Below are 57,671 nucleotides of genomic sequence, written 5' to 3' on the forward strand. Positions count from 1 at the left end.
CACCCGCAGCTACAGCGACCGCAAAAATTCTGGTCGGAAAAAACGAGAACACACGGGTCAGGCTAGTCATCATTCTCTCCCGAAATGGAACTAACACTGGCGGTATTGACCCGCGATGATACCGGTGTCAATAATGTTCGCTTACGGGGGATGTTTCGGGCTTGGGTTTCGGACACCGGCTAATCACTTGGCTCATGAGGGAGAGCGCTGGCGTGGACTTGGCAATGAATGGCTCACGAAGGATTGAACATTGAGTTCGCCGCGCGAAGTTGTTGCCCCGCGCATCAGAGAGGCGGTGGAACTGACCTCCGCTGGCAAAGACATTTCTGCGTCCCTGCTCGACGCGCGGCGTAGAGCGAAAGCCCTTCCCGGATTTCCCGGCGCTCTGCCAGCCGACCTGTCTTCAGCGTATGAGATCCAATCGCATTCGATCGGGCAATGGCCCGACAAGGTCGCGGGCTGGAAGGTTGGCGGCGTCCCCCCAAGGTGGCGCGAAGCACTCGGCGCGCCTTGGTTGGTGGGACCGATCTTCAGCAAATCGGTAAGAACGGACCGAGCCGGAGAAACCACGACCATGCCAGTCTTCGAAAATGGCTTTGCAGCGATCGAACCGGAGCTGATCATCCAGCTGGGAGAGAGCCTCGAACAAGACCGCATGTTTATCGGTGCTGAAATCGCAAGCAGCCCCGTGCCCGCGATCAATGACTATGGACCAATTGCTGTGGTTTGCGACTTCGGCAACAACAACGGTGTGCTGCTGGGGCAGGAAATAACCGAGTGGGCCGATCATAAAGAACCGATCGGTGTTTCTATCTGGATCGACGGACAGATCATCGGCGAAAAAGTGCTCGAGAACGCATTTGCAGGCGCGCTGTCGGCGAGAGAATTCTGCCTGGCAAACGCCAAACAGCGCGGAATTGAGATGCCTGCCGGCACGTTGATTTCATCAGGTGCGATCACCGGGGTTCATGAAGCCCAAGTGGGTGCACACAGCGTAATTTCATTTGGACCGCTTGGTCAGATCGAGTTGGAGTTGGGTGTTGCGCAACCACTTTGATGTGCTTGAGACGATGATCGAACGCGAGCTTGGGAAATCGCGACCGAAAGCCAATGCACACCTAACCGGCAAACATGTTGAAGGAGGTTTCAACCTAACAAACCGAATTTAGCTGAATGACCGCGTTATCGGCGTTGGCGATTTAGCCGATCTGGCAAAGAGAGGCATATTCGCAACATAATCGCTCAATCATGATCATTATGTTTCATTCGAGGCGATCTGTGACGTTTTTTAGGCTATCTGACGACTTAAGAAGAATACGAATCAAGGGAGAGAGAAATGCGAAAATCTGCGAAATCAATTTTGAGTTCGGCCGTGTCGCGGGCAGTTGTGACTGCCATGTTGGCAACCCCGGCTGTCGCCGTTGCGCAAAGCAATGATGGCGAAACTCAGGATGTTTCAAGTGAAAATGACACCGCTGTCAACAATGAGATCATCGTTAGCGGTATCAGGCAGTCACTTGCCAGTGCGCTCGATGAGAAGCGCACCACCGACAATATCATTGAAGTGATTCAGGCCGAAGATATCGGCAAGCTGCCCGACCAAAACCTTGCTGAAGTTCTGGAGAACATCACCGGTGTTCAGATCACACGCGATGCCGGTGTGGGTACAGGCGTGCAAATTCGCGGTACTGGCGCAAACCGGGTCGAAATCAACGGCGTCTCGACCGTCGGCTCCGGGACCGGTCGCTCAGGCATCAGCTTCGAAGATCTTCCCGCTGCTCTGATCGCCGCCGTTGAAGTCATCAAAGTGCCAGAGGCCAAGACCATCGAAGGATCGGTTGGCGGCACAGTCAACCTGCGCACCCTTCGCCCGCTCGACATCACTGAGCCGCTTTTGGCTTTGCGTGCGCAAGGCGAACACAGCAACCTGCTGGACACTGTGACTCCGCGCCTATCAGCGACCATCGGTAACAGCTGGGATACGGGCGCCGGTGAAATTGGCCTGGTGATGAGCGCAAGCTACGCCGAGCTCGATGTTTCGGAGTTTTTTGCGCGTGTCGACAGGGACCGCACGGTGCTTCCAGGAGCGTCGGCCAGCTCAGAAGCGTTCCCTTTCCTGCGTGTCCAATTCCTTGATCAGGACATCAACAATCAGGAATATACGACGATCAACTGGACCGGCTCGCTCGAATGGAAGCCATCGGACAATCTGCGCTTTTATGTCGACGCGACAATCAACGACCAAGAGCGGGTAGAACAAGGCTCGCGAGCGTTCTTCTCAGGAACAACGTCCAGCGCTGTTATCAACAATACCAACAACACCAGCTTTGAGACTGTCGACTTCGGGACCGTTCAGGGCCCGAACGGGGCGCTAGTCTTGGGCGAAGTGCAAGCTGTTACGTCAGGCATCCTCGGCGTGGGTGTCACGGCGAACGGAACAATCGACCCCAACTTGCGTACTTCGACAACAACCGGTGCGCGTCAGACGGACAGCACCGTGATGGCTTCCGGTCTTGAATGGAACGAGGGACGTTTCACAGTCCTGACCGAAGTATCGCGGTCGACATCCGATTCCACCTTCCCTGGCCTTGGCTTCCAGTTCGACTTTATCAATCCGAATGGGCCGCAGCCTTCGTTGGGACAGAGTAGTGACAACGGCGTGCCAGCCGTTTTCGACGTTAGCGGCGGCATCCTGCAATTCGGAATTGCTCCGGGGTTGGCCGAAACGCCGACAACTGAACAGCTGCTGGATCCGGCCAACTACCGCATCCGGCAAGTCAGCCGCACAGCCAACACCAATGACAATAGCGAAACAGCGGTGCGGCTCGATTTGAGCTTCGAATCTGACGGCGTGCTGCCGTTCTTCTCATCGATTGATGCTGGTTGGCGCTATAGCGTGTCAGAGGCTGAGAACATCGACAGCAGCCTGCGCAACAACTTCACAGCAACAAGCTCGCCGTCATTCTTCCGTCCGACATTTGATCAACTGGGTGGACTTGTGATCCCGGGAGAAAGCGGTTTTGACGCAGCGGGCGGTGGCCGTACGCTATTCATCCCCGATTACCTGCAGATCGATCCGGCAGCGGCCGCGAACGATCCCGATGGCGTGCTTGCTGCGATCAATGATGCGATCGAAGCTCAGAATGCTGCGAATGGCGTAAGCTTGCCACTCATCAGTCAGCCAACCGAGACGCTATCGTCATTCTTTGACATCCAGGAAAAGACCCTGGCTGCCTATTTCCAGGGCAACTACGACACCGAACTTGCCGGCATGCCAATACGTGGCAACGTCGGCGTGCGCTGGGTTTCAACCAACATCGACTCGATCGGCAACAACGTCGTCAACGGCGCTGTGGAAGGGCAGATTCGGCAATCATCGAACTATGAATTCTGGTTGCCACGAGCCAGTCTGGTACTGGAACCGGCCACTGATCTGCTGATCCGTGCAGGTGTTTCACGCGACTTGCGCCGTCCGAATTTCGACAACCTGTCGACTTCGGTCGGGTTCGGAGGAAGCGCGACCGCAGCGGTGAATGTCGGCAATCCACAGCTGGAGCCTGAAACCGTGTGGTCCTTCGACCTTTCGGGCGAATACTACTTCTCCGATACAGGCTTCTTCAGTGTCGGCTTCTTCCACAAACGCCGGACCAACCTCTTCGCTCAACAGACTGAATTCCCGGTCGAAGTGAATGGTCCGAACGGGATCGAACGCGATATCACTGATCCTTGTGAAGGCGGTGGTATCTTCAACCCGTTTGCAGACAGGAACGTCTTCTCCCCAATCCAGGGGATCGGAATCTGCGTGCCGGTGGCATCCACTTTCAACTCGGATGGTGTCGCCACTCAGACCGGTGTGGAAGTAGCGTTTCAGTATGACCTGTCCGATTTTGAAGACACGCTTGGCTTCGCTTCAGGGTTCGGATTCATCGGCAACTTCACCTATCAGGAGGATGGCGGGGACGTCTCCAACTTCTTCAATGGCAGTGGCGGCGGTAACGCGCTCAACCTCCTATTGGGGCGCACAGATTCCACCATGGCTACGCAGACATTGGATGATGATGTGGTGCAGCAGCTGGTAACGCTGCCCAACCTGTCGCGGTATGCATACAATGCGACGCTCTTCTACGACAAATACGGATTGAATTTCCGTGCTCGCTACAGCTGGCGTTCGTCGTTCAGGGGTACGGATACTCGCCGCTTTGGTCTTCCGCGCATCATCGATGACCGCGGCCAGTTGAACGCCAGCTTGAGCTACGCGCTTACGGATCAGTTCACCGTTGGCGTGGATGGAATTAACCTGCTGCGCGAGCGGAGCGACGAATTCTGCATCCGTGAAGGTGCTCTGCTTTGTCAGCAAGACACTGCAGATCGCCGGATTGTCGGAGGCATCAGCTTCAAGTTCTAACCGGCAGGGTAAGACTGAAAACAAGAGAGGGGGCGTCCATGCGGCGCCCCCTCTTTTTTGTCCGGTGCCGGCAATTGCCAATTCGGCAACGCCACAGGAGAGATCAGGTCAACGTCACATGGCTGTCCTTCAGGTTCTCACTATCAGTGCCTGACATGATGACGAACCGCCCCGGTTCAACCAGCAGCTGCCCCTCCCCGTCACGAAAGCCGAAGTCTTCCATTTCGAGAGAAAACTCGACCATTCGCTCTTCGCCGGGTTGAAGTGCCACTTTCTCAAAACCGCGCAGCTGTTTGACCGGCCGCGTCAGGCTGGCAATCTCGTCTCGTATGTAGAGCTGGACGACCTCCTGCCCCGCTCTTTCACCCGTATTGCGGACGGGAACATTGACCTTGAGCGTATCGCCGCGAGCCACCGAGCTCGCCTGAGGCTGCGGCGCGCCAAATTCAAAGCTCGTGTAGCTCAAGCCGTGCCCGAAAGGATAAAGCGGGGTGGAATCCGAGAATACGTAATTGCGGAATTTCCCGGTTGGCTTCTGGTAGTAGAACGCGGGAAGTTGTCCGACATTGCGGGCGATAGTGACCGGCAGCTTTCCGCTCGGATTGACATCGCCGAACAGGATGCTTGCGATGGCATGTCCGCCCTCTTCGCCCGGGTAAAAGGCATCGAGGATCGCCGGACACTTTTCTGCCAGAACCTGCGGTGAAAGCGGACGTCCGTGGATGAGAACCGCGACCGTTTTCTTGCCCAGCGTCAGCAGAGCTTCGGCGAGCTCGTTCTGCTCTCCGATAAGATCCAGACTGTCGCGGTCGCCGCGTGAATCTCCGGCGAAGTAAGCCTCTCTCGCTGTCGCCTCGTTTCCGCCCAGGCACATTACAATCGTATCGACATCGCCCGCTGCTGCGACCGCTTCGGCGATCAGCTTGCGGTTGAGCGCTGGATCGGCCCGCACGGTTTCATCCGCTGCATCGGTTTCGATCTCGTTCTGGCCTTCATCGCCGGCTGTGATCCGGCAACCCGGGGCGTACTCAGTTTCAAACCCAGCGCGCTGTCCATAGGCCTTGATCCCATCGAGCATGCTGACGCCGATAAAGGGCTTGGGCGAATACCCGCCAAGATGCACTGACGCCGCGTTGGGCCCGACCACCAGCACCTTTTTGGTGGTGGCCTTTTCAAGCGGGAGAAGCGCGTCATCGTTCTTGAGCAAAATGACCGATTCTTCAGCCGCCTTACGGGCCAGTGCGCGGTGCTCCTTGCTTCGTGCCAGGCTGGCCGCCTTGGCAGGTTCGGCCCACGGCAGATCGAACAGCCCGCATTTGAACTTGGCCGCCAACACACGCTCGGCAGCGCGGCGGACATAGCTTTCTTCAAGCTGACCATCACGGACAAGCTGCGGCAGCATCAGGTAGACCCCGTTATTGGCGAGTTCCAGATCAACGCCTGCCTTCAACCCCATGATCGCAGCTTCGGCTTCGTCTTTGGCTACACCGTGCAGGCTGTGGATGCGGCGGATATCGTCCCAGTCGGAAACGACGTAACCGTCAAAGCCCCAGTCATCGCGAAGCAGGTCTGACAGAAGCGCGGTATCCGCGTGCGCAGGCACTCCGTCGATTTCGCCATGCGATGCCATCAGGCCGACGGAACCGGACTCTTTAATCGCCGCCCGGAATGGCGGCAGCACCACATTCTGCATCTCGGCCGGGCCGATATGTGATGGCGCAAAATTGCGACCGCCGATCCCCTGCCCATAACCGGCGAAGTGTTTCACGCTGGTGGCGATGCGATCCGGCGGCAGGTATTCGGCGCGCGTCCCTTGCAGACCTGTCACAATCGCACGCGCAGAGACTGACACCAGATAGGGATCTTCGCCCCATGTCTCTTCAGCCCGACCCCAGCGCGGATCGGTGCAAATGTCGATATTGGGGGAGAAGCACGCTTGCGCACCGCGCGACCGAGCTTCTTTCGCAGTGGCCGCAAAAATCTGCTCCACCAGTTCGGGATTGAACGCGCAGGCCATTGCCATCGCTTGCGGATATTGAGTCGCACCGTCTGCCAGTAACCCGGCCAGACATTCCTCGAAGATGAAGGCCGGAATGCCAAACCGGCTGCGGCTGACGACTTCGCGTTGCAGCGCCATCACTGCGCGGGCGTTGTCTTCTGCGCCGGCTTCAAGGCTGGCCGAATAGACGCCTCCGATACCGTGCTGGAAATATGAGAAGTCTGCCTCGAACGTCTTTGCATCAGCCATCACGTCAGCTGCGCGCGGGCAATTGAGCTGGGCGCCGACTTCATCCAGCGTCATCAGCGCGACGAGCGCCTTGGCACGGCGTGCGGGTGACAGGGACTTGTCGCGATAATCATCATTGGTGCGAGCGTGCAGGACATTGCCGAAGCCCCCGGCTGCGGCAAAGCCTAGTCCGCCAATGCCAGCCAGAGTTGTTCGCCGGTCGATTTTCATATTGTTCGTTTTCCCTTTTCCAGGTCGTTCGGAACCGCACGGCTCCACTTAATTCGGCCACCATTCTTCGATCTCGGCGCGCAGCGACGAAATCTGATCTGCATGCTGCGGAGCGCCCGCAAGGTTTGTCTTCTCGTCAGGATCGGACGCCAGATTGTAGAATTCCGGACGCCCGCCATCGAAATCATTGAGGATCAGTTTCCAGTCGCCCTTTCTGGCCCAGCGATGCGTCACGTTGACGGTGGGATCATCCAGATCGACCGAGGTGTGGTAGTAAATCTCACCAAAGACCGTTCGCGGGTTCAGGCTGCTGCGCTGCTCCAGGAAGGGGCGTAGGTTTCGCCCCGGCAGTTCTTCGGCTTGGGGCAGCCCCGCCAGCGCCAGCGTGGTTGGAAAGAAATCGATCGAGCTGACCAGATCATCATGGCGACCCGGCTTTATCCGATCAGGCCAGCGCACAAAGACAGGGGTGCGCACGCCGCCTTCATATGGGGAGCTCTTGCTGCGGGGATCAAAGCGGATGGTCCGGTTCTGAAGGTCGCGAAAACTCTCGCCATCGCGATTGGGCAACCAGCCATTGTCGACGATGAACATGATGACCGTGTTTTCTGCTTTGCCGTTCTTTTCGAGCAGCTCCATCAGCTGACCAACGGTATCGTCAAGCCACGATATGTTGGCGTAGTAACCAATCTCGCGTCGCCCCAGCCCTTTACCGCGAAACGGCTCCTTATACGCTTCCACAGCATCAAACGGCGCATGGGGCAGATACGGGGCGAACCAGAGGAAGAACGGGTCTTCCCCGACGCCGCCCAGGAACGTGTCGATCGGCTCCATCGTCTTTCGGCCGATCCTCAGGCCCGCGTCACCATGACGCGTCCCTTTGGTCATTCCGTCGGCAAACCCACCATTCGTGTAGATGCCTTCCCAGAACTTACCCGTCTGCATGCTGCGATAGCCCGCATTCTTCAGCGCCATGGGCATAGGCTTTTGCATCTGGAGAAAGCGGAAGGTGGCCGAATGCGGGATGCCATCGGGCGGATCGTTGAAACAGATCCCGTGGTCGAAAGCATATTTGCCGGTGATCAGCGTCGCGAGCGAAGCGCGGCAAAGGCTTGTCGGCACGTAGCCATTTGGAAAAACAGCTGATTCTGAAGCGAGCTTGTCCAGATGCGGAGTGCGAACAAGATCATGCCCCATAAAGCCAAAATCGGAATAGGCCTGATCATCGGCGATTATCCAGACGATATTGGGCGGCTCTTCTTGCTGGGCGAACTCTGCCGGAGCCGTCTTTTCGGATTGGAGCGCGCAGCTGGCCAGAAGCGCAACGAAGGCAAGCGCTATGAGGAAACCCGGTTTGATTTGCCCGAACACAGCGCTCTCCTCAATTTCCAATGACTTCACGGTCGCCAGCCGCATTCAGACGAAACCGATGTTTGCCCGGCTTGATGAGGCGAGAGCCTCCGTTACGCGTGTCCAATGCTGACGTGTTCTGCGGCACCTCGACATCCCAGATGATGTCATCGCCTTCGCGCTTCCATGCGCTGCGAATGGTCCCATATCCCGTCTCAAGCGAAACCTTGGTTTCGTCGAGTCCTGCTGGAAATTTCGGGTCCAGAAAGAACCTTTTGTAGCCCGGAGCATCGGGGTCCGGACTGATGCCGCCAAGGCCAGAATAGAACCATGCATCATAGCCGCCTTTGAACGGGTGGTTCAGCGACCTTCCAGGCTCGGCTCCATCGCCGGGCACAAAACCGGTGATGTTCTCCCACAAGGTCGTGCCGTCCAGTGTTTCGAACAGATAGGAATATCCCGGCGGCCCTTCGGCCTTGAACACGCCGAACGCTGTGTCGTCATATCCCGCATCGGCCAGAGCCGGATATAGCCAAGTCTGCCCCAACGCCCCGACAGAGGCATGGCCGTCCCATTTTTCGCGGACGTCAGTGTTCATGGCCGCAGCAATCGATTGTCTCTTTTGCACAGGAGCAATGCCGAATTGCAGTGCCATCGCATTGGCAGTCTGGCTGCCGTAACCAACACTATCGGTCTGGTAATAGGCGCGGTTAAACGCGGCGCTGACATCGTTGAAACGCTGCCCGAACGCCTTCGCTTCGTTGTCCCGTCCAAGCTGTGCGGCCATATCGGACATTTGCTGGAACACCCGCGCCATCAGCGCTGTCGCGGTCAGATCACCCGGCGTGCTGAACGATGCGCAGCGCCCAAGCGGGCGTTCCATGCCAAGTTCCGGCAAAGCGTCGCACCAGTCGCCGTAATAATGGAACGGGTCGGTGACGCGGTCATCGTCCATCGCCTTTTCAACATAGGCGACATAATCCAGCAGGCTGTCATATTGCCGCTCAATCACCGACACGTCGCCGGTATGGAGGTAGTGTTCCCAAGTCAGGAAGACCTCGGCTGCCGCCCAATCGACTTTGCCCGAATGCGTCCGCCTGCCCGGTACGATGGCCGGTGAGATGAAGTCGGTAGTCCTGAAATCACCGAGATACTTTTCGAGAAATGGACCCATGGCGAAATTGTAGCTCGCCGTTTGGATGATCGCGTGGGCATCACCGGTCCAACCGTTGCGCTCGCGGATCGGGCAGTCGGACAGGACGGAAACCATATTTGTCTCGAACGACCAGAGAGCGGTTTCATGGATACGATTGAGCAGCGGGTCTGACGAAGAGAAATGCCCGATGCGCTCGATATCGGTCCGCGTCAGGTGTGCCGTGATGGCGTCCAGCGGTGGAGGTCCATCGATCCCGCTGATTTCCATGTAGCGAAAGCCATGCCAGGTGAATGATGGCGACCACGGGGTCTCATCCTTGCCGTCCGAGACATAGGCATCAACCTGCTTGGTACGCGGGGCGCCGCCGCCGGATTTCATTCCTACCCTGCCATCTCCATCGGCCCATTCGCCGTATCGCAGCAGCACGGTCTGCCCTTCGGAAAGACCCAGGCGCGACATGTCGATAGTCGGCAATCCGGTGAAATTCTGTCCAAGATCGATGGTGTAGATACCCGGCTCTGGATTGAGCACGGCTTTCGGCGTCACTTCGGTGACGCGGCGAACCGGGGGCATTTCCGCTGCCACCAGCGCCTGTGTCGGGCTTTCGTCCAGCACCGCCGCGCTGCGCCAGCCGCTGCCTTGTTCGAGGTCGCTGTCATTCCATGCTACGACATTCTCGCGTGCATCGAAAAACTCGCCCGAATAGACCCCGTTCTTCAGGATTGGCGACGGATGAGCGAGCCAGCTGCCATCGCTGACAATCGTCTGGCGCGCGCCGTCTTGATAAGTGATTTCCAACTGAGCAATCGCGGCGGGTTCACCGTAGAACAGCTTGTCCATCCCGAAGGCAGTGCGCTCTCCATAAAAGCCGTTGCCCAGATGAACGCCCAGAACGTGTTCGCCCTGACCGATCCGATCCGTCACGTCATCGATATCGTAATAGATCCGCTTGTCGAAATCGGTCTGCGCCGGGTTCAGGATGCGGTCGCCGATCTTTTCGCCATTCAGGAAGAACTCGGAATACCCCGCTGAGGTGGAATACAGCAGCGCCGACTTGATCGGCTTCGTGACAGCGAACGACTTGCGGAAATAGGTCGCGGGCCGCACGTCGCGCAGGCGGCGTTTTGTGTCCGCTACGGTCTCGGCATTCTTGAACTGAGGGTCTGCCGCTGTCGCTTCGAGCCACCGCGCCATGCCTGCCGTCTCTTCCGCAGCCGGAAAGATCGGGCTGGTGATCCATCCAGCGCGCCAATCGGTAGGCTCCAGCAATGCCATCCGCCAGCTTTGCACTTCGCTCCATGGGCCTGGCCGATCCTCACCTTCGGCCCAAACCCGCACTCGCCAGAAGGCTTGCCCGCGCGACTGCAATGCTTCGCCGCGATACGGTATCGCAACGGAGCGCCCATCTTCGATCCGGCCGCTCGACCATAGATCCGCAGCGCCGGAATTCAGCAGATGTGCAGACGACGCGACTTCAATCTCAAAGGCGGTCTGGCTATCGACAGCGCTGCGCCAGGACAGGCGAGGAACTTCGCGTCCCACTCCAACGGGATTGGTCTGGCCCTCGACTTTCAGGAAAAAAGGAGCCGCGCTAGCAAAGCCGCTCTCAGACCGGGGAACAGCGCTCTGTTGCTCAAACGGAACCGAGCAAGCCATGGCTGAAAAGCATGCGGTGATCACCGCAGCGCTGCGCAACATTCGGCCAATCACCAGCCACCCCTCAATCCATAACGATCTTTTATAATCACATATACGCAAATTAGATCATTTCCAAGTGAGGACTTGATCTTCGATCTTTTCGAGCAGGCGTGAATGCAGGCCGAAGCCGTGGGGCGGGTCAGGTCACAGGGATCCCAAAGGATTGGTCGTTAACAGGGGGCAAGCCGCTCGGGATCAACTTCGGCGATGGGCGAAGGCTGATACCCATAGCGAACCGCTTTCGCCTTGAATGGCGATGCCGCTTCGATAGGCACCACATAGAGCCGCGTCTCACCATTCGGGCCGCCATAGCCAATCGATGCGCCAATGGTTGCAGAGGTGAGCACGGTTTTGCCATCCGTGCGCAGGCAGGCTTCCACTATCTCCGTCTGCGGCTGCACACCGCCCGGCCAGATACGGGCGACCAGATTGCGCTCTGGAATAAGGCCCATATCCCCGCTTGCTGCGATCCATTCTTCCAACCGTTCAGACAGGCGGCGCTTGATAGCTGCGAAGCGGGGATCATCCGCGAGATTGCGCACTTCATGCGGGTCAGCCTGAGTGTCGAACAGCATCTCACGCGGGGCAATCCCTTCGAGGTAGGAAGCCTGCAATGCTGACAGACGACCTTCAGTCTGAAGGCGCCGCATTTCGCGCATGATCGGGTTGACGTTCTGATAGCCGAGCGAGGGGATCACCGGCGTGTCGCTGAAATAGCGGATATAATGCCAGCGTTCCTCGCGCACACCCCGAAACCGCTGTGGCACCTCGTCGAACCTGTCACCGGCCATATAGATGGCCTCAGGTGCGGGATCGTCAAACAGTAGGCGTCCCTGGATATAATCTGGAATAGCCACGCCCGCCCAATCCAGAATGGTCGGGGCGAGATCGATGAAGCTGACGAGATCACCGCGCTGCGTCCCCGCTCCGAAACCGTCGGGAAAGCGCACCAGCAGAGGGACATGGGTTCCGCTGTCGAAGATGGTGCGTTTGTGGCGCGGCAATCCGTCACCGTGGTCGGTCGTGAAAATGATGATGCTGTCGGCGAAGCGACCCTCGGCCTCAAGACGGTCGAGCAGTTCACCGACCTGGCCATCCATCACTCTGATATTGTCATAGAACCGCGCAAGGTTGGCGCGAACCGCCGGGGTGTCGGGCCAGTATGGCGGGATCTCGACGCGCGCCGGATCGGTCAGCGGAAAGTTCTTACCCGCATCGATCTGTGCGTTGAGCGGATTGCGCCGGGACACGACCGGATGCAGCGCTGGATCGGTGTCAGGGGGCCAGGTTCGCCCCTCATGCGTGACTTCGTGGTTGATCATCGCAAAAAACGGCTGGCCGGGTGCACGCTCGTTCCAATCCGCGCCCTTGGTGTTGCGATCCCACACGGTGAAGGCGTTGCCGAACTGATAGTCGGTCTTGAAGTCATTGATGGTGAAGTAGCCACCAGCGCGCAGAAGCTCTGGAAAAGCCTTCACTTCATGTGGGGGGACCGCGCGATATGGCGCGCCTTCGTCCATGTTCTCGCCATAACTGGACGTGCGCATATTGTGCGCGCCGATGGTCGTCTGATGCGCTCCGGTGATCAGCGCGGCCCGCGAAGGCGAACACACGCCCGCGGTCGTGAACGCGCGATTGAACTGCACGCTCTGCGATGCGAGCCGGTCAAGGTTCGGCGTTACCGCGATCGGATCACCCATAAAGCCGACGCGGGGCCCCAGGTCTTCGGCGGTGATCAGGATAATGTTTGGACGGTTGTCCGGTGCCGAAAGATCCGAAACGGAGGCTGGCTCGGAAGGCGCGCATGCTTGCGCAAGCACCATCGCGATCAGAAGCAGTAGGATTCTCATGCGGCCAGCTTAGCGAGGGCTTGCCATAACACCAGCACTTGTGATCAATACTACGCACAATCGATCATTTGTGTGTGATGGACAGGCTTAGATGCGCGGATCATGCCAGTTCCATCCAGACCGTCCATTTCCATTCAGGGCAGAGTTTTATGCATCATCCGACACAGCCGCTTTGCCTCGGGCAGTTTGGGAGATCGCAAGCTGCTAGCGCGGCTCTGACGATCCTCCTTCGCATCTTGATGGCAGCGTTTGCGCTGGCACTCACCAGCTGTGCCGGCTCGCCTGATCCAGCGGCATCTGTCCCCTCCCCCGCCGCCAGGACACAGCCCAATGTCGTGATGATCGTGATTGACGATCTGGGTTGGTCGGACGTGGGCTATAACCAGACGACCGATCTGCTGGAGACGCCGAACATCGATAGCCTCGCCCAGCAGAGCATGCGGTTTGACAACGCCTATGCCGGAGCGGCCAATTGCGCGCCCAGCCGCGCGGTTTTGATGTCAGGCCAATATGGTCCGCGCCACGGCATCTACACCGTATCCCCTTCGGCGCGCGGCGAGGCAAAGGCGCGCAAGCTCATTCCGATTGCCAACGAGCGCGGGCTCAAACCCGAAGTCATCACGCTCGCCGAAACGCTTAAGATCGCCGGCTACGCCACCGGCCATTTCGGCAAATGGCACCTTGGCGCTGATCCCGATACGCAGGGCTTTGACCACAATGTAGCGGGCAGCGGCATGGGAATGACGCGCCACTATTTCAGCCCCTACAAATTGCAGAATATCGAAGACGGCCCGCAAGATGAATATCTGACGGACAGGCTCACCGACGAAGTGATCGATTGGGTGAAGGCGAAGAAAGACGCGCCCTTCTTTGCCTATGTGCCCTATTACACTGTGCACACGCCGTTTCAGGCCCCGGCTGAGATCGTCACAAAATACCGGGCCAAGGGCATCAAGAGCGAGCGCGAGGCGACCTATGCCGCGATGGTGGAGAAGATGGACGCCAGCGTCGGGCGGATCCTGGCCATGCTGGAAGATGAAGGTCTGGCGCAGGACACCATCGTCATCTTCACCTCGGACAATGGCGGATATCGCATGCCGTCTTTCCCTTCGCCGATCCGCGCCGGAAAGGGGTCCTATTACGAAGGCGGATTGCGTGTGCCTTTGCTCGTGCGCTGGCCAGGCCGGATTGCGCCGGGTGTCGACGATACGCCCTTCATCAACGCCGATTTCTACCCGACCTTGATGAATTTGGCTCAGGCCGAGCGGCCTGATCAGAAGCTTGATGGCATGGATCTGAGCGGGCTGTTGCTGGGCGATACGGCCATCGGAAGCCGCGATCTGTTCTGGCATTTCCCGGTCTATCTGCAAGCGCACGATGGGCGCACCGATCAGGCGCAAGACCCGTTGTTCCGCACCCGCCCCGGCACCGCCATGCGCAGCGGTGACTGGAAGCTGATCCACTATTTCGAGAATGACGATTACGAGCTCTACGAGCTCTCAACTGATATAGGAGAGCGCAACAATCTGGCCGCATCAAGGCCTGACATGCTGCAAGCGATGAAGCTCAAAATGGATGCTTGGCGGCAGGACACCGGCGCTGACATTCCGGTCCAGCTCAACCCGGAATATGATCCCGCGTTCAACCAGCGGCTCATTGCCGAAAACAGCCCGAACTGGATTTCGCTGTTCGACGGCGAAAGCTTTGACGGGTGGCGAGTTCACGGCGGGGCGCACGATTTCTCGGTGAGGGACGGCGTGATCACCGGCAAAGCCATTGCAGGCGAGCCAAACGCCTTCCTCGTGACCGAGGCGGTCTATTCCGATTTCATCCTCGAAACCGATTTCCTATCCGATGGATCGATGAATTCCGGCATCATATTTCGCGCCGATCATGACCCCGAATATCGCGAGGGCCGCCTGTTCGGGTATCAGGCGGATATTGACCCAAGCCCGCGCGGCTGGACCGGCGGACTGTTTGAAGAGGCCCTGCGCGGCTGGCTCGTCCCGCTTGAAGACGACAATCCCTGCAAGACCAGCTTTAGACACAAACAGTGGAACACGATGCGGATCGAAGCGGTCGGCACTGACCTGCGTATTTTCCTGAACGGCGTGCCCTGCATACGCTCGACCGAAACCAACCTAAGCGAAGGCGTGATCGGGTTGCAGGTTCACAGCGTCCCGCCAGGTAGCCGCATGGGCAAACCAGGCGACTGGGTATCATTCAAGAACATCCGGATTCTGACCGACCAGCCTGAGCGATTCCGCCTGCCTTGAGCGCGACCGAAGAACCTACAGCTGCCCCTCTTGCAGAAGGTCGGCCGCATGATGCGCTGCCCGCGCTGACAGCGCCATATAGGTGAGTGAGGGGTTCGAGGTTCCGCACGACGCCATGACAGCGCCATCGCTGACAAACAGGTTTGGAATGTCATGCGTCTGGCACCAGCCATTGACGACCGAGGATTTCGGATCTGCACCCATGCACGCGCCGCCCATTTCATGCGTGCGCTCGCCCAGCATCACAAAGGCATCGGGATCAGGCGCGATTTCGCGCACATTGACGCAGCCGCCCGCTGTCAAAAGATCGGCGGCATCCTTCGCGCCCTGAACGCGCATCTTCTTCTCGTTCTCCCTGCCCTCGCAATCCATGTGAAGCAGAGGGATACCGAAACGGTCCGTCTTGGTCGGGTGCAACGTCGCGCGGTTATCCTTATACGGCAGCATCTCGCCGTACATGAACAGACTCATCCGCCAGCGAGGCCCCTTCTGCCCCCTCTCCCATAATTCCTTGCCGATGCCCGGCGCATTCGCGTTCGGTCGTTCGGCCTTGCGCTGCTGCGCGCTGCCCTGGAAGCCGAAGCCGCGCAGGAAGTCTGCATCCTCCAACTGATCGTGGCGATAATTGGGGACGTAAATGCCAACCGGCCTACGCCCGAATGCATAGCGATCATCAAGGCCCGGAACATCGCCCGATGCGCCTGACCCGCCGAAGTGATCCATAATGTATGCGCCAAGCATGCCGCTGCTATTTGCGAGGCCTGCCGGATGCCCCTCACCTTTGGAATTCAGCAGCAGGTGGACTGAATTGAGTGACCCGGCGTTGAGGAAAACCATCTTCCCTGAATACGTCTCCCGCTTGGCTTCGGCGGTGCGGATGACGCGCACGCCGGTTACCTTGCTCCGATCTTTGTCATGGACGATCGACTCAACGGTCGCATCCGTCACCACAGTCAGGTTGCCAGTCAGCCGGGCGGCAGGGAGCGTGGCGGAGAGCGAGGAAAAGTAGGCGCCATACGCGCAGCCGCTCGAACAGCGATTGCGTGCCTGACACACCCCCCGCCCCAATGCGTTCGACGGGCCGTGCTCTTCAGTCAGATTGGCGCAGCGCCCGATGATCATGGGCCGATCGGGCCGCTCTTTGCGCAATTTTGCTGCAACCTGTTCTTCGGCAGCGCTCATGTCCCAAGGCTTCAAAAAATCGCCATCGGGCAGGTTTTCAAGGCCATCGGCGTTGCCGGAAATACCCGCGAACGCCTCCACCCTCGAATACCATGGGGCCAGATCGTCATAGCCGATGGGCCACGGGGAACCGTATCCGTCCTTGTGATTGGCGTCGAAGTCCTTCTGACTCCAGCGGTAGCATTGGCGCGCCCATGTCAGCGAGCGCCCGCCAAGCTGATATCCGCGCGTCCACATGAACGGGCGATCGTCCGGAAAGCTGTATGGGTGTTCCGCATCGTCTACAAAAAACTGGCGATGTTCATTGCGGTAAATGTGCCGTTTGCGCCGCAGCATCTCGTAACGGTCATTCTCCGCAAGATAATCCGGCACCATACCGCGATATTCGAGTTCCCATGGGGCCTCGAAATCGGTGTACTCAGGACTGGGATGGTCGAGATGGCGGCCGCGCTCAACAACCAGCACCTTCAGTCCGCGCTCGCACAGTTCCTTCGCAACCCAGCCACCGGTGATGCCTGAGCCAACCACAATCGCGTCAAATTCCGCGTTCGCCTCGTCGGTCATTCGGCGAAACCCATTGCCTTCTCGCGCACCAGTTCGAGATGTTGGCTTGAACTCAAGTTGCCCAGATACGCACCCGGCACGAGCGCGAAATCACGATTTGCTTCGGCGCTGGTGTTGTAGATCTTCAGCACCATAGACTTGAACTCACGGTAAGTAGCACTGGCCTCTGCGTCGCGATCCTTGAATGCACTTGCATCGTAATCGCTTAGCGTTTGCGACCGCTTGGACCGATCGAGCCGCACATAGGCGCTGCCATGTTGCTCAACGGCAAATCGGTCCAGTTGCTCGGGCATTCGGGACAGACGAACCTTCAGGCCCGGCCCCGCCCATTCCCCGAAGATCTGATCGAGATATGTCACAACGCCTGCGTCATCGGCGGTCGGCCAATCGCCTTCGCCCACGATCAGATCAGCGATATCCGACAAGATGCTCATTTGGTGACAGTCAAAAAACGAGCCTGCGGCCCGCAATGCGACCGTCCAGCCATCCGAGCTGCAGACAGACGCCGCCGGCGCGCAGCCGACCAGGCCAAGCGACCCACTTCCAGCGAGACACAGGCCTAGGAACCCCCGCCGTGACGAGGGGGGATGTAAAACAGGATCATTCATCTCGATAGTTCGCTCTCGACCTGGAACCAGACTAGCGCCCTGCATGAGACGGTCAATATCAATCGACTTCAATCAAAATGGTGCTTAATGCAGGGCAGCCTTGCGGGCTGATCGCCTGGCGGAATGGGTTGCGCTCTCTTACGCTTCGAAAAGGAGCCGAACCTTATGATAGGGCGATCACAGACAGGAGATGTAAAGATGGGCGGTTTAAGAGCGTTGCTCCCTATCTTCGTGGTCGTTCTTTCAGCCTGCGTAGGCCCGCAAAACGATGCGAGCAGCCTGCAAGCGGACACAAACAAGCCGCAAACCCGCGTTGCACTTAAAAACACGCACGATCCTGCTTTCGCCAAGCCCAACATTGTTTTCTACCTGGCCGACGATCAGGACGTGACCGATTACGGCGTCTACGGGAATGAAAAGGTGCACACGCCTGCCGTGGACCGCCTCGCGCGTGAGGGCATCGTATTCGACAATGCCTTTACAGGCCAGGCGATTTGCGCGCCCAGCCGATCGCAGCTGTTCACGGGCAAATATCCGCTCAGGAATGGCGCATTCGCGAACCATACGCCGACACGACCGGATGCGATCTCTGTCACACAGCAGATGCGCGATCTTGGCTACAAGGTGGTGCTCGCCGGCAAAAGCCATGTGAAACCCGCCAGCGTTTATGACTGGGATGCGGAATGGAAGCCGGTTCCGAAAGAAGGCGTCCCGCGCGAATACATCCCACTTTCTGAGATCGAGAGCTATTTTGCAGCGGCAACGGAACCATTCGTGATGTTCATCGCGTCGAAATACCCGCACGGGAAATATTTCGACGTCGAAAAGCCAGATGCTGACGCGCTGAAGTTTCATCCCTTCGATGCGCATCTGCGAGAAAATGCCGCCTATGTCAGGAAAAGAGCCGGTTATTATCGCAGCATTGAGGAGGACAATCGCCAGCTCGAGCGTGTGCTGGATCTGGTCGACACGCATCTGGGTGCCAACACGCTGTTCATCTACAGCGCGGATCATGGCGTTTCGGGAAAATTCACGCTCAAGGATATCGGATTAAAGGTCCCATTTGTCGCGCGCTGGCCGGGCGTGATCGAACCGGGCGCGCGCTCCGATCAGCTTATCCATTATACCGATGTGCTGCCCACGCTGATGGATATTGCGGGCGGAGATGTCGGTCCGAACATGGATGGGAAAAGCCTGTTACCGCTTTTGCGTGGGCGGGATCAGGCGATCCATGATTATGTCTACGGCGTCCGGACCAACCAGAATATCATCAACGCGCATGTCTTCCCCTCGCGCATGATACGCGACAAGCGATACAAATATATTCGTAACTTCAACGCCCTGGAGGTATTAGAGCGGAACCTTGGCGACAATGAAGCGATCAATGTGTTCCTGCGCAAAGGCGCACAGCAGCATCCCGACGAAGCTTACGAGGAGTTGTATGACCTGGTCGCCGACCCATTCGAGCAGAACAATATCGCTCGGCAGCCAGAGATGGCGCAGGTGAAATCGCGGCTTTCAAAACAGATGTTTGTATGGATGCGAGAACAAGGCGATATTCTGGAGGACGGGTTTGGCAATATCCCGATCATCTCCGCCCCGGCCTTCAAGCTGGATCAGGATTCGAGATTCCGCACAATTTCACCGGAACTGCGCAACACGCTAAAGCCGAAAGACTATCTTGTTATCGAACATTGGGAGCGGGACGCGCGATAAGCGCTTAGGGAGCGTAACCTTCGCTTTGGGCTATAAAGGCGCGGAGCCGCTTTGACAGGCGCGCGACATCCGCTTGATAGGCTGGATCAGCGGCCAGATTTACCGTCTCACCCGGATCCTTGCGCAGATCAAACAGCATCGCCTGTTCCTCGCGATCGGCAGAGAGATATTGCGTGTAGATCATGTCACCGCTGATCACGGTGTCGGCCTCCTTAAACCGGGAATAGAGGTAGTCTTTGTGGCCCGAATTGGGGTCTTCAAGAACCGCCGCGAAGCTTGCCCCGACCATCTGTTCTTTCAGCTCCGCGTTACCCTTAATCCCGGCCAATTCCAGCATGGTCGGGAACAGGTCGACCAGGCTGACGAGTGCATTGGGGGCAGACGCAGGCCGGGTGCCTGGCGCATCGATGATCAGCGGAATGTGCAGCGCATTGGTGAGCGTGTTGTGCTTGCCCCAGAAATTGTATTCGCCCAGATGAAAGCCGTGATCACTCGTCAGCACAATGATCGTGTTCTCGCGCAGCCCCAGCTCATCAAGGGTCAATACAATCTCACCAACCTGTTGGTCGATGAAGCTCACTGCGGCATAATAGCCAAGCAGGGACTGGCGGTGAAATTCGTCTGAATTGTACGCCTCACCTTTGAAATGGTAGAGATGGATTTCGCCTGATCCCTTAAGCCCGTCTGGCGCACCCGCAGGGGGGCGTCTTTGCGCCGATGGCCGAAAATCCGTGTCTTTATAGAGATCGAAATATTTCTGCGGCGCGTTGAACGGCAGATGCGGGCGGCGAAATCCTGCGGCAAGGAAGAATGGTTCATCGCGCGCGGCAAGACGTTTCAAATCCGCCACGGTTTTTGCCTTCACCTGCCCATCATAATAGGCTTCGTCGGGCCTGTCCGCGCCTTCATACCACGGGCCTCTGTCACCAAACCGGTCCGACGGTTTGACGTATTTCTTCGACTCTTCGGCAAAATAGGCCGGGCCTTTGACAGCCGGTTCCCATGCTCGCTCGCTCCAGCTTTCCTCATCGGAATCGCGCGGATCATGGAACACTTTGCCATTGGAAACCGTGTAATATCCGGCATCTTTGAAGACCGAAGGCAATGTCGCCGCATTCGGAACCTCGCGCTCGGCATTTGCGAGGTAATTCACAAAACGTGTTTTGTGCGGGTAAATGCTCGTCATCAAGGTTGCGCGCGATGCCCCGCAGACAGGCACATTGGCATAGGCGCGCTGAAACAGCATTCCTTGCGATGCCAGCGCATCGATATTTGGCGTTATGGCATAGGGATCGCCCATGGCGCCCATAGCCGTACGATAATCATCGACGAGGATAAGCAGCACATTTGCGGGTTTGCCATTTGCCGCGTCCACTTCGCTGCTTGGCGCTGTGGTTTGACAGCCAATCAGTGAAAAGCAGGCAAATAGAGCCGCCAGGCTCAGAGTGAAATGAAAGGGTTTCCGCATTGAACGCTTTCGACCTTTTGTGATCGCAATTGACATGAAAACTATCAGCGCAGCTACGCAGAGTAAAACGCTAACTCGGAATGTCAGGCCCTGATTTCCAGCTGTTTCACACAAGCCGGGCGACCGAAGTGGCTACCTGTGTACCTTTTGGCAGAGTGATTGCTTGTGATCGATTTTGCGTTAGGCTGTGGGCTGTCAGCAGGTGCTTGGGATCGACTGGCGAGGGAGATTGCCGTGAAACTTGGATTGGCCGCTTCAAGATTGTGTCTCGTAGCAGGGGTGGCTGGGCTGATACTGGCAGGTTCCGGAGCAGTTGCCACCACAACCGCCCCCGACAACCCCACCATCGAAGAGATGGAGGAACGGTTCAAATCACCTCCTGCCGAAGCCCGCCCGATGACCTGGTACCACGTGATGAGCGGGAACATGAGCCGCGAGGGGATCACCAAAGATCTCGAAGCGATGGCCAAAGCGGGGATCGGCGGCATCGTGCTGTTTCACGTCACACAGGGCATTCCGCACGGCACGGTGCGCTTCAACTCGCCCGAACACCTCGACCTGATCGCTCATGTCGCAGCGGAGTGTGAACGGCTCGGCCTGTTGTTCAATTTTCACAACGCAGACGGCTGGTCATCCAGCGGCGGCCCGTGGATCACGCCCGAACAATCGATGAAGCGGATCGTCTGGAGTGAGGCCATTGTCGAAGGCGGGGCTGTGAATGTTCAACTGGCTCAGCCCACTGCGCGCGGAGGTCTGTATGAAGATATCGCCGTGATCGCCTATCCTGCGCTGCCCACGGAAAAGCTGGATGCGACATTGTCCCCGGCCGTGACCGCGTCCGATCCGGCATTTGCAGTCGATCTGGTGACCGACGGCAATCGCGAAACCAGAGCAACCCTGCCCGCGAGCGAAGAACAGCCAGGCTGGGTGCAATTCTCGTACGATGATCCGGTCACGATCCGAAGTGTGTTGCTTGAAAACTCGCCAACCAGAGGGTTCGCGGCGAGCCTGGAGAGATCGGACGACGGGGTCAGATGGGAAAGCGTCAAAACGTTTCCGACCCGCCGTATCGGCAAGTTTGAATGGATGGTCGATGATGCCTTCCCGCCAGCCACTGCCCGGTATTTCCGCGTTAGCACCCCGGCAGAAATCGAATTTGGAGAGCTGACGCTTTCGGCTGTCCCCCGCATTCCCGATGTCACCCTGCATACCAGCATGGCGCAGGGCGCTGGTACGCAATTGCCTGAGCAGCTTGATAACGCTGCCGGAACACTCATCGACCCTGCGCAGATCATCGACCTTTCGGCTTCGCTAGACGAGGCCGGCAATCTGACCGCAACTCTTCCGTCCGGCGACTGGACAGTCCTGCGTTTTGGCTACACCTCAACCGGCGCGACCAATGTCATCGCCTCACACGAAGGCACCGGTTTCGAGGTCGATAAATTCGCGCCTTCTGCGTTCAAGGCCCACTATGACGGGTTTATCGGACCGGTTCTTGACCGCGCGAAGGCGGTCGCGCCCAATGCGACAAACGGCGTCATGATCGACAGTTATGAGGTTGGCGGCCAGAATTGGACACAAGGCTATGAAGACCTGTTTGCGCAAAAATTCGGCCAATCCATTGTCCCGTGGCTGCCACTTTATGCAGGGCGCCTGGTCTCCAGCCCGCAGCGCAGCCGCGATATGCTGGCTGAGATACGATCCTTCAACGCCGATCTGATCCGCGACAATTATTACGGTGTGTTCGCCGACATGATGGAGCGCCAAGGCCTGGAAAGCTATGTCCAGCCGTATGGCATGGGGCCGTATGACGACGTCGATATTGGATCAACCGCATCGGTGCCAACGGGCGAGTTCTGGATGGGTCGAGAAGTCGCGCAGCTGAACGACGCCGTTTCTGCGGGGCGTCTTTACGGCAAGAAAATGATCGCCGCCGAAGCGTTTACGGCCTTTGCATCGATCAATTGGCATTTCTCCCCGGCGCTGGGGAAGAAATGGGGTGACAGAGCGTGGGTGAACGGGATCAACCAGTTCATGTTCCACCGCTTCGCGCACCAGGCGAACACCCATGTCACGCCCGGCATGACGATGAACCGCTACGGATCGCATTTCGACCGGACCCAGCCATGGTGGGATCAGGGGGGTAAGGCGTGGTTCAAATATATGGCGCGGGGCCATTACATGCTGAGGCAGGGTTTGCCGGTCGTCGATATTGCCATGTATGTCGGCGAGGACAGTCCGGTCGCCTGTCCGGAAAAGAAGAACTTCGCCAATCGTCTACCGGCCGGCGCAGAGTTTGATTGCCTGAATGAAGAGAGCCTTCTTTCGCGCTCGCGCTTCGTCGACGGGAAATTGGTCCTGCCGAACGGTCAGAGTTACGGCATGATTTGGTGGCCGCAGAACCGCGCTCCGGGCGAAGCCGCGCTGGCCCGGATGCTTGCCGCGCGTGAGGCCGGTGTTGCCGTGGCGATGGCGCATAAGGGCGACGACGCGAAGGCCGTATTTGTGCAGGAAGGTTTGGCTGCGCGGATCGCCTCGCCCGGTCAGCTGCCTTTGTTCACGCAGCGCAGGGTCGCAGAGACGGATGTATTCTTCTTGCTCAACCTCGGCGAAGAGGCGGCCGAATATGACCTATCCTTCGATGTGGGCGGCAAGGCGCCCGAACTTTGGGATCCGGTTACCGGGGCGATCCGCCCAATGCCAGCAAAGTTGAATGCCGACGGCAGGACGGAGGTGCAAATTGATATGTTGGCAGGCCAATCGGCGTTTTTGGTTTTCGACCCAGCCAATCCCTTTGCAGAGCAGAATGCAGTCGCAATCAAGACGGAACAGGAACTGACAGGGCCTTGGACGATTGCTTTCGATCTGTTCTACAGTGACGCTGATCCGTTTGACGCCCCAGCACTGTTCGACCTGAGATCATCCGAAATTGACGAAATCAGGCACTTCTCGGGCAAGGCCACATACACCCATACATTCGATTGGTCCGGTGATGTTTCGGCGACGAACGATCGGTTGCTGCTGGAATTGGGCCAGGTTGAAGTGGCCGCGACCGTGACGCTGAACGGCGTTGGTCTGGGAACGCTGTGGACACCGCCTTATGCGCTCGACGTGACCAAAGCGATCCGGCCGGGCGAGAACGTGCTCGAAATCGAAGTTGCCAATTTGTGGGTCAACCGCCTTATCGGCGATGCCGGACTGGAAGACACCAGCGGCTTTGTCGTGGCGGACCGCTGGCCAAAGAACGACATGGTCAAATGGTACAGCGACAACGAGCCATTGCCACCGGGACCGAGACGGACCTTCACAACACAGAGTTTCTTCAAGGAGGGCGACCCGCTTGTCCCATCTGGCCTGATCGGCCCGGTGCAATTGCAACGCGAGAGTGCGGGGGACTAGGAAAATTCGGACGTGACATACCGCCCCCTGTGAGTTCCTGACTTCTCTTACAGCGCGATCAATCAGACCATGAGCTTTTGCAGCTCAGCCAGAGCAGCTGCAAAGGCGACGATTAGTTTGGCGATCTGCGAGATGGCAATCCTTCTTTGTGTGGCCAAGAGACGGTGGCGCAAAATGGGCCTGAAGGCTGGCAAAATTTAGGGCAGAGATTGGCGATAGTGACGGCTTGAGCGCTGCAAACCCCCGCAAACTGGGGCTTACCGAGAACCGACAATAATTGGAGACTAATTCTGGGGGTAGATGGCGGAGCGGGTGGGATTCGAACCCACGATACGGGGTTACCGTATACACACTTTCCAGGCGTGCGCCTTCGACCACTCGGCCACCGCTCCGCATGCCTTGATGGCAAGTCGCGCGCTCTAGCTTGGTATTATTTGCTGCGCAAGGCGTGCGCGTTGGGTGCCTCGCACCCGTCTCCGCTTCGCTCCGACCCCGACCGCCGGCCACCGCTCCGCGTGCCCTTTGGGCGGTGGCGCGCACTCGCCATGAACGGGGCGCTCCGCAAGCCAGCCTGAACTATCAGCAATGGGCACGGCGCTGCAATTATGGTAAACGAGTCGCATTGGACAGCGCTGCGCGGAATGGCATTCCCTGCGAACGCTGCCTCAAGAACCCCTTTTCGCCCTCAAAAACGCGCGGAGAGGGGTTTTGAGTCTCAGCCAGAGTTCAGTTCGAAATCCAGTTTATCTCTCGCCAGTCATACTTCTGGGTCCGAATGCCGGGCCCGCGTGGGAAGACATAGTCGGCTTGCGGCTGATATCCCAAGGCACTGCGCACATGCGGCGTGATCTTGCCGCCTGCCGATGTGAAGCTGAAACTGCGCACCTTCTCGCCCGTATCGGTCAGCTCGACCTCCACCCGGTAGCTGCCCGGTTTCGTCAGCTCGCTCATCGGGACGGCATTGGGCGTTCCGCGAAACCCCTTAGGATGAGGTTTGAGAAATACGGATTTGTGCCGCTGCATCCAATCGCGCGTGATGATCCCTGCGCGCCGCTTGGAGTGCCCGATCAGCGTGCTTCCGCGATACAGCTTGGCGATGAACTGGCGGCTGCCTGTCGCGCTGGTATCGACATCGTTCGAACCCGCCCAGAAGAACAGCGCCGCACCATCGCCGCTGCGCTGCCGGTCTGTCGCGACATAGGCCCATTTCTGCCAGGGTCCGGTGAAGCGGTAGGACGTGCCCGGCGCGAACGGATCGCTCGATACGCTCGCCTGGCTCACCGAAAACGGCACAGTTGTAACGAGCTGGCCCTTTACCTTGAAATCGAGCGCGTAGTCGCCCGGCGCGAACTTGTGCATCGCTTGTCCATCGGCAGTCGCGCGTCCGAAGACGGCGACCTGCAAGCGATAAGTGTCATAGAAGGGATAGGATTTGACCCGTTCGCCTGTTTTCTTGCGTATTTCGACCCGCATTTGCGGGCTTCCCGCAGGCGCGAAAGCGAGATCGGTATCGCCGATGCGCATTCTCCCGTCATCGAACAGGCGATAGTCCATCACGGAGCTGAGACTAACGGCCGGCGCGTTTTGCGCAGCGAGGCTGGTGGCCGAGAATATCAGCGTGATGGCTGCGGCCAGTAGCCGCCTGAAATGGATCATGTTTGTTTCCCCCTATTGAGCTCCTGTCATGATCGCTTGGTCAAGCATCGCATTGTACAATCACGCCAAAGTTCTGGCGCGGGGTTTCAAGTGATGGCAGGGTCCCGCCATGAGACACGCACTTCTCGCCGCCGCGACACTCGCCCTAACCCTGCCCGCTTCCGCACAAGAAGCACCGGAAGGCGCGCCTTCGCCGAACCAGATCGTCGATGCCGCCAGCGCTGAGGAGTGGGTGGTGATCCCGCCCGAAGACCTACTGGTGATGACGCTCGCGCCGGACGCCGAAGGGAATGAACGCGAGGTCGTAATCCAGCTGATGCCCGCGCCGTTTTCGCAAGGCTGGGTCAGCAACATCAAGACCTTAGCCCGCGCCAAATGGTATGACGGGATCACCGTCAACCGCGTCCAGGACAATTACGTCGTGCAATGGGGCGATCCGGGACATGACAACCCCGAGAGCGGCGAGACTGAGACCAAGCCGCTGCCCGAGGGGCTGAAGGTGATGGGGGAGGATGAGTATTTCACATGGGTCTCTGATCAGCAGATTCCATGGATGTGGTCTGTCACCGGCAGAATTGCCTCACGGAGCGCAGGAACGCCCCCGGGCTTTCAGATCAATCCAACCGCTGTTCCTCGTTTTTCCGACCCGTACACTTCGGCGGTTAGTTACTCCGGATCTTTTCCAGTTGGCTTGTGGTTTGGTGGTGATGGACCAGCTTCCTTTGGCTCCTTGCCTGCAAAGGCTTGGCCCGTCCACTGCTACGGCATGGTTGGCGTCGGTCGATCCTACTCGCCGGACACGGGTTCGGGTGCGGAGCTCTACACCGTGATCGGCCATGCGCCGCGCCATCTTGATCGCAACATCGCGCTGGTCGGAAGGATCGTTCACGGGATGGAGCATCTTTCTTCGCTGCCGCGCGGATCGGGCGCACTCGGTTTCTACACCGAGGAAGAGGCGGACAAGCGCACGCCGATCCTCTCGATCCGCGTCGCTGCCGACCTTTCGGAGGAAGAGCAGCCCCAGTTTGAGTACCTCTCCACCGAAAGCGAGAGCTTTGTTGCCTACACGGAAGCCCGCGCAAATCGCCGCGATCCGTTCTTCATCGTGCCCGCTGGCGGAGCGGATATCTGCAACATTCCGGTGCCGATCCGCGAGGTGGTTCCGGAGTGATGTATTCACCTCGTCATTGCGAGCGAAGCGACGCAATCCAGCTCCGGAACTGGATTGCCGCGCCACCTTCGGTGGCTCGCAATGACGGATAGGGTTAGCGCGACCCTCCCCCTGCGCCGCTGGCAGGGTGATCGCGGGACCTATCATCTCGTCACGATCACAGGAGATCAGGCTGAGACCATCACCATGCACGCCCGCCTCCACAGGCTCGAATTCGGTAAGCAGCGCGGCTTTGGATCTGTCAAAGTAATGGCCCGCATCGGCGAAACCGAATGGAAGAGCTCGGTGTTTCCAATGAACATTGATGACATGTCGCGTCAGACGAAAAACTGGACGCTTCTGGTCAGCAAGAAGGTCATGCGAGCCGAAGACCTCGCAGAAGGCGATCCTGTCGAACTCGAGCTCGAATTGCTCTAAAGCCGCTGCATCAATTCGATGCGATTGCCGAACGGATCAACTGTAAAGAAGCGCGCATATCCGGGCACAGGCTTGTCACCCTTGGTCGCAAAGCCTGCCGCTTCCAGCCGGGGTCGCAATTCATCCAGATCGTCGACCAGAAACGCAGGATGCGCCTTAGTCGCGGGCCGGAAGTCCGGGTCGATCCCAATATGCAGGTTTGCTCCGCCGCCTTCGAACCAGCAACCCTTGGGCGACAGCGTCTCGGGCTTGGTCACCTCGCGCATGCCGAGCAGGCCAATGAAGAACGCCCGCGCCTGATCCTCGCCGCCCTCGGGAATGGCGAGCTGAACATGATCCAGCCCAACAACTGCCACTAGATACGCTCGGCCTGCGCCACGGCATCGCTGGCGCGCAGTGCGCTGAGGATGCGGGTAAGGTGCGCCAGATCCTGCACTTCGGCGTCGATCTCATAGGTCGTGAAGGGATGGTCGAGCTGAGTCTGCATCAGGCTGGTCACGTTCGTCTTGTTCTGAGCGAAAATGCCCGCCATTTCGGCCAGCGTACCGGGCCGGTCGTAAATCGTCACCGTCAGCCTTCCGACGGCCCCATGCGAGCGCCGACCCCATGACAGGTCGAGCCAATCGGCGTCCACGCCGTTGGCAAGCTCAAGGCAGTCGATCGCGTGAACCTCGACCAACGCGTCTTTGCGCCGCAGCCCGACGATCCGGTCGCCGGGCACCGGGTGGCAACAGGTCGCTAGCGTGTATCCGACATCAGGCGTGAGCCCTCTGATCGAGATCACGCGTTCGCGCTGCGACCATTCCTCGTCCTCTTCGAATTCGGCAGTGCAACCCGGCACCAACGCTTCCATCACCTCACGGTCGGTCAGTTTGGCCGCGCCGATTGCGTACATCAGGTCTTCCGGGCCATCGAGATCGAGCCGGTCGATGGCCGCGCGAATGGCCTTCTTCCCGATGCGTGCAGGCACCTTCAGCGCGATCTCGTCGAACAGTTTGGAGCCGATATTGGCGATCTCCGCGCGTTCCTTCAACCGAACCGAACGGCGGATCGCAGCGCGCGCCTTACCCGTCACGACAAAGCCCAGCCACGACAGCTGCGGCTCGGCATGCTTCGCCTTGATAATCTCGACCACGTCGCCATTGTTCAGCGGCGTGCGCAGCGGCATGTGCCGCCCATTGATCTTCGCGCCCACAGTCTGCGCGCCCAGATCGGTGTGCACCGCAAACGCAAAATCGACCGAGGTTGCGCCCTTTGGCAGCTGAAACAGCGCACCTTTCGGCGTGAAGGCGAAGATACGATCCTGATAAATCGCCATGCGCGTGTGCTCGAGCAGTTCCTCGGCATCGTGACTGGCATCGACGATCTCGATCAGATCGCGCAGCCATCCAACCTCGCCATCGGCGCGGTCTTCCTGCTTGTAGGCCCAGTGCGCAGCCAGCCCGAATTCATTGCGGCGATGCATCTCGCGCGTGCGGATCTGCACTTCGACCCGCATCGAATTCTCGTACATCAAGGATGTGTGAAGGCTGCGATAACCGTTCGACTTGGGGGTCGAGATATAGTCCTTGAACCGCCCCGGAAGAAACTGCCACGTCGTGTGCAGCACGCCCATTGCACGGTAACAATCCGCTTCGTTTTCGGTCAGGACACGGAACGCCATGATGTCAGTTACCTGCTCGAACGACACGTGCCTTTCCGACATCTTGTTCCAGATAGAGAACGGGTGCTTCTCGCGGCCGGACACCTCGACATCCAGCCCGGCCTCAGCCAGCGCCTGTTTGACCTTTAGCGCAATCGCATCGACCTGCCCGCCGTCCTGGCTGCGCAATTGCTCAAGACGGTTGGTGATCGTGGCGTAGGCTTCGGGCTCCAGCTCCTTGAACGCCAGCGCCTGCATCTCGCGCATATATTCGTACATGCCGACACGCTCGGCGAGCGGCGCGTAGATATCCATCGTCTCGCGCGCGATCCGCTGGCGCTTTTCGCCGCTTTTGATGAAGTGCAGCGTGCGCATATTGTGCAGCCGGTCCGCAAGCTTGACCAGCAGGACACGAATATCCTCGGACATGGCAAGCAGGAACTTGCGCAGGTTCTCCGCCGCGCGTTCGTTCTCGGGCATCGCTTCGATCTTGGAGAGCTTGGTCACCCCGTCGACCAGCCGCGCGACGTCCTTGCCGAAATGTTGCTCGATATCCTCAATGGTGACGAGCGTATCCTCGACCGTGTCGTGCAGCAGCGCGGTGATGATGGTCTGCTCATCAAGCTGCAGGTCGGTCATCAACCCGGCGACTTCGATCGGATGGCTGAAATACGGATCACCCGAAGCGCGCTTTTGCGAGCCATGTTTCTGCACCGTGTAGACATAAGCGCGGTTAAGCGCCGCCTCATCGGCGTCAGGGTCGTAGGTTTTGACCTTTTCTACTAGTTCATACTGGCGGAGCATTGACTGCAATGTGCGTTGCCGCAGGCGCGGCTGCAAGCATTAAGACGGCTTGGACCAAAACAGCCTGAATATGGTCCTCAACTCCACGTCGCCCTAGGCGGCAGACTCATCAGGATCGCGTCAATATTGCCGCCGGTCTTCAGGCCGAAAATCGTGCCGCGGTCGTAGACGAGGTTGAACTCGGCATAGCGCCCGCGATATTCCAGTTGAACCGCTTCATCTTCGGGGGTGAAGTCGCTCTCCATCCGCTTGCGCACCAGCTTGGGGTAGATGTCGAGGAACGCCTTCCCGACATCCTGCGTGAAGGCGAAGTTGCGGTCCCAGCTGGGATCGTCGTCGCATTCCAGGTGGTCATAGAAGATCCCGCCGACCCCGCGATGGACTTCGCGGTGAGGCAGGTAGAAATACTCGTCCGCCCACTTCTTGTAGCGTTCGTAATAGGTCGGGTTGTGCGCCATGCAGGCGGCGCGCATGCTGGCGTGGAATTCCTCGGTGTCGTCCTCGTAAGGGATCGGCGGATTGAGGTCTGCTCCGCCGCCGAACCATGCCTTGCCAGTGGTCAGGAAGCGGGTGTTCATATGCACCGCCGGGACATGCGGGTTGGCCATATGCGCGACCAGACTGATGCCGGTCGCAGTGAAGCCGGGATTGGCGGGATCGGCGCCGTTGATGCTGCCCGCGAACTCCTTGGGAAAGTTGCCGCGCACGGTCGAGCAGTTCACGCCGACCTTCTCGAACACTTTGCCCTTCATCAGTCCCTGAACGCCGCCGCCGGGATCGTCATTGCCGTCTTCCTCGCGGCTCCAAGGGGTGTATTCGAACGACGCATCGGAACCGGCCTCGCGCTCGATTGCCTCGAAAGCGGCGCAAATCTGGTCGCGGAGGCTTTCAAACCAAGTCCGCGCGCGCGCCGTGTGCGATGTCCAGTCCGTCATATTCTCCATCCCATAATTGCGCACGATCATGGCGATGGCGCGGGACGTGTCAATCCGCTTTGACACAGGTCAAGTCAATCGAATGATTGCACAATGACCGCTTGCAAATTTGGGCTGGGCGGGTCATCTGAGACGCATGGTTCCCGTTTCGTTCGCACCTTTAGAATTTGCCGGAGAAGAGCTCGTTCTGCTCAAGTACAATGCGCTTTACTGGCCTCGCGAAAGGGCGCTGCTGGTCGCGGACCTGCATCTGGAAAAGGGCAGTTGGTACGCCACTCATGGACAGATGCTGCCGCCTTATGACAGCCGCGAAACGCTCGAACGGCTGGCGGATGCGGTGAAAGCGACCGGCGCCCGGCGGGTGATCACATTGGGCGACAATTTCCACGACGATGCGGGCACGCACCGCCTCGATCCTTACGCGGCAGGCATGCTCGAATCGCTCACCCGCGCGCTCGACTGGGTGTGGATCACCGGCAACCACGATGAACAGATGAGCCGCACATTCGGAGCCACTTTGGCCGAAGAGATGGACCTCGGCGGCATTGTGCTGCGCCACGAAGCCAAGCGCGGCGAAACCCAGCCCGAATTATCCGGCCACTACCACCCCAAAATGCGCGTTCGCGTAAGGAACCGCCATATCGCCCGGCCCTGCGGCGTGGTGAGCCGGGCAGAAGGACGCGGTGACCGGATGATCGCTCCCGCATTTGGTGCCTATACCGGGGGTATGGATGCAGGCTCACCGGAGATACTTGAAGCGCTCGGTCCAGCACAACGGATCGACGCCGTGCTGCCCGCAAAAGGCAAATTGGTGACCTTCCCGTTGTTCCGTGAGGCGGTTTAGTTTTTTTGCGCCCTCAAGCGCCGGGCGCGGGCCATCCGGCCCGCCTGGCTACGGCCTAGCCGGCCGACGCGCAGTCGCGCTTTGACTGCCGTGACCAAGGGAAATCGGCGCGTAGCGCCGCAAGGGCGACCGCCCGCCCGCAGCGACGCGATCAAAGATCGCATGAGCGAGGAATTCGCGCTCGCGGATGCGAGTGCGGAAAGATTTAGACTCTTCTAGCCTTTCGCCGACAGAATCCTTACATAGCCGCCAGCTAAAGACTCAGGCTGTAACAGGAGAACACACATAGCCCGTCCACCTCGGCGTTCGATGGCCCCGCCTACTAAAAGCGGCCCTCGCTACGATCAGTTTATCCAAGTCCCCAAGGTCCGCGTTATCGATGACGAAGGCGAAAACCTTGGCGTGATGTTCACCAATGAAGCGGTCGAGCAGGCCAACGACAAGGGCCTGAACCTCGTCGAAGTCTCGCCCAATGCCGATCCGCCGGTGTGCAAATTCCTCGATGTCGGCAAATACCGCTACGAAGCCCAGAAAAAGGCGAACGCGGCGCGCAAGACGCAGAAGACGCAGGACATCAAAGAAGTCAAAATGCGTCCGAACATCGACACGCACGATTACGACGTGAAGATGCGGAACGTGAACAAGTTCATCGAACAAGGCGACAAGGTGAAAGTCACCCTGCGCTTTCGCGGCCGCGAAATGGCGCACCAGCATCTCGGCATGGACTTGCTGAAGCGGGTCCAAGTCGACGTGGAAGAGATCGCCAAGGTCGAGGCATTCCCGCGGCTCGAAGGTCGGCAGATGCTGATGGTGCTCGCGCCGAAGTAACAGAAAGCCAAACAATTCAAAGGGCGGGCATCCTGCGGGGCGCCCGCCCTTTGTTTTGCCAAAACCACATTCATCCCCGACCAACGGCAGGTGTGTTCGATGAATAACACACTGAAACCGATTGGCGGCCCCACGCGTATATCCATCTAAGCTATACAATGAAGCACGGGGCGCGGATCGGTACTCCCCTGTAATCCGGTCCAAACCTCGAACCCGTGCGACCCGAAAACACCCTTGCCTAAGGCACCGCAAGAATGGCCGAGGCGTTCAGGAAGGACCCCAAAAGATGACCACCCCATTCAGGCGCTCCCACCTTCAGACCCTCTCCATCGCGCTTGGCGCGAGCGTGCTTGCGCTTGCTGCTCCGGCCGCTGCGCAATCTGCTGCCGCAACCGATGCTGGGTTTGAAACCTTCGTGCCGAGCAACTCGCCCAACAGTGACAAGATCGACTATTCGATCTGGGACGAGGCGATGAAGAACCTCGTGGTTTCGATGGGGCCATCGCTGCGACAGGGTGCCGGCCGGCCCGATCCGAGCTTTGGTTCGCGCCGCCAATATGGGCACGTCTCACGCTATCGGCTTGAAGGAACGCGGGTGATGTTCTCGTTCCTCAACACCGAAGTCATCGGCAGTTTCACCGAGTACCGCAAGGACCTGGAGGCGACTGCGGACAAGGTCGACATTCAGGCGCTCTCTCGCAACGAGCAGCTCGCCTACTGGATCAACCTCCACAATGTCGCGCTGATCGAGCAGATCGCCAATGCCTGGCCCGTGCGCCAGCCGCGCGAAATTGAAATCGGCGGCGTGCCTCTCGACGATGCCAAGTTCATCACGGTGGAAGGTATCGCGATGAGCCCGAGGGATATCCGCACCAAGATCGTCTACACGCATTGGCAGAACCCGAAGGTGATTTATGGCTTTTGGCGCGGTGATATCGGCGGGCCATCGATCCAGCGTGAAGCCTTCAACGCGGACAATGTATCGCGCCTGCTCGATCGTGGTGCTCGTGATTTCGTAAACTCGCTGCGCGGCACCGAAAAGGCCGGTAGCAAGCTGCAGGTGTCCAAGGTCTATGAGGAAGCCGCGCCTTACTTTTTCGCCAACTTCGAAACCGATCTGCGTGCCCACCTGGCTGAGTTCGCCGATGAGGACGTTAGCAAGATCCTGAGCGAGACCACCCGCACCGAAGCGACGATCACGGAATACGATATTGCCGACCTTGCTGGCGGCGTGCGCGAACCGACTTATCAGAACATCACCTCCGATGGTGTTTCGACCCGCTTCCGCATCCCGCAAAGCATGGCGCGCCTGCTTGCCCAGCGTGAGCAGAAGTTCCAGAAAATCCTGCGCGAAGGCCGAACCGGCACCGTCACATTCACCAATATCACGCTTCCGGATGAAGGTGAGAATGACGGCGAAGTGGAATAATCACCACTCCATTCTCCAAGCGACCAGTTAAGGGCCGCCGGAACCCGATCCGGCGGCCCTTATTCATTTTTGCAAGCATTCATCGAAGGTTATAGGTCAGGCTGGCACCCAAACAGGAAGACTGGACTCACTGGTTGGTGGAGGAGCCTCATGTCCTTACGAACGCAGCGCATGGCCGCTGGTGCAATTGTTTTGCTCGCGGTGTCAGCAGTTGCAGCGACGGCGGAAACTGCGCCGCATGAAGCTCTCCGCACGGCCAGCGTCTCGCAATCGAGCGGTGCAATTGCGTCACCAGCGTCCTCACCTGTCGAAGCATCCGAACCCTACGCCGTCTTCGCACCTCGCCAAAACCCGATCGAACACAAGATCGACTATTCGATCTGGACCTCGGCGCTTTCGAACTTTGTCATTTCGATGGGACCGCCGCTGCGCAAGAAGCCGTTCGAACAAGGAACATTTATCGGAACACGGCGCCGTATGGGACACAATTCGATCTATCGTCTCGAAGGCTCGATGGTCGCCTTCAGCTTTATGAACAAGGAAGTGATCGAAAGCTTCGCGGAGTATCGCCGCGACCTCGAAGGAGTGGCTGAGACGCTCGATATTCAGTCCCTGCCCCGAAATGAGCAACTCGCTTTCTGGCTGAACCTCCACAATGTTGCGCTGGTCGAACAGATTTCGAAAGAATGGCCGATACGTCAGCCCCGCGAGATCGAGATCGATGGGGTGCCGCTGGATGATGCCAAGTTCATCACAATCCGGGGGATTTCCCTGAGCCCGAAAGATATTCGGACGCGGATTGTGTTTCCCAACTGGAAGGATCCAGCCGTCATTTATGGGTTCTGGCGCGGAGAAATCGGCGGACCGGCAATGCAGCGTGAAGCATTCGCTGCCTCGACTGTGTCCAACCTGCTCGACCGGGCAGGCCGAGAATTCGCTAATTCGCGGCGCGGGGTCGAAAATCGCGGCAAGACCCTCCACGTCTCACAACTCTACGAAGAAGCTGCACCGTTCTATTTTCCCAATTTCGGTACGGATTTGAGAGAGCACTTGCTCGATTTCGCCAATGAGGACGTTCGTAAGAAGATCGGCAAGACCCGCGAAGTCAAAGCCACTCTGCGGGAACACGATATCGCCGATTTGGCGGGAGGCGCGCGGGGCAATGCCTTTTTTGCAAACGGGCGAATTGGTCCGGGCGTCGCCGATCTGCTGCGCCAGCGTCAGCAAAAGTTCGAGTACGTAGAGCGCCAAGGTATTCGTACAGGCACCGTCACATTTACCAATATCGACCTACCGGGCGACGCTCCTGACAAAGGTGAAGTCCAATAAATCGGGGAACCAAGCTGATTTATCTGCGGTTCATCTTTGGTTAGTCCGAAGAAAGATACTCCATCACATGGAGGGGTACTCGACCTGTCATAGTGGGAGACACGCGATGAAGCCTTACACGATTGTAGCCGCCCTTGCGCTTGGAAGCCTGACTGTGCCGCTTGCTGCAGAAAGCGCGTCGGCGCCGTTCCAGGCTCGCAGTTCTTCCAGCAGTTCGGCGAATGGCGATCCTTTCGAGCAGTTCGTGCCAGCAACCCAGCGCAAGGATCATCGGATCGATTATGCGCACTGGGATGAAGCGCTCGAGTGGTTCGTCATCCCTATGGGCCCTTCGCTGCGTCAAGGAGCACGAAGGCCTGATGCGGGGACCGGCACCCGCTTCGTGTACGGCCACGACTCGCGTTACCGGCTCGAAGGGAACCGTGTCGCGTTTTCGTTCCTCAGTCCGCAAATCCGCAATGCGCTGACCGAGTATCGGAAGGATCTCGAGCAAGTCGGAAACTCGCTCGACATAAGCACGCTGCCCCGCAACGAGCAGCTCGCTTTCTGGATCAACCTGCACAATGTCGCTGTTGTCGAAGCGGTGGCGCTCGAATATCCGATGCGCGAACCGGCAAAGCGGACATTCGGGACCAACAACGCAACCCTGCAGGACGCGAAGTTGGTAACGATTGGCGGCATCGATTTGTCGCCGCGCGATATTCGCGAAAAGATCGTCTATCCCAATTGGAAAGACCCCAAGGTGATCTACGCCTTTTGGCGCGGAGAAATTGGCGGGCCGAGTATACAGCGCACCGCATTCACCGGTGCCAATGTCGATTTCCTGCTGTCGCTAGGCGCCGAGGAATTCGTCAATTCACTGCGCGGAATCGAATCGTTCGGCGGCGCATTGCAAGTGAGCAAGATCTATCAGGAAGCCGAACCTTTCTATTTCCAGGATAGGGAAGATCTGCGCGCCCACTTGGCAAAATTCGCCCGCGATGACGTCAAGAAACTGATCGCCAAGAAAGATCGGATCGCTTTCAATCGCTACGAAAGTGACATCGCGGACATGCTCTATGGACGCGGGGATCCCGGCCTGACCTGGGTCTGTGTTCAGGGGCGCGGTGGGGAAGGTATTCCAACCAATGGGGCATCTGCTGTTGGCCTTTGCAGTGACGAGCCGGTTGTAACAGATCGCGCAGCCAAGCGTTTGATGCTTGAGCGCGCGCAGAAGCTCAACCGCGCATGGCGGCGCGGCATCCGCACCGGGACAGTCATCTTTGGCAATGGCGACTTTGCCGACGGCGAAACCCCCAAAGAGGTCGAGTAGTCCTGACAGGGGGGGCTTTCGCGGTCCGCCCTACCCGAACACTTCCGCGATCTGGTTGTAGTCGGCCTCGACTTCCCCTTGCCGCGCATAGCGCCACCAGAAATGGCCGGTCGCGCCGCCGGTAAGGGCACCGAACGCAGCGAAGAAAACTGTCGCGCCCCAAATCTCGCCAAACAGAAGCGCCGAAATGCCCATCGCGACCAATCCGCCTCCAATCAATCCGCCAGACAGATAAGCGCGGCGGCTCTCCTCCCCGCGTTTCTTGAGCCAGAACGTCACCGGCAAACCAACCAGCACAAGTCCCATACCGGCGGCGGCAAATCCGATCAGGAACGGCATGAACATGAAAAACAGCCCGCCGCCGATACCGTCGCTGAGCAACGAGACACCGACAGCCATTGTAATGAGCGTGGGGAGGCTGGTGCCGATGAGCGACCCCATCCCCGCAGCCTTCACGCCGGCCAATAGAGTCTGCGCCCCGTCCATGCGCTCACACTAGACAGCACGCCTGCGCCCCGCAACAATGCGGGCTGCACAGCAAGGGGCGCGATTTCGACATGACAGCACGGCGGATCGGACTGGTCCTCGGCCCCCTCGTTTTTGCGCTCACCGCGTTCACTGCGCCGCCTGCCGGAATGGGCAGTGAGGCATGGCTGGTGGCTGGCCTTGTGGTGTGGATGGCGGCGTGGTGGATGACCGAAGCGCTCCCGCTGACCGCAACAGCGCTACTCCCTTTCATTGTCCTCCCGCTCGGCGGGATCATGACCGCGCCCGAGACGGCCAGCGCATATTACGCGCCGATCCTGTTTCTGCTGCTGGGCGGCGCGTTCATAGCGCTCGCGATAGAACGAACCGGTCTGCACAGACGATTGAGCCTCGCGATCCTGAAAACCATCGGGACCAGCGGCGGTCAGACCCGATTGCTGTTCGCCTTCATGATATCCGCCGCGCTGCTTTCGATGGTGATTTCTAACACCTCAACCACGCTGATCATGATGCCAATGGCGCTGGCGGTTATTGCTGGGGGAGGACTCAGCGAGGGCCAACAAGAAGGTCTCGCAGGGGCGTTGCCGATGGGTATCGCATTCGCCGCGACGATCGGCGGGCTTGGCACCATAGTTGGCTCGCCAACCAATGGGATCGCTGTTCAACTGCTCGACAATATGATCGGGCTGGAGATCAGCTTCGCCCAGTGGATGGCTTTCGGCTTTCCAATTGTGCTTTTGGGAGTGCCGCTCGCGACCTGGATTGTCTCGCGTGTGCAGCGGATTGCGGCCCATCCGTTCGACATCCACGCAGCGCGCGCGGCGATTGACGATCATGCGCCGTGGTCCAGCGCAGAGAAACGCCTTGTGCCGATCATCGCCATCACTTTCCTGCTGTGGATGTCGCGCCAATGGGTTGCCCCTTTCATGCCAGAGCGAAGCTGGACCGACGGCACCATCGCCGTGCTGGCCAGCCTTGCGCTGTTCCTGCTTCCCGACGGCACCGGCCGCCCACTGCTGATCTGGAAGGAAGCCGACCGCGCACCGTGGGGTGTGATCATGATGTTCGGCGGCGGCCTGGCGCTGGCTGCGGGAATGCAAGAGAGCGGGCTGGCCGAATGGCTTGGCAATGCGCTGCTGCCGCTTGAAACGGTGCCCTTGGTGCTGATGGTGCTCGCCATCGTGGCGATGGTCGTGCTGGTCACGGAGTTCGCCAGCAATGTTGCGACCGCCAGCGCGATCATCCCGGTGGTCGCAAGCCTTGCCGCCGCCTTGGGCATGGGTGAGCAGGCAATCCTCATTGCGATGCCAGCCGCATTGGCCGCGAGTTGGGGCTTCATCCTACCTGCGGGAACAGGACCGAACGCCATCGCGTGGAGCACCGGGCGATTGCGGATCGAGCGCTTGGTCAGTGCCGGAATAGTGCTCGATCTGGTCGGGATCGCAATGATCGTCGGGATTGTGTGGGGCGTCGCGGCAATCACCTGAACCACCGCGACACGTCGTCAGTGATCCCACATGGGAACCGGGTGTTTCTTCATCTCATGCATATCGCCGCCGCTCGCGCGGTCCCAGAAGCGGCCGCCGACAATCTGCTCAGCATCATAGGTGTTGATCAGATACTCACCTAGCGGCTCGGTCAGCTTCTTGTTCTCCATGTAGAACGTCCACAGCTTCAAGCCGCCATTGCGGTGCTCTGCGAGCACCGATTTGATGAAGGCGTGCGGCACCGGGATGTTGATGCCGTATTCGTCCTTCTCATCACCGATCATCTCGATCGGCTTGGTAAAGTCGAAAACGGGGCAATTGAGCACGTAGGTTTCGAGCACCTTGTCGCCCTCATTCAGAGTGCGCACCGCCTCTTCGAGCTTGCGCCATATCTGCCGATTGAAATCACCCGTTTGCGGCGACATGTTCGACATCAGGAACGTCTCGCTGTTCTCGATATGCCTCAGGTCGGAGTTGGCGCTGGAAACCAGATGCCCCCGGTCATAGCCGCTGCCGCGGTAGGCGCTGAGTGAACTGCGAAACCGGTGCGGAATGCGCACATCGGCCCGGAAATTGTTCATGCGCTTGGCTTTGGTAAAGGCGGTTGCCGCAAACTCCTTGCCCCCGCGATTCACGATTTCCAAAGTCCACTTGGCCTGCCGGAAATACCACGAATACCCGATGGTAAAGTATCGCCCTGTCAAAATCTGATCGCAGACCGGCGCGCCGTAACGCAGCTCGCGTTGCATTTGAAATGGATCGTCCATTCACCCCTCCCCTTCTTCTGTTGCCAAAGAAATTGGCAAATCAATGCGTGCCACCCGGAGTGATTTTGTTCTCGTTTGCGAGTATAGAAATACAAGAAGCGGCGCCTTTAGATTGTAGAATGACGCCAATCACGTTCCCGCCCAGTCACCTGCGCAATCCGCCTCACAACCGGTTGCATATGCAACTATCCCGCGATATTCAGCCGCCATTGCAAGGCCGCTTGGGGAGAGGCGCTTCTGCGGAGGTTAGAAGCGGGTGCCCCTCGGCCCGGATCGGCTCCTGCCTTCCTGGGAGCGCATGCATAGGAAGGTATCCGCATCATGACGGACGCTATCGACGCGACTGACACCCCGACCCCTCGCCGCAAGCCCAAGCCGAAGAAGCTCAAAATTGGCGGGCGCGAATTGCGGCCATCGACTCTGATGATGGGGCACGGTTTCGACCCGACCCTCTCGGAAGGTTCGCTGAAGGCTCCGATCTTCCTCACATCAACCTTCGCATTCGAAAGTGCGGCAGCGGGCAAGCGCCACTTTGAAGGCATCACGGGCAAGCGCCCCGGCGGCGCGGAAGGTCTGGTCTATTCGCGCTTCAACGGCCCGAACCAGGAAATCCTCGAAGACAGGTTGGCGGTCTGGGACGGCGCGGAGGACGCACTCACCTTCTCCAGCGGCATGACCGCGATCTGCATCCTGATGATGGCCTATGTCAGCCACGGCGATGTGATCGTGCATTCCGGCCCCCTCTACGCCGCATCCGAAGGATTCGTTGCCAAGGTGCTGAGCAAGTTCGGCGTCACCTATGTCGATTTCCCCGCCGGAGCGAGCCGCGAAGAGATCGACGACGTGCTGAAGCGCGCCAAGAAACAAGCGGGCGAAAATGGCGGCAAGGTCGCGATGATCTATCTCGAAAGCCCCGCAAACCCGACCAACGCGCTAGTCGATATCGAAGCAGTCAAGGAAGCGCGCGATGCGAACCTGAAATGGGATTGCCCGATCGCAATCGACAACACCTTCCTCGGCCCGCTGTGGCAGCGTCCGCTCGATCACGGCGCGGATATCGTCGCCTACTCGCTGACCAAATATGTCGGCGGGCATTCCGATCTTGTTGCCGGCTCGATCGCTGGCGCGAAAAAGTGGATGGACCCGGTGCGCGCGCTACGCAACACGATGGGCGGGATTGTCGATCCCAACACCGCCTGGATGCTACTGCGTTCGCTGGAGACGGTTGAGTTGCGGATGCAGCGTGCGGGCGAGAACGCGGCCAAGGTTTGCGATTTCCTTGCCGCGCATCCCAAGGTCGAAGGTCTGGGCTATCTTGGCCACATCACCGATCCGCGCCAACAGGACATCTATGATCGCCACTGCAAAGGCGCAGGTTCGACCTTCAGCGTATTCATCAAGGGCGGCGAAGAGGAAAGCTTCCGCTTCCTCGACAACCTCACCATCGCCAAGCTCGCGGTCAGCCTCGGCGGAACCGAAACGCTCGCCAGCCATCCGGCGGCAATGACGCATCTTTCGGTCCCGCCAGAGCGCAAGGCGGCGCTTGGCATTACCGACAATCTCGTGCGGATCAGCATCGGGATCGAGGATGCTGACGATCTGATCGCGGACTTCGAACAGGCGCTGGAACACGTTTAAGCACAGTCAAAGTTGACGCGTTCAGCCAAGTAACTTGGCGCGTTCCTTCAAAGCGCTTCGGCGCGGTTGTGTTAGAAACAACCATCGCCGAACGCCGGAGGAGCGCGTCATGAATCTGGAAATCATCCTGCTGATCATCGGGGTCCTGTTGCTCGTGGGATCGATCGCGTCCTATTGGAAGGATACCTCGAAAGCCGTTTTTCCGGCCCTGCTGGCGGTTGGCGGCATCTTCCTGTGCGGGGCGCAAACAGTGCGCGCCAACATCCCCGGGATTGGCGAGATTGAGCTGCTGAAGGACACTGCCGACAAGACGTCGGATGCGGCCGTCGCGCTGGCCGAGGCATCGGCAGCTAACAAGCAGGCGATCGACGCGATCAATGCGGAGCTCGAAGTGTCGCGCGAGACGTTCGACACGTTCCGCGATCAGGTGAACCGCCGCTTCCGCAGCCTCAACCAGCGTCCCGTCTCGCTCACTCAGCCGCAGATACAGCGGATCGAACAATCACAAACGCTTGCTCGCCAGAGAATTGAAGCCGCACAATCGGCAAACTCCGATGTTCGCGAGAAAATCGACTTGCTGCGAGAACTACCTAAGCTAGATGGTGTGGGACAATAGTCCGCTCGGTGCCTGCCGGGCATAGGAGCATATCTGTTGGCAAGAATTGGCTGGTTGAACGCGATAAAAGGGGCAGCGCTGCTCGCATGCCTTTCCCTTGCCGTTCCAGCAGCCGCTCAGTTCGAGATTACCTATCCCGACGAGCCACCTGAAGAAGGTCAGACCCTGCTTGAATGGGCGCGGCCGCCAATCCTCGATCACACCATTCCCGAGCCTGAGCGCAGCGACGTATCGACCTGCGGCGCGCGCCATGATTTTGACCTTGATCGGGTCGCGGTGACATGTTGGCCTGTCTTGCGAGCGACACAGCTCTGGACATTGGCCAGCTTTGCCCAAGGCGAACCATCCGGCGACACCCGAGCCAATCAACGCCAAGCCATCGGCTATGCGGATCAGACTCTCGACTTCATCGGAGAGCCACGCTGGCCGCTGCAAGAGCATCTCCGCTCGAAGGCGCTCGAAACCAAACTCTCCGCGCTGGTGAAGCTGGAAGACTGGAATGCGGCGCTGGAGACCGCCCGCGCGCTGATCGCGAATATCGACGGCGACTTAATGCTGCATGATGACTTCAGAAAGGGCTTTGCGCACCGCCGCTATGGCGACATCCTGCTGCAATTGGGGCGGTCGGAAGAAGCACGTGCCGATCTGGAGATTGCGCGGCAATTGCTGGATGGTTCCGACGCGGACAAGGCTGGCTGGCCAATCAGCACTTACAGTGAGAACGTCATCGCCGATGCGACCCGCAAGGGCGATCTCACCTATGCCGAGCAGGCGGTGGATCGGTATCTCGCCAAAATCCGCACTTTCGGCAAAGGCTGGCAGTTCGGCATCGACGATCACCGCGATCTCAAACTCTATTTGCTGGCAGCTCGCGGCGATGCGCAATCGGCGCTGACTTTGCTGGATGAGCGCTTTGCCGACGAAGAATCTAACAATCGCTGCAAAGACGGCCAATTCAAATTCCCGATGGTGCTCGCTCCGCTGCGGGATACCCCGGGCATCGTCGAACGGCTCCGCGCGGGCGGCTGCAGGGTCGTCGATATTGCTGGCCTGGAGACCGCTGCGAAATGGGGCATCCGAGACCGCTCTGGTGAGATTCTGCTGCCCTACCCTGAGGCTGGCTGGTCGGACTTCTGACCCAAACGGGGATGCCACTGGAACAAGTCTGATTATCAGACTACCCTCCTCCCAAACGGGAGAAGCAGCATGACCGACAACCGCAAACCAGTCTTTCTCGTAATCGGTGCGGGCGCCGGAATCGGCGGCCACGCGGCTGCTCGCTTTGCGGCGGGTGGCTATCACGCGGTGCTCGCGCGGCGCTCTGATGAAGCAGGCCTTGCGAGGCTGGTCGGCGAAATCGAGGATGCTGGTGGGTCGGCAAGCGGCAAGCTGCTCAACGCGAGCGAAGATGGCGCGATTGAAGAACTGGTCGAGCGGGTCGAGCGCGACATCGGCCCGATCGACACCGCGCTCTACAATCTTGGAGCGCAGATCGGGAACCGCAAGCTGCACGACACGCCGCACCGGACTTTCGAGCTTGGCTGGCGACTAGGCTGCTACGGCGTGTTCCGCCTCGCCCACGCCGCATTCCCGGAAATGGTCGAACGCGGGCGCGGCAACCTGCTGGTGACCTCCGCCACATCGGCAGTCCGCGGCAATGCCGGACAGCACAGCCACGCCGCAGCGATGGGCGGACGGCGGATGCTCTGCCAGACGCTCAACGCAGAGTTTGGCCCGCAAGGCATCCATGTCGCGCATATCGTGGTTGACGGCTCAGTCGATGCGCCGGACACGCTCGGAAAGCTGCTCGGAGACAAGTGGGAGAGCTACAAGGCGTCAAAGGGCGAGGAAGGCGTGATCGATCCCAGCGCGCTGGCGGAGACCTATTGGCACCTCGCGCAGCAGCCAAAGAATTGCTGGAGTCATGAGGTTGATGCGCGGCCATGGAAAGATGTCGCGTGGTGGAACGACAATCCCAATCCGACGATCAATTCGACGGCAGATAGGCCCGGGTTCGCTGGGCCGAAGGGCGAGTAGTCAGCGGCGTTCGAAACGCGATTGACTGAGCCTAAATCGACAAGCGCAAACTATTGCACTTTCCGGAATACAACGTTCTCAGCCAGGGCCGCCGACACAATCGCACCCGTGACCGCGCCGTTCTCATCTCGCTCGAACTCAACCTTTTGCAGACCAGATCCCGGACCGACAAACGTGTCCTGTTCAAAGGCGGCGAGCGTAACGTCGGGAAGGCGAAGATGAGAGGCTACCAGTGAGTCATCGACAACACTGAGGATGTAGCGCGTTTGCAGTTCCTCACTGAAAAACACGCCGGTAAAGTCCTGCAAATCGAGCGTTTCCGGATCGAGCGGATTTACGTTTGTTCTGTCGGCCGTCAGTTCACCGTTCAGCCCGATCACGTATTTGAGATCCTGGGCCTGCTCGCCCGCCTCATTGTCAAACCTGATCGATATCTGATTTGCGGAATTCAGGACAAATTGCCCCTTGCCCGACTGCGCCAGTGCCAATGACTGTTCAGTGCCATAGGGGGTGAACAGCAGTTTGCCCTCAGCGTTTGAGATGTCAAAGATGGCTCCCGGGAACAGTTCATAGAAGCCCGCATAGCTATCCAGTTCAGCTTGTGTGGCTTCGCTCCAGTCAACGGGGACTGGCTCTTCGAATGCCTCGCTATCCGCAACGTAAATATCGGTCAGCGCAAACCCCAGATTCGCTGGGTCGACATCGCTCCGATTGCTCAGCATGGCCACCACAAGGTTCTCGCTAGGGACCCTCAGCAGGAACGAGCGAAATCCCGCGATCCGGCCACCATGCGACCAAGTCTCCAGCCCGTTGTGAACCCGCAGTTCCTGACCTCGTGACAGCGGAGACACTTCGCCACTCTCCGTCATGCCGCGCTGCTCCATCAGGTCAAAGACGCGCTCGCTGCCCACCGTACGGGATTGAAAGTTCGCCGCCCACTTTGCCAGATCGGCAACGGTTGTGATCACACCTGTAGAGCCCACGATCTCCCGGTTGAGATTGCTCTTGGTCAGCCCCCCTCTGCGCACATTGTAGGAATAGGCAATATTCGGAACAATCGCGCTGCGATCGGACTGGATCATCGTGTCGTCCATCCCAAGTGGCGCGAAAATTGTTGCTCGCATGTGCTCTTCGAACGGTTGGCCTGAGACTTTCTCTACGATCTTGGCCAGCACCGCATAGCCCGTATTGCTGTATTCGATCTCTTGCGCTGGCTCGAAGTTGAAACCCTTCTGCGATGTAATCATCGAATATTGCTGATGCTGTGTGACGATGTCATCTGGCAGCCAGCCTGCCATGGTCAGCAGACTTCCGACCTCTTTCAGCCCGCTCATATGGTCCAGCAGATGAGCAACGGTAAACTTCGTCGGCAAATGATTCAGTTCTGGCAGAACCACGCGCACGTCATCATCCAAGCGCAGCTTGCCCTCGTCCACCAGCGTCAGAACCGCAAAGGCCGTAAACTGTTTGGAAATTGAGGCGGCGTGAAACGCTGTATTCTCGGTTATCGCGACGCCCTGCTCAATGTCTGCAGTGCCATAGCCTTTCTGAAAGACAGTCTGGCCATCTTTCACGATTAGGACCGCTACGCCCGGGCCATCTTCTGCTTCCCATTCCAGCAGTAGTGCATGGACGGCAGATTCCTTAGTCGAGGCTTGGACAGCCTCCTGAGCATGGGAAGGTGTAACCGCGGCAATACCCAAGCTTGCAGCGCAGAAGCCGATCAACGCCGATGTGATAAACCGCATCGACTACCCCTTCCACTCCCGCCGCTCCTCGGCCATCCGCAGCACGTCATATGCCACCTGGATCGCTTGGAATTGCTTGGCGGCTTCTTCGTCGCCCGGTTTTACGTCGGGGTGCACTTCCTTGGCCTTGGCGCGGTAGGCTTTTTTGACGGCGTCGAAATCCGCGTCCGCCTCCAGTTCGAGCAGTTCCAGCGCGCGCATTTCGTCGGCGCTTCGGGAGCCATCGCCCGCCCCGCTCCATCCGTAATGCGATGCCTCGGCATAGCCTTCGCTTTCCTGCCGCTCTGCCTTGGCCCGCTCGGCTTTCTGCTCCTTGTCGAGCCCTTCGAAATAGTCCCAGCCCTTGTTGTATTCCGCCGCGTGCTTTTGGCAGAAATACCAGCGGTCAGGGCTGTTGGGCGATTTGGGCGCAGGACACAGGCCCGGCTCGTCACAGCCGTGGCGGTCGCACTCGCGCTGCGCCACCGTCTCGCGGGAGGATTCGTAAGGCCGCCAGCGCGGAAAGCCCCAATCGTCGGAACGCTTCCTGCGGCTCATACCGAGCCGCCGGTGCAAGGATTATTGATGACGTTGGTCGAATGCATTGTCGCACCCGTCTAGGCGACGTGGCAGCGAATGCAAAGCCGTGGGAACAGGTTTCGTTGTGAAATGTTGCATTGCAATAGATTCTTCACGACCTGACTGTAGAGCGCGCGTCGAAAAGGGACCACGATGAGCCAACAATTGCAAATTTCGAGTGTGTTTTCAGTGATTGCGCTGGCAGCTCTGTGCATTGTGGCGTCAACCACCGGCGATTTTGGCGGCGCACAAACGAGCGCGCAAATCCTGGTGCAGGCCGAGCCTGTGCCCGGCCTGCCAAGCTAACTCACAAGCACCCAATCAATTGATCATCACGCTCGCAGCGCGGCGGTTTTCGGCCCATGCGCTCTCGTTCGAAGCGAGCGCAACCGGACGTTCCTTGCCATAGCTGACGATGCGGATGCGCTCGGCCGAGACGCCGAGGCTGACCAGATAGTTCTTGGCCGAATTGGCGCGGCGCTCGCCCAGAGCGAGGTTGTATTCGCGCGTGCCGCGTTCGTCGGCATGCCCTTCGACGGTGAAGGTCAGCTGCGGATAGCGCGCGAAATACTGCGCCTGGGCCTGCAACGCGGCAGCGTCGGAACTGTCGATGTTGAAGCGGTCGGTGTCGAAATAGATCACCGTCGAACCGCCAACAGCCGCCTGGAAATGCTCCTGCGAACCAATGGTGGGTCCCGAGGATGTCTGGGGCGCAGGAGTCGGTGTTGACGTCGGCACCGTATCGACTGGAAGCGGTGGCAGTTCCTCAGGTGGTTTCTTCGAGCAGGCCGCAATCGTTGCGGTGGAGGCAAGTAACAGGACAGTCGCAAGTGGCTTGTTCATAGTGCTCTTCCTTTCAAACAGGTCCTAATCGCGGATTGGGCCCCACGCTGGGTCCGAAGCATCGACAGGGGTAGGCAGGCGGCGTTCATTGCGGCCCGTCAGATCGACTTGCCAGAGCCCCGAACGACCCGAATTGCGCGTCGTGCGGAAGAACTGGATGATGCGACCATTCGGGGCCCATGTCGGCGCCTCATCCTGCCATCCGCTCGTCAGCACCTTAAGGTTACGCCCTGCCGGTGTCATCACCGCGACATTGAAGTCTCCGGCGATGCGCGTGAAGGCGATCTGGTCGCCGCGCGGGCTCCATTCGGGCGTTGCGCAGCGCCCGCCAAAAAAGGTGATGCGGCGTTGATTGCTGCCATCGGCATCCATCACATAGCATTGCTGCGAGCCGGAGCGGTCGCTTTCGAACACGATCCTGCTTCCGTCAGGTGAGTATGATCCGCCAATGTCGATGCCCGGCGCTGTGGTCAGGCGGGTGCTGCGTCCGCCGGTTACCGGCACGCGGTAGATATCGGTGTTGCCCGCAACCGCCATCGAATAGAGGATATAGCGCCCATCAGGCGACCAGCGCGGGGCGATCGTCGGATTGCTGTTCTCGGTCACGAGCGTCTGCGTGCCGCGGCCAATGTCGTAGACATAGATGCGCGGATTGCCGTCGACATAGGACAGATACAGGATTTTTGAATAATCAGGCGAGTAGCGCGGGGTAAGCGCGGTCGCACTGCCGAGCGTCAGGAAGCGGTGGTTCGCGCCGTCGCTGTCCATCACCGCGAGCCGCTTTACGCGCTTATCCTTTGGTCCTGTTTCCGCGATGTAAGCGATGCGGCTGTCGAAGAACGGGTCTTCACCGGTTAGCCGTGCGTAGATCAGATCGGAGCATTTATGCGCCGCGCGCCGCCAGTCTGCCGGGCGCACAACCCAGCCTTCGCGGATGAGTTCGTCCTGCAAGGCGACATCGTAGAGGTAGCAGCCAACGGTCAGCTTCCCGTCAGGACGCGCATTGGCGAAGCCGTGGACCAGCATCTCGGCTCCGCGCCCGCTCCAGCTGCCCCAGGAAGGCGCTCGCACCTGCGCAAAGCTAGGCTGCGGCAGGCTGTCAGGGCCAGTCGGCTTGAACAGGCCATTGTTGCGCAGGTTGGCGGTGATGACGCGGGCGACTTCGCGGCCCAGCGCGGCGGTGCCATTCGCATTGGCAGGCGTTGGCCGGTCGCTCTGCGTGGCGAAAGCCGGGATCGCGATGCCGAGGTCTTCCCAATCGCTTTCGTCTGTCGTCGACCCGGTCAACCCTCCTTCATCCGTAGGGCTTAGCTCAAATGCCGTTTCGACTTCACCGCCTTCGCCGACCGGCTCGCTAAGGTCTTGGCCCTGCGCCTGAGCCGGCGCAGCTATTGCGAGGGAAATCAATGCGAGAAATAGTCTCATCTCAAAGCCTTCTATCGAAACGCCACGCTGAAATATTCTTCCAAGCTTCATAATACTCATCAGGCAAATCAAATGGCGCGGCGAGTTGTACTGCACGAATTGCTATTTCGGCATGCCGAGCCTTTTGTGCCTCATTTGACGGTGTGACACCGGACTGCCTCACAACGCGGGGTCGCCCTTTCAATGATCCATCCTTGTTAAGCTTGAAAGCCAGGATCGTCACCAATTTCTCCGCGTCGGCTCCAGATGGCGCTTTGCCTTGCCAATGCGGCCGCAACTGACGCCCGATATCCTGAATTATTGAGGCCTTCGCACTTGCGCCGATCTGTGAGGCTGGAATTCGCGTCTCGTCCGTACGCGTAGAACCACCCTGACCCGGCAGGAAGTTTTCGCCAATCCGGCTCCCGCCTCGGTTCGTCGGGCGCGGTGACGGCGTTGCACGAGGCGTCGGCGGCGTGCGTCTGTTCTGGCGCGGCGTAGTGGTTGGCTGCGCCCGCGGAGTTGTTGTCGTGGTTCGCGGCGTCGGGGGCGGAGGAGTTTCGGGAGTGGCGTCGGGTACGATTTCGCTCGGTTGTGTCTCTGCATCGGGTGCAACCTCTTCGCCCAATGTGGGAGCGATGGCCGCTCGGCTATCAGGCACAGGGTCAGGAGCTGTGGCCTCCAGGCCGACCTCAGTTGCGAGATTCACCGTCATGCGCTCGGGCTCGGAAAACACGTCCTCGCGCGCCGGTTGAAGCAGCAAGAGCGCGACCACCGCCACGTGCAGAACCACCGCGACCGCGAGGCCGGCTGTGTCTTCACGTCTGATTGCGGCGCTTTCTCCCATCCTGTGCGCTGGCTATGGGGCCGTGCCTGAATCTGAGGTGACCAGCGAGATCGATGTGAAGCCCGCTCGGTTCAACTCACCGAGAACCGCCATCGTCCTGCCGTAATCGACCGCGCGGTCGCCTCGGAACACAATGATCGGAAGCTGCCCGTTTGCACCGCGATCGATCGCTGCCAGTGCCGCCGGGAAACCACCGACCGGCACCGCTTCGTTCTCTACGTAGATCACACCCTCGTCATCGACAGAAATGGTGATCTGTTCTGGCGTCTGCTCAACCGGGTTCGCGCGGCTGTCCGGCAGTTCGACCGGCACACCGACTGCGAGCAAAGGCGCGGTGACCATAAATATGATCAGCAGCACCAGCATCACATCGACGAACGGCGTGACGTTGATCTCCGCCATTGGAGCACGGCGGGAGCGACGCCCGGAGCGGGACGAGGTGAGCGAGGCCCCCATCAGGCTTTGTCCAGATCGCGGCTGAGACCGGCATGAACTTTGTCTGCAAAGCGCTGCAGCTTCGCCTCATAGCGGTTCACCCGGCCCGAAAAGCGGTTGTAGGCGATGACAGCTGGAATGGCGGCAAACAGGCCAATTGCCGTCGCGAACAGTGCCTCGGAAATGCCCGGAGCGACCACCGCAAGCGAAGAGCTTTCCTGCGCGCCGATCTGGAAGAAGCTGTTCATGATGCCCCACACCGTGCCGAACAGGCCCACAAACGGCGCGACCGATCCAGTGGTGGCGAGAAAGCCCAGCCTGTCCGAAAGCTCGTCGGCTTCATGCGCGACCTGACTTTCCATTGCAGCGTTGATCCGGTCTCGCGCAGCGCCCCGATCGATCGATGGCCCCGCCTTGGAGCGCTTCCACTCATCCAGCCCGGCGCTTGCGACCCGCGCTGAAGGAACTTCGCGGCGCAGCTGCTTGGTCAGCATAGCGTCGCGCTCATTGGTTTCCCAAAAGTCGGCTTCGTAGGTGCGCGAGCGCTTCTCCAGCCCGCCGATCCGCAGGCTAAAGGCGACGATGATGGTCCACACCCAAAGGCTGGCAAGGATCAGGCCGGCCATAACCGCCTGCACGACAATGTCGGCATCGAGAAACAGCTCAAGCGGATCGAGCCGGGTGGACGCAGCAGCGGTAAGCAATTCAAAAGGCATGAGTTCAGTTGTTCCCCTGATTCATGAATTCCTGGAATGAGGCACGCCATTCGGCCGGTTGGCGGCGCGGGCGACCTTCGGGCGTCAGAAACGCGGCGCGAACCTGCGCAGTGGCCAGTACTTCATCCCCCCGACGCGAAACCTGCTCCATCCGCACGCTTGCCGCCGCAAGCTCGTAGCAAGTGGTCTCGATCACGATGTCGTCGTCCAGCTTCGCCGGGATCAGATATTTGATGTTGATCTCGGTCACAGCATAGGCACCCTCGCCTGCTTCGATCGCAGCGCGCTGATCAATGTCGAGCATCCGCAAAAGGTCAGAGCGGGCCCGCTCAAACCAGCGCAGGTAGTTGGCGTGGTATGTGATTCCCGACAGGTCGGTATCCTCGTAATAGACCCGGACGGCATACAAGTGCCGCGAGCCGTCGAATACGCCGCCGGGAGGGTTCGGGTTAACCATCTTGACCGCCACTAGCGCAGCGCGGATTCGCTGCATAGCGTCGTTTTGATCCGCTCACCTGAACGGCGGCGAAACGAGTGCTTTTTGAGTCGATTAGCGAACTGTGCGCTCCCGCGAAGGCGGGAGCCTCCCGGAGGTTTGGCACTATGACGCGAAGAGATCCCCGCCTTCGCGGGGAATCACGAACTGGTTCATCGCTTCCAGATCATCGGGCCGAGTGGCTGCCCACCGAAGATATGCACGTGCAAATGCGGGACTTCCTGACCGCCATGCGCGCCGATATTGGCCATCAGGCGATACCCTGGCTCGACCAGCCCCTTCGCCCGCGCCACTTCGCCTACCGCGCGGATAAAGCCGCCGATTTCGGCGTCACTGGCCTTTGCGGAAAAGTCGTCCCAGCTGACATATTTGCCCTTCGGGATCACCAAGGTGTGCACCTCGGCCTGCGGATTGATGTCCTCGAACGCGAACGCCCATTCGTCCTCATAGACTTTGTTCGAGGGGATTTCCCCGCGCAGGATCTTGGCGAAGATGTTGTCGTCATCGTACGGCAACGTCGGATCGATCGGCATGGCTACTCGCTCCTGCTTGCTTTTTCATCGAGACCCGACAGACCCTCGCGCCGGTCCAGTTCCGCCAGTACATGGTCCAGCGACAAGCCTTTGGCATTCAGCAACACCAGCAGATGAAACAGCAGGTCGGCGCTCTCACCCACCAGCTCTTCATTGCTGCCGGAAACCGCTGCAATGACTGCTTCTGTCGCTTCTTCGCCCAGCTTCTGCGCCATTTTCGGCAGGCCCTTGGCATTGAGCTTGGCGACGTAGCTTTCATCGGGTGAGGCTGCGCGGCGCGCTGCGATTGTCAGTTCGAGGCGTTCAAGTGTACTCATGCCAGCGTATCTCGTTCAATCGCCGCGCGCTGGCAAGCCAGCCGCTCGCAGCGCTTCGTGGGCATCGTGGATCGAGTACTCGCCGAAGTGGAAGATCGAAGCGGCGAGCACCGCACTGGCATGACCCTTTGTCACACCCTCAACCAGGTGATCAAGGTTGCCAACGCCGCCGCTGGCAACCACCGGAATACTCACCGCATCAGCGATGGTCCGGGTTAGCTCCAGGTCATAGCCGGCCTTCGTCCCGTCACCGTCCATGCTGGTGACCAGCAATTCGCCCGCGCCCAATTCGGCGAGTCTAACCGCATGCTCGACCGCGTCGATTCCAGTGGGTTCGCGACCGCCATGGGTGAAAATCTGCCACCGCCCGTCAAAAGCCTCCGCTCGTGCTAAGCTTGTCGAAGTGCGGGCGGAGACCGACGCTCCCCCTTCGACAGGCTCAGGGTGAGCGGGAGGAGGAGTAATCCTTCTGGCATCGATGCTCGCGACAATGCACTGGCTGCCGAACTTCTCGGCAATATCACGCACGACTTCGGGGCGCTTCACCGCCGCTGAATTTACCGCGACCTTGTCGGCCCCTGCGAGCAGCAATGCCCGCGCGTCTTCGACCGACGCGACCCCGCCGCCAACGGTGACAGGCATGAAACACACCTCTGCCGTCCGCTTCACGATATCGAGCAATGTCCCGCGCCCCTCGTGTGTTGCGGAGATGTCGAGGAAGCACAGCTCATCCGCGCCCGCTTCATCATAAGCGCGCGCCTGCTCGACCGGGTCGCCTGCGTCTTTCAGATCGACGAAGTTGACGCCCTTAACCACGCGCCCATCGGCGACGTCGAGGCAGGGAATGACGCGGATGCGGACGGTCATAGTGTGCCCTCTGGGACTTGGATCACGATATCTGCCTCTGCCAGACATTCATCGCCAAGGCATTCGTCGCCCACAATGCTGAGTGCCGCAATCAAGCCGTAGGGCCAAAGAAACGAAACGAAAAACGCAACTGCCATGCCATAGACCAATCCGTTGGTCCCAAAGCGTGGCTCGACAAACCTCGCAATCAGCAGAGCGAGCGCGAGAAACACGACAACATTGACCATCGCGTATTCGATCGTGCCAACCGTGATGCCTGCGAGGAAGGTCAGGCCCAGGAAGAGGAAGCCTATCAGACGCATCAATTATTCCTGAGATACCAGCGAACTAAAAGGAACATTGCAAAACCTGCGGCGCCAATCACAAACGACCAGAAAACGACGTAGACTAAGAGTAGGAAGATCGCTCCTTCCATCTCTTTAGTCCTTTCCACCGATAGCAATCGCCGCAGCCAAATCGAGCTTGCCCTCATACAGCGCCCGCCCGGTAATCACCCCTTCGATGCCTTCATTCGCATGAAGCGAAAGAACGTGGATGTCATCGATCCCCTTCACCCCTCCGCTAGCGATCACAGGGAGATCGACCTGCCGCGCGAGCTCAACCGTCGCATCGATATTCACGCCCTTGAGCAGCCCGTCGCGGCCAATGTCGGTGAACAAAAGCGAGGCCACTCCGGCATCCTCGAACCGGCGGGCGAGATCGACTACGGGCACGTCAGAGACCTCGGCCCAGCCTTCGGTCGCGACCATGCCGTCCTTGGCATCGACCGCGACGACGATGCCGCCTTCCCATTCGCGGGCCATTTCCTTCACGAACTCGGGGTCCTTGAGCGCTGCCGAACCCATCACGACGCGCGACACGCCCAGGTTGAACCAGCCCTCGACGGCCTTCGCGTCTCGGATGCCGCCGCCCAGTTGCACATGGCCGGGAAAGCGTTCCACGATACCCTTCACCGCATCGACATTGCGGCCCTCGCCAGCAAAGCTGCCATCGAGATCGACCACATGCAGGTACTCCGCGCCTGCCTCGGCAAACATCATCGCCTGCGCCGCCGGGTCGTCGCCATAGATGGTGGCGCGGTCCATATCGCCCTCGGCCAACCGCACGACTTCGCCGCCTTTCAGGTCGATTGCAGGGAAGACGATCATGGCTGCCACTCCAGAAAACGGGACAGGGTAGCCAGACCAAAAGCCTGACTCTTCTCAGGGTGAAACTGAACACCCAGCACATTGTCGCGGGCGACCGCTGCGACCAGACCTTCGCCGTGATCGGTCATCGCTGCAATGTCGGACGGGTTCTCAGCGGTGAAGTGGTACGAGTGGAGGAAATATGCCTCGCCTTCGTCGATCACCGCGTGGTTCTTTGCATGCGGCAGCATTGCCACATCGTTCCAGCCCATATGCGGGACCTTGATCGCCGGATCGGTCGGATCGATCAGCCGGATTTCGCCCGGTATCCAGCCAAGGCCGGGCGTGCTGCCGTGCTCCAGGCCTCGGTCAGCAAGCAATTGCATGCCGACACAAATGCCAAGAAACGGCGCGCCGCCGACATGGACGCGCTCGGTCATCGCATCGACCATATGCGGGATGGCCTTGAGCCCCTCTGCGCACGCCTTGAACGAGCCAACACCCGGCAGCACGATCCGGTCGGCCGCGCGCACAACGTTGGGTTCAGCAGTAACGGTGACATTCGCCCCGACAGCCTTGAGCGCGTTGTGAACCGAATGCAGATTGCCCGCGCCGTAATCGACCAAAGCAGTGATTTCCGTCACAGCTATTGACCTCGGTCGCGTAGCGACCGCAAGCGCGACCGCGCGCGCGCAGCGGAGTCGAAGACGGCGCGGGGCGCCACCCGATCTTTGATCGCATGAGCGAGGATATCGCGCGCCCGGATGGGCGCGCGGAAACAAAAATGCCTAACCACCCAACTGCCCTTTAGTGCTCGGGATCGCCCCGCCTTTTCTTGGGTCGCGCTCAACCGCGATCCGCATCGCGCGGGCGAAGCCTTTGTAGAGGCTCTCGCAAATGTGGTGGTTGTTGGTGCCGTAGAGCAGCTCGCAATGCAGCGTCAGACCAGCCGTTTGTGCGACAGAATGGAACCAGTGCTCGATCAGCTCGGTGTCCCATTCGCCCAGCCGCTCCTGTGTGAAACCCGCTTTCCAAACGAAGAAGGGGCGACCAGAGATATCGAGCGCGACGCGCGACAATGTCTCGTCCATCGGTGAATAGGCGCTGCCATAGCGCCCGATCCCAGCCTTGTCGCCGAGCGCTTCGGACAGTGCCTGCCCCAGCGCAATTGCCGAATCTTCGGTCGTGTGATGCTGATCGACATGCAGGTCGCCGCGCACTTTCATGCTCACATCGATCAGCGAATGCTTCGAAAACTGTTCAACCATGTGATCGAGAAACCCGATCCCGGTCGAAACGTCATACGCGCCGGTGCCATCAAGATTGACCGCAATGGCTATCTCGGTCTCGGCGGTTTTGCGCTCGATTGTGCCGGTGCGCGGGGCAAATTCAGGGGCGTTCAGCATGCTCCGGGCTATAGGCGCGTCGGCGATCAACGCAAGCATCCGAGCGCAAGGATTTGGCGTCAATTTTGCCAACTCATCACGAAACGCTTGACCCGCGCGGCGCGCCTCGCCACGATTCAAACATCATGACCGATGATACCCCCGATAGCCTGATCCCGTATGACGAGATCGTCCAGGAAGCGCTGCGCGCAGTTGTAGGCCGCGTGCTCGGGGAGATCGAGCAGGGCGGCAGCGAACTGCCCGGCAACCATCACTTCTACATCACCTTCAAAACCGGCGCGCAGGGCGTGTCGATCCCGCCGCATCTGCGCGAACGGTTCCCGGACGAGATGACGATCGTGCTGCAGAACAAGTTCTGGGAGCTGGAAGTCCGCGAAGACGGATTTTCGGTCGGGCTTTCGTTCAACCAGATCCCGGCCAAGCTTTCGGTCCCCTTCGCGGCGATCACGGCCTTCGTCGATCCGGCGGTTGATTTCGGACTGCAATTCCAGGCTTCGGTCGCCGAAATGGCTCCCGAAGAACACGAAGACGCCGAAAACGATCTGATCGAGCAGGATGATCCTGAGGGCGATGGCACGGATGACGGCACCGGCGACGATGATGGCTCAAATGTCGTGACGGTCGATTTCGGACGTAAGAAGTAGTGCCGAGGGCACAGGATCGCTCACCCCGCCTGCGCGTTATCATGCCATGACCAAACGCCGCCCGGACCGTCTGACAAAGCAGCTTGCCAAGGCTTCCGAGGAAGATGCGCAGTCCGGCAACCTGACGATCCCCAGCCCCAATCCGGCAACCAACCTGCTGATTGCCGACATATTGGTGCGCGGCGCATCGACCATGTTTCGCCAGAACATCGAACAGCGCGTCGCCAAGGCAAGCGCCGACAATGAAGAGCAAGCGCAAGAGTTGCTCGACGGTCGCACGCTGCTGACCACGCTGGCTCTGTATGGCGCAAGCAAGCTGGCTACGAAGTCTCCCGTCGGGCTCGGCATCGTCGCTGGCGGGCTGGTGCTCAAGACGCTGTATGATCGCGGCAAGTCGGTCCAGCTTGGCCGCAAACGCTCCGAAACCGAGGAAGAGTGAGCCCCGGTTAACCGCCTGCCCTTGATTTTGCGCCCCGGTTTAAGGCAACGGACCGCATGGGCGACTACAAATCCACTGACAAACTGCACCGCCGCGGCCTCTTGTTCATCCTCTCCTCGCCGTCGGGAGCGGGCAAGACCACGCTTTCGCGCATGCTGCTTGAAGCCGATGGCGAGATCGCACTCTCCGTCTCCGCCACCACGCGCCCGCCGCGTCCCGGTGAGGAAGACGGCGTGCACTACCACTTCGTCTCCGATGCCGAGTTCGACCGGATGGTCGAGGAAGATGATTTCTACGAATGGGCCGAGGTGTTCGGCTATCGCTATGGCACGCCCAAGGGTGCGATCCGCAACGCCTTGAAGGAAGGGCAGGATTTCCTATTCGACATCGACTGGCAAGGCACGCAGCAGCTCTACCAAAAGGACCAGCAGGACGTTGTCAGCGTTTTCATCCTGCCGCCCAGCCTGCCCGAACTGCGCCGCCGCCTCGAAGCCCGCGCGCAGGACAGTGAAGACGTGATCGACAGCCGCATGGAACGCGCCCGCGCAGAGATCAGCCACTGGGCGGAATACGATTACGTCGTGATCAACGACAATGTCGACGAATGCTTCGACCGGGTGCGCGAAGTGCTCGACGCGGAGCGCATGCGGCGGACACGACAGACGGGGCTGATCCCATTTGTGCGGGAATTGATGGGGTAGGCACCAGGGGCGGCTTACGACCCAATTGCAGTCATTAAGCTAGCCCCGCTCAATTCCCGAATATGACCAGCGGTTCGAGCGCCTGCTTGGGTTTAACAATTCGCCTCATGTAGAGTTTCCCTCCGCTCAAAGCCGTGCCCAGATAGTCTGCGTCCCGATCGCCCAAAGGCGTGACTTGAAAATTTCGAAAGCCCGAAGCCAACGTCCGTGATTTGTTCAATTTGGACGTGCAAATAATCCTACGAGCGGAATTGAATTCGCGGATTGTGGCACCGTCATATGTGAAAAATTCGTTCACGACGCTGTCGGAACGCGGCAACAAGTGAATACTGGGCTTCGCATCTTGAAGTGGCGTGGTTTTGACCTGCACCTTATTCCAACTATTAGCTTCTTCGTATGAAGCCCATCCAAAGAAAAAGCCATCTTCGTCCGTAAAAACAAACATGGTCTTATCTAGATAGGGATCCATAACGTGGGCGCTGCCATAGTGACCGCCGGCATCCCAAGTGCTGGCGCCGGTATCGAGAACAATTCCTTGAAGGTAGACCCTGAAAATCAATCTTGAGCCCAATTTGCTGACGACACCACAGTTCTTAATTTTGTTGCATTCGACCGCAATTGGGATTTCTTCGGTAAGGTCCAATATTTTCAGCGTATCCCCCAAATAGGCCTTGTTCCACGGCGTAATCCAATGTGATCCATCGTTCACTGTGCCCAAAACGATGAGGCGCCCTCCATCGAAAGTGTTAAGAGCGGTGGCTCTCACGACAAACGGGCCGGTAGATAAATATTTCTGATTTAGCCTCTTTTCGCCCAATGGGTCGGTCAGGTGCCCCACGCCGCCAGAATTTGCGTTATTAAGCGCGAAGTAGAAATTGCCGTCGCTGAACGTGAACTCCATTTGATCTGCAATTTCGGTTGTATCGGAATAAACGACATCAACAATTTCCTGATCGGGATCCAGCAAATTGGGTTTGGGTGTTTTGGGTTTGCCGCTGGCAACATCGATGAGTTGAAATTTGCGACCTTCAAAAACCAGCGCTGTGTCGCGCTTGTTGTTTA

At 59.0% G+C, this 57,671-nt stretch carries 51 protein-coding genes and 1 tRNA gene (2 of these 52 running past the window's edge); 21 read left to right on the plus strand and 31 right to left on the minus strand.

Annotated features, from left to right (window positions below; genetic code table 11):
- A protein-coding gene (locus tag Q0837_RS11145; protein ID WP_298468918.1) for a right-handed parallel beta-helix repeat-containing protein crosses the window boundary here: on the minus strand, positions 1-70 show its 5' end (the start). 1,619 nt of this gene lie to the left of the window's left edge; the window shows 70 of its 1,689 coding nt (coding positions 1-70); its start codon is at positions 68-70; its stop codon lies beyond the left edge, outside the window.
- 180 nt (positions 71-250) lie between these two features.
- Here Q0837_RS11145 and Q0837_RS11150 point away from each other — a divergent pair, with 180 nt between their 5' ends.
- A complete protein-coding gene (locus Q0837_RS11150; RefSeq protein ID WP_298468921.1) occupies positions 251-1,057 on the plus strand; it encodes a hypothetical protein in 807 nt (268 codons plus the stop codon).
- A 339-nt stretch (positions 1,058-1,396) separates the two neighbouring features.
- Positions 1,397-4,405: a TonB-dependent receptor gene (locus Q0837_RS11155; RefSeq protein ID WP_298468924.1), complete on the plus strand. Its 3,009-nt coding sequence runs from the start codon at positions 1,397-1,399 to the stop codon at positions 4,403-4,405.
- A 103-nt stretch (positions 4,406-4,508) separates the two neighbouring features.
- Here Q0837_RS11155 and Q0837_RS11160 read toward each other — a convergent pair whose 3' ends face one another.
- The 4 genes from Q0837_RS11160 to Q0837_RS11175 form a co-directional block, all read right to left on the minus strand.
- Positions 4,509-6,863 (minus strand): glycoside hydrolase family 3 N-terminal domain-containing protein, encoded by a 2,355-nt coding sequence (locus tag Q0837_RS11160; RefSeq protein ID WP_298468926.1) that lies wholly within the window; start codon positions 6,861-6,863, stop codon positions 4,509-4,511.
- 48 nt (positions 6,864-6,911) lie between these two features.
- Positions 6,912-8,234: a sulfatase gene (locus Q0837_RS11165; RefSeq protein ID WP_298468929.1), complete on the minus strand. Its 1,323-nt coding sequence runs from the start codon at positions 8,232-8,234 to the stop codon at positions 6,912-6,914.
- 10 nt (positions 8,235-8,244) lie between these two features.
- The gene (locus Q0837_RS11170; protein ID WP_298468932.1) at positions 8,245-11,025 is read right to left on the minus strand and encodes an alpha-L-rhamnosidase; all 2,781 of its coding nucleotides are present in this window, start codon (positions 11,023-11,025) and stop codon (positions 8,245-8,247) included.
- A gap of 212 nt (positions 11,026-11,237) precedes the next feature.
- Positions 11,238-12,917, minus strand: a complete 1,680-nt coding sequence (locus Q0837_RS11175; protein WP_298468936.1) for a sulfatase — start codon at positions 12,915-12,917, stop codon at positions 11,238-11,240.
- A gap of 239 nt (positions 12,918-13,156) precedes the next feature.
- On the opposite strand from Q0837_RS11175, the gene Q0837_RS11180 reads away from it, so the two are divergent.
- Positions 13,157-15,193, plus strand: a complete 2,037-nt coding sequence (locus tag Q0837_RS11180) for a sulfatase-like hydrolase/transferase (RefSeq protein ID WP_298468939.1) — start codon at positions 13,157-13,159, stop codon at positions 15,191-15,193.
- Positions 15,194-15,208: 15 nt separating this feature from the next.
- On the opposite strand, the gene Q0837_RS11185 is transcribed toward Q0837_RS11180, so the two are convergent.
- Both Q0837_RS11185 and Q0837_RS11190 read right to left on the minus strand, forming a co-directional pair.
- A complete protein-coding gene (locus Q0837_RS11185; RefSeq protein WP_298468942.1) occupies positions 15,209-16,939 on the minus strand; it encodes a GMC oxidoreductase in 1,731 nt (576 codons plus the stop codon).
- Entirely contained in the window at positions 16,936-17,373 is a 438-nt protein-coding gene (locus tag Q0837_RS11190) for a gluconate 2-dehydrogenase subunit 3 family protein (protein ID WP_298468945.1), read from the minus strand. The genes Q0837_RS11185 and Q0837_RS11190 overlap by 4 nt, the downstream gene beginning before the upstream one ends.
- Positions 17,374-17,745: 372 nt before the next feature.
- On the opposite strand from Q0837_RS11190, the gene Q0837_RS11195 reads away from it, so the two are divergent.
- Positions 17,746-19,263 (plus strand): sulfatase, encoded by a 1,518-nt coding sequence (locus Q0837_RS11195; RefSeq protein WP_298468948.1) that lies wholly within the window; start codon positions 17,746-17,748, stop codon positions 19,261-19,263.
- A 4-nt stretch (positions 19,264-19,267) separates the two neighbouring features.
- Here Q0837_RS11195 and Q0837_RS11200 read toward each other — a convergent pair whose 3' ends face one another.
- Positions 19,268-20,731: a sulfatase gene (locus tag Q0837_RS11200; RefSeq protein WP_298468951.1), complete on the minus strand. Its 1,464-nt coding sequence runs from the start codon at positions 20,729-20,731 to the stop codon at positions 19,268-19,270.
- A gap of 234 nt (positions 20,732-20,965) precedes the next feature.
- Between Q0837_RS11200 and Q0837_RS11205 the strand changes: the two genes are divergently transcribed.
- Positions 20,966-24,130 (plus strand): glycosyl hydrolase, encoded by a 3,165-nt coding sequence (locus tag Q0837_RS11205; protein WP_298468954.1) that lies wholly within the window; start codon positions 20,966-20,968, stop codon positions 24,128-24,130.
- Between the two features lie 301 nt (positions 24,131-24,431).
- Here Q0837_RS11205 and Q0837_RS11210 read toward each other — a convergent pair.
- Together Q0837_RS11210 and Q0837_RS11215 are read right to left on the minus strand one after the other, a co-directional pair.
- A tRNA-Ser gene (locus tag Q0837_RS11210) sits at positions 24,432-24,522 on the minus strand.
- Between the two features lie 334 nt (positions 24,523-24,856).
- Positions 24,857-25,786: a hypothetical protein gene (locus Q0837_RS11215; RefSeq protein ID WP_298468957.1), complete on the minus strand. Its 930-nt coding sequence runs from the start codon at positions 25,784-25,786 to the stop codon at positions 24,857-24,859.
- A gap of 109 nt (positions 25,787-25,895) precedes the next feature.
- Here Q0837_RS11215 and Q0837_RS11220 point away from each other — a divergent pair, with 109 nt between their 5' ends.
- Positions 25,896-26,957 (plus strand): peptidylprolyl isomerase, encoded by a 1,062-nt coding sequence (locus Q0837_RS11220; RefSeq protein ID WP_298468960.1) that lies wholly within the window; start codon positions 25,896-25,898, stop codon positions 26,955-26,957.
- An 81-nt stretch (positions 26,958-27,038) separates the two neighbouring features.
- Complete coding sequence (locus tag Q0837_RS11225) at positions 27,039-27,374, plus strand: DUF1905 domain-containing protein (RefSeq protein ID WP_298468963.1); 336 nt, start codon at positions 27,039-27,041, stop codon at positions 27,372-27,374.
- Here the strand turns inward: Q0837_RS11225 and Q0837_RS11230 are convergent.
- From Q0837_RS11230 to hemF, 3 genes are all read right to left on the minus strand, one after another.
- On the minus strand, positions 27,371-27,730 hold the full coding sequence (locus tag Q0837_RS11230) for a VOC family protein (protein WP_298468967.1): 360 nt from the start codon (positions 27,728-27,730) through the stop codon (positions 27,371-27,373). The genes Q0837_RS11225 and Q0837_RS11230 overlap by 4 nt on opposite strands.
- Positions 27,730-29,820 (minus strand): bifunctional (p)ppGpp synthetase/guanosine-3',5'-bis(diphosphate) 3'-pyrophosphohydrolase, encoded by a 2,091-nt coding sequence (locus Q0837_RS11235; protein WP_298468970.1) that lies wholly within the window; start codon positions 29,818-29,820, stop codon positions 27,730-27,732. Before Q0837_RS11235 ends, Q0837_RS11230 begins: the two co-directional genes overlap by 1 nt.
- A gap of 77 nt (positions 29,821-29,897) precedes the next feature.
- Complete coding sequence (gene hemF, locus Q0837_RS11240) at positions 29,898-30,755, minus strand: oxygen-dependent coproporphyrinogen oxidase (protein WP_298469888.1); 858 nt, start codon at positions 30,753-30,755, stop codon at positions 29,898-29,900.
- 136 nt (positions 30,756-30,891) lie between these two features.
- On the opposite strand from hemF, the gene pdeM reads away from it, so the two are divergent.
- From pdeM to Q0837_RS11265, 5 genes are all read left to right on the plus strand, one after another.
- The gene (gene pdeM / locus Q0837_RS11245) at positions 30,892-31,599 is read left to right on the plus strand and encodes a ligase-associated DNA damage response endonuclease PdeM (protein WP_298468973.1); all 708 of its coding nucleotides are present in this window, start codon (positions 30,892-30,894) and stop codon (positions 31,597-31,599) included.
- 309 nt (positions 31,600-31,908) lie between these two features.
- Positions 31,909-32,427, plus strand: a complete 519-nt coding sequence (gene infC / locus Q0837_RS11250; RefSeq protein ID WP_298468976.1) for a translation initiation factor IF-3 — start codon at positions 31,909-31,911, stop codon at positions 32,425-32,427.
- A 286-nt stretch (positions 32,428-32,713) separates the two neighbouring features.
- A complete protein-coding gene (locus Q0837_RS11255; RefSeq protein WP_298468979.1) occupies positions 32,714-33,856 on the plus strand; it encodes a DUF547 domain-containing protein in 1,143 nt (380 codons plus the stop codon).
- A gap of 150 nt (positions 33,857-34,006) precedes the next feature.
- Positions 34,007-35,185 carry a DUF547 domain-containing protein gene (locus Q0837_RS11260; protein ID WP_298468983.1) on the plus strand — a complete coding sequence of 393 codons (1,179 nt, stop codon included), beginning with the start codon at positions 34,007-34,009 and terminating at the stop codon, positions 35,183-35,185.
- A 106-nt stretch (positions 35,186-35,291) separates the two neighbouring features.
- Positions 35,292-36,497 carry a DUF547 domain-containing protein gene (locus Q0837_RS11265; protein WP_298468986.1) on the plus strand — a complete coding sequence of 402 codons (1,206 nt, stop codon included), beginning with the start codon at positions 35,292-35,294 and terminating at the stop codon, positions 36,495-36,497.
- A gap of 30 nt (positions 36,498-36,527) precedes the next feature.
- Here Q0837_RS11265 and Q0837_RS11270 read toward each other — a convergent pair whose 3' ends face one another.
- Positions 36,528-36,983, minus strand: coding sequence for a hypothetical protein (locus Q0837_RS11270; protein ID WP_298468991.1), 456 nt, complete (start codon positions 36,981-36,983; stop codon positions 36,528-36,530).
- A gap of 71 nt (positions 36,984-37,054) precedes the next feature.
- Between Q0837_RS11270 and Q0837_RS11275 the strand changes: the two genes are divergently transcribed.
- The gene (locus tag Q0837_RS11275) at positions 37,055-38,470 is read left to right on the plus strand and encodes a DASS family sodium-coupled anion symporter (RefSeq protein ID WP_298468994.1); all 1,416 of its coding nucleotides are present in this window, start codon (positions 37,055-37,057) and stop codon (positions 38,468-38,470) included.
- 17 nt (positions 38,471-38,487) lie between these two features.
- On the opposite strand, the gene Q0837_RS11280 is transcribed toward Q0837_RS11275, so the two are convergent.
- The gene (locus tag Q0837_RS11280; protein WP_298468996.1) at positions 38,488-39,237 is read right to left on the minus strand and encodes a DNA/RNA non-specific endonuclease; all 750 of its coding nucleotides are present in this window, start codon (positions 39,235-39,237) and stop codon (positions 38,488-38,490) included.
- A gap of 321 nt (positions 39,238-39,558) precedes the next feature.
- On the opposite strand from Q0837_RS11280, the gene Q0837_RS11285 reads away from it, so the two are divergent.
- The 4 genes from Q0837_RS11285 (at position 39,559) to Q0837_RS11300 (ending at position 43,528) form a co-directional block, all read left to right on the plus strand.
- Positions 39,559-40,875, plus strand: coding sequence for a cystathionine gamma-synthase family protein (locus Q0837_RS11285; protein WP_298468999.1), 1,317 nt, complete (start codon positions 39,559-39,561; stop codon positions 40,873-40,875).
- Between the two features lie 109 nt (positions 40,876-40,984).
- Positions 40,985-41,491: a hypothetical protein gene (locus Q0837_RS11290; RefSeq protein WP_298469002.1), complete on the plus strand. Its 507-nt coding sequence runs from the start codon at positions 40,985-40,987 to the stop codon at positions 41,489-41,491.
- Positions 41,492-41,545: 54 nt separating this feature from the next.
- Entirely contained in the window at positions 41,546-42,628 is a 1,083-nt protein-coding gene (locus Q0837_RS11295) for a hypothetical protein (protein WP_298469005.1), read from the plus strand.
- 69 nt (positions 42,629-42,697) lie between these two features.
- On the plus strand, positions 42,698-43,528 hold the full coding sequence (locus Q0837_RS11300) for an SDR family NAD(P)-dependent oxidoreductase (protein WP_298469008.1): 831 nt from the start codon (positions 42,698-42,700) through the stop codon (positions 43,526-43,528).
- A 50-nt stretch (positions 43,529-43,578) separates the two neighbouring features.
- Here the strand turns inward: Q0837_RS11300 and Q0837_RS11305 are convergent, their stop codons facing one another.
- Both Q0837_RS11305 and Q0837_RS11310 read right to left on the minus strand, forming a co-directional pair.
- Positions 43,579-45,276 carry a serine hydrolase gene (locus Q0837_RS11305; protein ID WP_298469011.1) on the minus strand — a complete coding sequence of 566 codons (1,698 nt, stop codon included), beginning with the start codon at positions 45,274-45,276 and terminating at the stop codon, positions 43,579-43,581.
- Between the two features lie 3 nt (positions 45,277-45,279).
- The gene (locus tag Q0837_RS11310; RefSeq protein WP_298469014.1) at positions 45,280-45,813 is read right to left on the minus strand and encodes a J domain-containing protein; all 534 of its coding nucleotides are present in this window, start codon (positions 45,811-45,813) and stop codon (positions 45,280-45,282) included.
- Positions 45,814-45,987: 174 nt separating this feature from the next.
- Here Q0837_RS11310 and Q0837_RS11315 point away from each other — a divergent pair, with 174 nt between their 5' ends.
- The gene (locus Q0837_RS11315; protein WP_298469016.1) at positions 45,988-46,140 is read left to right on the plus strand and encodes a hypothetical protein; all 153 of its coding nucleotides are present in this window, start codon (positions 45,988-45,990) and stop codon (positions 46,138-46,140) included.
- 15 nt (positions 46,141-46,155) lie between these two features.
- Here Q0837_RS11315 and pal read toward each other — a convergent pair whose 3' ends face one another.
- The 13 genes from pal to hisB form a co-directional block, all read right to left on the minus strand.
- Complete coding sequence (gene pal, locus Q0837_RS11320; RefSeq protein ID WP_298469019.1) at positions 46,156-46,677, minus strand: peptidoglycan-associated lipoprotein Pal; 522 nt, start codon at positions 46,675-46,677, stop codon at positions 46,156-46,158.
- Positions 46,678-46,701: 24 nt separating this feature from the next.
- On the minus strand, positions 46,702-48,102 hold the full coding sequence (gene tolB / locus Q0837_RS11325) for a Tol-Pal system beta propeller repeat protein TolB (protein ID WP_298469022.1): 1,401 nt from the start codon (positions 48,100-48,102) through the stop codon (positions 46,702-46,704).
- Position 48,103: 1 nt separating this feature from the next.
- The gene (locus Q0837_RS11330; protein WP_298469024.1) at positions 48,104-48,928 is read right to left on the minus strand and encodes an energy transducer TonB; all 825 of its coding nucleotides are present in this window, start codon (positions 48,926-48,928) and stop codon (positions 48,104-48,106) included.
- Positions 48,929-48,940: 12 nt separating this feature from the next.
- Positions 48,941-49,330, minus strand: coding sequence for a biopolymer transporter ExbD (locus Q0837_RS11335; RefSeq protein WP_298469027.1), 390 nt, complete (start codon positions 49,328-49,330; stop codon positions 48,941-48,943).
- Positions 49,331-49,383: 53 nt separating this feature from the next.
- Entirely contained in the window at positions 49,384-50,079 is a 696-nt protein-coding gene (gene tolQ, locus Q0837_RS11340) for a protein TolQ (protein WP_298469030.1), read from the minus strand.
- 4 nt (positions 50,080-50,083) lie between these two features.
- On the minus strand, positions 50,084-50,536 hold the full coding sequence (locus Q0837_RS11345; protein ID WP_298469889.1) for a YbgC/FadM family acyl-CoA thioesterase: 453 nt from the start codon (positions 50,534-50,536) through the stop codon (positions 50,084-50,086).
- Between the two features lie 191 nt (positions 50,537-50,727).
- A complete protein-coding gene (locus Q0837_RS11350; protein WP_298469032.1) occupies positions 50,728-51,108 on the minus strand; it encodes a histidine triad nucleotide-binding protein in 381 nt (126 codons plus the stop codon).
- Between the two features lie 2 nt (positions 51,109-51,110).
- On the minus strand, positions 51,111-51,425 hold the full coding sequence (locus Q0837_RS11355) for a phosphoribosyl-ATP diphosphatase (RefSeq protein WP_298469034.1): 315 nt from the start codon (positions 51,423-51,425) through the stop codon (positions 51,111-51,113).
- Between the two features lie 15 nt (positions 51,426-51,440).
- Positions 51,441-52,292, minus strand: a complete 852-nt coding sequence (gene hisF, locus Q0837_RS11360) for an imidazole glycerol phosphate synthase subunit HisF (RefSeq protein ID WP_298469037.1) — start codon at positions 52,290-52,292, stop codon at positions 51,441-51,443.
- A complete protein-coding gene (locus Q0837_RS11365) occupies positions 52,289-52,594 on the minus strand; it encodes a hypothetical protein (protein ID WP_298469040.1) in 306 nt (101 codons plus the stop codon). The genes hisF and Q0837_RS11365 overlap by 4 nt, the downstream gene beginning before the upstream one ends.
- 117 nt (positions 52,595-52,711) lie before the next feature.
- Positions 52,712-53,440, minus strand: coding sequence for a 1-(5-phosphoribosyl)-5-[(5-phosphoribosylamino)methylideneamino]imidazole-4-carboxamide isomerase (gene hisA, locus Q0837_RS11370; RefSeq protein ID WP_298469043.1), 729 nt, complete (start codon positions 53,438-53,440; stop codon positions 52,712-52,714).
- Complete coding sequence (hisH, locus tag Q0837_RS11375) at positions 53,437-54,063, minus strand: imidazole glycerol phosphate synthase subunit HisH (protein ID WP_298469046.1); 627 nt, start codon at positions 54,061-54,063, stop codon at positions 53,437-53,439. Before hisH ends, hisA begins: the two co-directional genes overlap by 4 nt.
- A gap of 144 nt (positions 54,064-54,207) precedes the next feature.
- On the minus strand, positions 54,208-54,825 hold the full coding sequence (gene hisB / locus Q0837_RS11380; RefSeq protein WP_298469048.1) for an imidazoleglycerol-phosphate dehydratase HisB: 618 nt from the start codon (positions 54,823-54,825) through the stop codon (positions 54,208-54,210).
- A gap of 125 nt (positions 54,826-54,950) precedes the next feature.
- Between hisB and Q0837_RS11385 the strand changes: the two genes are divergently transcribed.
- The 3 genes from Q0837_RS11385 to gmk are packed head-to-tail and all read left to right on the plus strand — an operon-like array spanning position 54,951 to position 56,609.
- Positions 54,951-55,469: an SspB family protein gene (locus Q0837_RS11385; RefSeq protein WP_298469051.1), complete on the plus strand. Its 519-nt coding sequence runs from the start codon at positions 54,951-54,953 to the stop codon at positions 55,467-55,469.
- A 46-nt stretch (positions 55,470-55,515) separates the two neighbouring features.
- A complete protein-coding gene (locus Q0837_RS11390; protein WP_298469053.1) occupies positions 55,516-55,908 on the plus strand; it encodes a hypothetical protein in 393 nt (130 codons plus the stop codon).
- 56 nt (positions 55,909-55,964) lie between these two features.
- Positions 55,965-56,609: a guanylate kinase gene (gene gmk / locus Q0837_RS11395; protein ID WP_298469056.1), complete on the plus strand. Its 645-nt coding sequence runs from the start codon at positions 55,965-55,967 to the stop codon at positions 56,607-56,609.
- A 49-nt stretch (positions 56,610-56,658) separates the two neighbouring features.
- Here gmk and Q0837_RS11400 read toward each other — a convergent pair whose 3' ends face one another.
- A protein-coding gene (locus Q0837_RS11400; protein ID WP_298469058.1) for a hypothetical protein crosses the window boundary here: on the minus strand, positions 56,659-57,671 show its 3' portion. Its footprint extends 205 nt past the window's final position; only the last 1,013 of its 1,218 coding nucleotides appear in the window; its start codon lies off the right edge, out of view — the gene reads right to left on this strand; its stop codon occupies positions 56,659-56,661.

It is taken from the genome of uncultured Erythrobacter sp. (assembly GCF_947499705.1).
In the GTDB taxonomy this organism is placed as follows: domain Bacteria; phylum Pseudomonadota; class Alphaproteobacteria; order Sphingomonadales; family Sphingomonadaceae; genus Erythrobacter.

What these genes read in the sequence shown, in the direction of transcription:
- Q0837_RS11155 (WP_298468924.1), top strand. Translation starts at nt 1,397, where the DNA reads ATGTTGGCAACCCCGGCTGTCGCCGTTGCGCAAAGCAATGATGGCGAA.
- Q0837_RS11160 (WP_298468926.1), bottom strand. Translation starts at nt 6,863, where the DNA reads ATGAAAATCGACCGGCGAACAACTCTGGCTGGCATTGGCGGACTAGGC.
- Q0837_RS11170 (WP_298468932.1), bottom strand. Translation starts at nt 11,025, where the DNA reads ATGGCTTGCTCGGTTCCGTTTGAGCAACAGAGCGCTGTTCCCCGGTCT.
- Q0837_RS11175 (WP_298468936.1), bottom strand. Translation starts at nt 12,917, where the DNA reads ATGAGAATCCTACTGCTTCTGATCGCGATGGTGCTTGCGCAAGCATGC.
- Q0837_RS11180 (WP_298468939.1), top strand. Translation starts at nt 13,157, where the DNA reads ATGGCAGCGTTTGCGCTGGCACTCACCAGCTGTGCCGGCTCGCCTGAT.
- Q0837_RS11185 (WP_298468942.1), bottom strand. Translation starts at nt 16,939, where the DNA reads ATGACCGACGAGGCGAACGCGGAATTTGACGCGATTGTGGTTGGCTCA.
- Q0837_RS11190 (WP_298468945.1), bottom strand. Translation starts at nt 17,373, where the DNA reads ATGAGCATCTTGTCGGATATCGCTGATCTGATCGTGGGCGAAGGCGAT.
- Q0837_RS11195 (WP_298468948.1), top strand. Translation starts at nt 17,746, where the DNA reads ATGGGCGGTTTAAGAGCGTTGCTCCCTATCTTCGTGGTCGTTCTTTCA.
- Q0837_RS11200 (WP_298468951.1), bottom strand. Translation starts at nt 20,731, where the DNA reads ATGCGGAAACCCTTTCATTTCACTCTGAGCCTGGCGGCTCTATTTGCC.
- Q0837_RS11215 (WP_298468957.1), bottom strand. Translation starts at nt 25,786, where the DNA reads ATGATCCATTTCAGGCGGCTACTGGCCGCAGCCATCACGCTGATATTC.
- Q0837_RS11220 (WP_298468960.1), top strand. Translation starts at nt 25,896, where the DNA reads ATGAGACACGCACTTCTCGCCGCCGCGACACTCGCCCTAACCCTGCCC.
- Q0837_RS11225 (WP_298468963.1), top strand. Translation starts at nt 27,039, where the DNA reads ATGACGGATAGGGTTAGCGCGACCCTCCCCCTGCGCCGCTGGCAGGGT.
- Q0837_RS11235 (WP_298468970.1), bottom strand. Translation starts at nt 29,820, where the DNA reads ATGCTCCGCCAGTATGAACTAGTAGAAAAGGTCAAAACCTACGACCCT.
- hemF (WP_298469888.1), bottom strand. Translation starts at nt 30,755, where the DNA reads ATGACGGACTGGACATCGCACACGGCGCGCGCGCGGACTTGGTTTGAA.
- pdeM (WP_298468973.1), top strand. Translation starts at nt 30,892, where the DNA reads ATGGTTCCCGTTTCGTTCGCACCTTTAGAATTTGCCGGAGAAGAGCTC.
- infC (WP_298468976.1), top strand. Translation starts at nt 31,909, where the DNA reads ATGGCCCCGCCTACTAAAAGCGGCCCTCGCTACGATCAGTTTATCCAA.
- Q0837_RS11255 (WP_298468979.1), top strand. Translation starts at nt 32,714, where the DNA reads ATGACCACCCCATTCAGGCGCTCCCACCTTCAGACCCTCTCCATCGCG.
- Q0837_RS11260 (WP_298468983.1), top strand. Translation starts at nt 34,007, where the DNA reads ATGTCCTTACGAACGCAGCGCATGGCCGCTGGTGCAATTGTTTTGCTC.
- Q0837_RS11265 (WP_298468986.1), top strand. Translation starts at nt 35,292, where the DNA reads ATGAAGCCTTACACGATTGTAGCCGCCCTTGCGCTTGGAAGCCTGACT.
- Q0837_RS11270 (WP_298468991.1), bottom strand. Translation starts at nt 36,983, where the DNA reads ATGGACGGGGCGCAGACTCTATTGGCCGGCGTGAAGGCTGCGGGGATG.
- Q0837_RS11275 (WP_298468994.1), top strand. Translation starts at nt 37,055, where the DNA reads ATGACAGCACGGCGGATCGGACTGGTCCTCGGCCCCCTCGTTTTTGCG.
- Q0837_RS11280 (WP_298468996.1), bottom strand. Translation starts at nt 39,237, where the DNA reads ATGGACGATCCATTTCAAATGCAACGCGAGCTGCGTTACGGCGCGCCG.
- Q0837_RS11285 (WP_298468999.1), top strand. Translation starts at nt 39,559, where the DNA reads ATGACGGACGCTATCGACGCGACTGACACCCCGACCCCTCGCCGCAAG.
- Q0837_RS11290 (WP_298469002.1), top strand. Translation starts at nt 40,985, where the DNA reads ATGAATCTGGAAATCATCCTGCTGATCATCGGGGTCCTGTTGCTCGTG.
- Q0837_RS11300 (WP_298469008.1), top strand. Translation starts at nt 42,698, where the DNA reads ATGACCGACAACCGCAAACCAGTCTTTCTCGTAATCGGTGCGGGCGCC.
- Q0837_RS11305 (WP_298469011.1), bottom strand. Translation starts at nt 45,276, where the DNA reads ATGCGGTTTATCACATCGGCGTTGATCGGCTTCTGCGCTGCAAGCTTG.
- Q0837_RS11310 (WP_298469014.1), bottom strand. Translation starts at nt 45,813, where the DNA reads ATGAGCCGCAGGAAGCGTTCCGACGATTGGGGCTTTCCGCGCTGGCGG.
- Q0837_RS11315 (WP_298469016.1), top strand. Translation starts at nt 45,988, where the DNA reads ATGAGCCAACAATTGCAAATTTCGAGTGTGTTTTCAGTGATTGCGCTG.
- pal (WP_298469019.1), bottom strand. Translation starts at nt 46,677, where the DNA reads ATGAACAAGCCACTTGCGACTGTCCTGTTACTTGCCTCCACCGCAACG.
- tolB (WP_298469022.1), bottom strand. Translation starts at nt 48,102, where the DNA reads ATGAGACTATTTCTCGCATTGATTTCCCTCGCAATAGCTGCGCCGGCT.
- Q0837_RS11330 (WP_298469024.1), bottom strand. Translation starts at nt 48,928, where the DNA reads ATGGGAGAAAGCGCCGCAATCAGACGTGAAGACACAGCCGGCCTCGCG.
- Q0837_RS11335 (WP_298469027.1), bottom strand. Translation starts at nt 49,330, where the DNA reads ATGGCGGAGATCAACGTCACGCCGTTCGTCGATGTGATGCTGGTGCTG.
- tolQ (WP_298469030.1), bottom strand. Translation starts at nt 50,079, where the DNA reads ATGCCTTTTGAATTGCTTACCGCTGCTGCGTCCACCCGGCTCGATCCG.
- Q0837_RS11345 (WP_298469889.1), bottom strand. Translation starts at nt 50,536, where the DNA reads ATGGTTAACCCGAACCCTCCCGGCGGCGTATTCGACGGCTCGCGGCAC.
- Q0837_RS11350 (WP_298469032.1), bottom strand. Translation starts at nt 51,108, where the DNA reads ATGCCGATCGATCCGACGTTGCCGTACGATGACGACAACATCTTCGCC.
- Q0837_RS11355 (WP_298469034.1), bottom strand. Translation starts at nt 51,425, where the DNA reads ATGAGTACACTTGAACGCCTCGAACTGACAATCGCAGCGCGCCGCGCA.
- hisF (WP_298469037.1), bottom strand. Translation starts at nt 52,292, where the DNA reads ATGACCGTCCGCATCCGCGTCATTCCCTGCCTCGACGTCGCCGATGGG.
- Q0837_RS11365 (WP_298469040.1), bottom strand. Translation starts at nt 52,594, where the DNA reads ATGCGTCTGATAGGCTTCCTCTTCCTGGGCCTGACCTTCCTCGCAGGC.
- hisA (WP_298469043.1), bottom strand. Translation starts at nt 53,440, where the DNA reads ATGATCGTCTTCCCTGCAATCGACCTGAAAGGCGGCGAAGTCGTGCGG.
- hisB (WP_298469048.1), bottom strand. Translation starts at nt 54,825, where the DNA reads ATGCTGAACGCCCCTGAATTTGCCCCGCGCACCGGCACAATCGAGCGC.
- Q0837_RS11385 (WP_298469051.1), top strand. Translation starts at nt 54,951, where the DNA reads ATGACCGATGATACCCCCGATAGCCTGATCCCGTATGACGAGATCGTC.
- Q0837_RS11390 (WP_298469053.1), top strand. Translation starts at nt 55,516, where the DNA reads ATGACCAAACGCCGCCCGGACCGTCTGACAAAGCAGCTTGCCAAGGCT.
- gmk (WP_298469056.1), top strand. Translation starts at nt 55,965, where the DNA reads ATGGGCGACTACAAATCCACTGACAAACTGCACCGCCGCGGCCTCTTG.